This window comes from Massilia orientalis, assembly GCF_030411975.2.
GTDB lineage: Bacteria > Pseudomonadota > Gammaproteobacteria > Burkholderiales > Burkholderiaceae_D > Telluria > Telluria orientalis.
Window position 1 is genome coordinate 1 of the sequence record NZ_JASNRB020000022.1, and the last position, 56,765, is coordinate 56,765.

Consider the following 56,765-nt stretch of genomic DNA (forward strand, 5'->3'; position numbering starts at 1 on the left):
GCCGTCGACCTGGAATACCGCTACGCCGAAGACACGATGCCGCGCGGCGTGCTGGGCCTGAACGCAGCCATGTTCAAGGGCTACCTGCGCTTCATCGCGAACCGCCGCGCCGTCCAGATCGGCCTCGACGCGCTGTTCCCGAACGAGGAAAACCCGTTCCCGTGGATGAGCGAGATGATCGACCTGAAGAAGGAACGCAACTTCTTCGAGACGCGCGTGACCGAGTACCAGACCGGTGGGGCGTTGAACTGGGATTGATTCCTGCAGCGCTCACGTGACGAAGCCCGCCGATCGGCGGGCTTTTTTATTTGGGCTGTAGTGTGCTGCATTCTGTAAATCGATCGGCATGAACTCGGCATAATGACTCGGAATTGCCGCCGCGATTATTCACGCATTCCGGCTTTTTTATATTTCACGAATTATCTCAAGATACGTCATTTTAATGTCGAAAAGGAAAATAAATATGATTCTGTGCAATGGATATTAATTCAGAATTATTCTGGAAAATCAAGGGCTTAGAAAATGGATGGAATATTTGCCCGAATCGAATCGTGCGCATGGACAGTCTCTATTGATTCGAAATAACATATATGGTTGTGTCGGTTTCTCCACTCAATATACCGACTTATCCGACCGTGCCTGGCAAGGAAGTTTTGCATGAACCTCAAGGATCTCATTGAAGCATTTGCCGGCCTCTCCGAGGCGAATCGCCCCATCCGTTTACGACTGTCTCAAGAGCGGCAAGTGCTCGATGATGTCCTGCTGGTCAAGCGTGTCACCGGCAATGAAGCGATGTGTGGCGGCCTGGAATACCGGCTCCTGTGCGTATCGACGCATGCCGGCTTGCCCCTCAAGGAATTCATCACACTGCCCGTCGAACTCCAGTTCGTGACGGATCGCGGCGATGTGCGCGCCGTCTGCGGCATCGTGGCACAAGCGGCAGCGGGCCAGAGCGACGGTGGCCTGGCGACGTACGAACTGGTGGTGCGCGATGCTCTGGCGTTGATGGAGCACCGGACCAATACCCGCGTCTTCCGGAACCGGAACGAACTGGATATCACGGAGGTCATTCTCGACGAGTGGCGCCAGAATAATCCGGTGCTGGCAAAAGCGTTCGACGTCGATTGGTCGCATATCATCAACACTTATCCGGCCCGCGAATTCACCATGCAGCACAACGAATCCGATGCCGACTTCTTGCGGCGTTTGTGGAAACGGCGCGGCATCGCATGGTGCATGCGCCCCGGACGGGCGAGCCAGGCGCACGACCAGGAAACGCCGGCCCATTCTCTCGTGCTGTTCGACGACGCCTTCACGCTGCCGCAGAATGCCGCCGGGACGGTGCGTTATCACCGCGACGCCGGTACGGAAAAAGGCGACACAGTCATCACCTGGAATGCCGTGCGCACGCTCAAGCCGGGCAATGTCTCACGCCAGAGTTGGGATTACCTGCAATCCCGTCCGATGACGAGCAATACGTCGTCGCGCATCGACCAGGGGAAAACGGGTAACCAGTTCGCAGCCAGCCTGGACGACTATCTGATCGACATGCCGCATGCGGGCGAGGACGGTGACGATTACCGCAAGCTCGGCGAATTGCGCATGAAGCGCCACGAATACGAATCCAAATGCTTTTATGGCGAAGGCAGCGTACGCGCGCTTTGCGTCGGCGAATGGGTCGCTTTGACCGGGCATCCCGAGATCGATACACATCCCGAGAACGAACGCGAATTCGTCGTGACCCGGCTCGAGGTCGAGGCGGAAAACAATCTGCCCAAGACCATCGACGACCAGGTCCGGCGGCTGTTTGCCCTCAGCCGCTGGGATGACGGACCTTCTGCCGACGCGCTGCAGCAAGCCAGTATGGAGCGCGGCATGCGTTACACGAACCGTTTTTCGTGCGTACGCCGAGGCATTCCGATCGTACCCGCGTTCGATCCCCGGGCCGATTTGCCGCGACCGCGCCTGCAAAGCGCGCGCGTCGTCGGGCCGGCGGGCGAAGAGGTGCATTGCGACGAACATGGCAGGGTCAAGGTGCGCTTTCCTGGCACCCGGCCGGAAGACCACGGCCATGCGCAGGACGCCGGTGCCAGCGACAGCGACCGCGACTCCGCCTGGGTCCGCGTGGCGAGCACGTGGGCCAGTAACCAATGGGGTACCATCACGCTGCCTCGGGTCGGCGACGAAGTCATCGTCGATTTCCTGGGCGGCGACCCCGACAAGCCGATCATCGTGGCGCAAGTGTATGGCGGCACGGCGCCGCCGCCGTCGTTCACCCACACGGGCACGCTGCCCGGCAATAAATACCTTGCCGGGATCAAGAGCAAGGAAGTGCAGGGGACCCGCTACAACCAGCTGCGGCTGGACGATACGCCGGGCGAGATCAACGCGCAGCTGTCTTCGGAACACGGTCATAGCGAGCTCAACCTGGGTTGGCTCACGCATCCTCGCAGCGAGGGCAAGGGCGAGGCACGCGGCGAAGGCGCGGAACTGCGCAGCGACCATGCCGTCGCGGTGCGCGGTGCCAAGGGTGTCCTGATCAGTGCCGACGCCCGTACGCAAGCCGGCGGCAAGCAACTCGATCGCGCCGAACTGGTCGGCTTGATGGAAGTGCTGCAGGGCGTGCAACGCCAGCTGTCCGAACTGTCGTCGACGCATCACGCGGACGACACGGACGATCACGAACTGAAGCAATTGCTCGGTCACCTGAAACAATGGGAAGCGGGCACCAATACCGCGAGCGGCATCACGGACGGAGGCGGCCAGCCTGTCGTCGCACTGTCCGCACCGGCCGGCATGGCGATGGCGAGCCAGAACAATATCGCGCTCGGCGCGCAGACGCACGTCGATGTGGTCAGCGTCGGCAATACCCAGTTCTCCGTCGGCAAGCGGCTACTGGCGCGCGTCTCGGAAAGCATCAGCCTGTTCGCGCATCGCCTGGGCATCAAGCTGATCGCCGCCAGCGGCAAGCTGGAACTGCAGACGCATGGCGACGACATCGAACTCACGTCGGCGAAGCGCATCGTGCTGACGGCCGCCGACGAGATCGTGCTGCAGGCGCCGAAGGTGCGATTCGTGGCGCAGGGTGCGCAGGTGGACATCGGCGGCGGCGCCATCACGCAGCAGAGCAGCGGGGCGCACACCATCAAGTCGTCGACGTTCGCGCACGTGGGGCCGGGAGGCGGCGCGCCGCCCGGTGTCGAACTTCCCGTCAGTACGCTGAAAACGGACGAACGATTCGTGCTCGCCCGCCGCGGCAGCGGACGCCCGCACGCCAATCAACGCTACCGGATCGACCTGGACGACGGCCGCACCATCGAAGGCGTCACCGATCAGAACGGACATACCGAACTGGCACGGGACATGGCGCTGAAGATCGCGCGCCTGACCCTTTTGAAAGAGTAATGGAAGAGTAACCCATGAGTGATACCGATACCGCTACCCGCCTGGTCGGCACCGGCTGGGACGAACACGGCAACGATACCGCGCAGTCTGTCCTTACAGGTACCAATCTGAAGGTTCGTGCGTTGTGCCTGACGACACCGGATCTTGTCGTACCTATTTTGTTCGTGCCGGGCATTATGGGGACACGTCTCAAAGTGAAGAACAGAGATGCATCAGCGTGGTTTCCCCCGGAGAGTACTTGGGAAGGCCTCGTCACCGTGCTCAAGCATCTCAATAAGTCAGCCGCTGACCGGCAAAAACTGCTCGATCCAAACAATACCGAAGTGGACGATGACGGACCAGCGCACCCGGATGAGTCCAGCAAGGCACTGTTGGCTATTGCCCCTGGTACGACTGACGCCGAACGCGCCAAATGGCGAGGCTGGGGACAGTTGTACGGTAAGAGCTATGGGGGGATACTTTCGTTGCTCGAGAAGTGCCTCGCACTTATTTTTGATCCGGACACCCAAGGCAAACAGCTTACCGCGACATGGAAAACACTGGTGATGGACCAGCAGGATGCAGCGAAGCTCGGTGCGCAGAAACCGTTCACGCCGTTGCAGGAAGAGCATCTGCGTGATGCCGCCGACGTTCTTTATCCGGTACATGCCGTCGGCTATAACTGGCTTCGAAGTAATAAAGAATCCGGCGAACACTTAGCGCTGGAAATTGAACGCATTACTGGTCATTATCGCAGTAAGGGAAAAATCTGCGACAAAGTTATAATCGTTACGCATAGCATGGGTGGCCTCGTTGGACGAGCATGTGCCCAAATTCCCGGTGTGGCAGATCGTATCCTAGGTATTGTGCATGGCGTCATGCCAGCGATCGGTGCGCCCGCGACATATAAACGTATTCGGGCCGGTTTTGAGGGGGTAGAGCAAGTCTTGCTAGGGAGAAATGGGGCCGAGTGTACAGCAGTTATGGCCAATGCACCAGGGCCATTGGAGTTGTTACCTACTGCACAGTATAAAACACAAACTGAAAAAGGGCCAAGACATTGGCTTCGTGTAAGCTATGCAATGGTAAATATGCAAGGGCTGTCGGAAGAAGTCGATACTTTGCTTGGCGATGAAGATCCTTATGGAGAGATTTATTTAAATAATACTGAAAGTTGGTGGAGGTTGGTAAAGGAAGAGCTGATCGACCCGGTAGGGAGGTGGGAAAAAGAAGAAGCTAAGCGGGAAGGAAGGAAGATCGTCGGGGAAAATTCTCGGGAATCTGATTTCAAGAAGTTTTTAGTTAATATGGATGATGCACGAAAGCTTCAGGATTTTATTTCGGATAAATACCATCCTAATACTTATGCATACTACGGTGCCGATGCTAAACAGTTGGCGTGGAACGAAGTGCACTGGAAAGCTACTAAGGCTGCTGCTGGTGATCTCAAGCGTGCGCTATTGATGGCTGATGATTTAAATGGCTCCATCAAATTATCGTTTGATGAAAAAAATCAGCACGGGTTTGAAATTCAGAAGGCGCAAGGGCCAGGGGACGGTACCGTCCCGGCGGAGTCTGGGTCTGCACCGACCCCGTATGTAGTTCAGATCTTCCGACATGAAGGCAAAAGAAAGGGTCATGAAAGCTACGATCACCAAGGTTCATATGGAGCGAAGCTTGCCCAGTCAGTTACCTTATATTCCATTGTAAAAATTGTCTCCAGTTCTAGCTGGTTAAAGCAAAAATTACCTAAGACATGAAAACGTACGGTCTATTTCTTCTTGCTTTCGCGGCAGCGTTCTCTGTAAGCCCTAATGCTTGCGTTGCCGCTCCAAATCGCCCTCATCTATTCGTCATGGCAAATAATAACGTGAGCACGGCACCTTCATCACCTACATCCACTTTTTGCGTCGGCCGGTTTCTGATCGATATTCCTGCTGGCTCTAAACTCACTGGAGGAAATTACAAGTACGACTTCCTTGCCATTGAGTCGGTAAAGACCATGTCGCTTGAAGAATTCGAGAAGGAAACAACTGCGCATGAATCAATTTTAAAATCGTCCATCAATGGTCGGACAAAAAAGAGCATGTTACTTGAGTCTGTGCAGCCCGAGAAGACCACGCGAATATTTTCTTCATGGAAGTCTGATGCAAGCACTGCCCAAGTTGTCGTTTTTGGATACCGGTGGATTGGCGGTCATCGATTTCTTTTGAAGGATAGCGTCGACGACGATAAGCAGAAAGTTGGAATGGAAAACATGGGCAAAGTGCTTTCTCGTCTGCGCTCTCGTTCTGAAACAGAAATGCCCAGTGAGCCTGGATACTGCTTTGACGGCGGTTTAATCGCAAATTCAGAATGGGAAAATGAAGAGGCTGGCGTGGACTTTCGCGTTGCCGACCATCCCGATACGATCCTATCGGTATGGTTTTACCCTCTTGCCAAATATAAGCATGACAAGCCTTTGCTTGAACGCATGGGGGGGATGACGCAGGTGCTCGGTAATCTTGCCACATCAATACATATTCTACGTAAAGGCAATCGGCAGGTTGGACCGTACAAGGGACAGGAACATCTCGCGTCGGCGCCAAACAGTGGAGGTATGCGTGGACACGCGTTTGTCTGGGAAACTCAGGGCGAGGGCACGCTGGAGACACCTGCCATCAAGATCGAGTTATCGACCGGTCATGCGGATCGCAAAGGCAATCCCCAAAAAACAAGCCTGACTGACGAACAGGCGATGAAGCTGTGGGACGACGTCCTCAACAGTTTCCGCTTGCGTCCTACAGGCGACACCGTGAAGACCAGTGACGTCTCTCCTCAACCCCATCCGCGCCTTCCGCTCGGAGAACTTGCTGCGACCGGTCGCGCGTGCCCGCAGACGGGCTGGTGGCAAGCCAGCGAGGCCGGCGAGATCGAAGGCGGTGCGCGTCAGTACTTCACGGCGGGGGAAACGATGCCGCAGGTGACCATGTTGGGCGAATCGTCGTTGTGGCAAAAGCTCAAGGGAGCGCGTCCTTCGTATCGTACGGCGACCGTGTGGAAACTGGTCGATTACGACGCCGAGGTGCCAAAGCCGCAGTCGATCGCGCAGGCCGCACCAGGCAACGCAAGTTCCGACGCTCATGGCCTTGGTGACGGATCGTCGCACCAAGATAAGGGGTAACCGATGCCCAATGTGATTCGCCTTGGGGATCCCACGTCGCACGGTGGCAAGGTCGTGAGCGTGAGTGCGCAACATTTCACGGTTGACGGCATCGCGGTGGCCCGCGTGGGCGACATGTGCAGTTGTCCGATCGCGGGACATACCGTTTGCGTCATTGCCGAGGGCGACCCGCACCACGTCATCGACGGTGTCGCGGTCGCTTACGAAGGGCACAAGACGACTTGCGGCGCCGCCTTGATTGCGACGATCGGGAACTTCAGCGGTCAATAGATCGGTCTCGTTCTTGTTGGCTGCGCTCGTGATGGCCACGTGCGCAGCGCTTGGCGCCTGCACGGCCGTATCCGGCAGTTCCAGACTATCGACCATGACACACACGGTGCCGCTACCACCTCCACATTCTGCATGGGACGCTTCCTGATCGATGTGCCTGCCGGGTCCACGCTCAGTGGAGGCAACGATAAGCATGACTTTATCCAGATCGAGCCGGTCAAAGCCATGACCGATTCCTGTTAGAAGGCGATGTCGGCGGTAGCAAGCGGGAGAGCACCATGAATCGCATGTGAGAGGCACTCTCCCGTCTTCGCCCCGCGCCAGGCAGCAACGGGATGCGCGCACACGCGTTCGTATGGGAGACCAGGGCGGCGGCACGCTGACACGCCCGCCACCTGGCGGGATTTCTTATTTTCCGTCCGCAGCAAACTTCTGGATCGCCGCCATCGTCGCCTCCGGCGCCTCTTCCATCAGCCAGTGCCCCGCATCCGGAATGACCACTTCGGTGACGTTGGTGGCCGCATTGCGCATTACGACCGCCTCGTTGGCGCCGAACGATTTGGCGCCGCCGATCGCCAGCACGGGCATCGGCAGTTTATTCGCGACGACTTTCTGGTTGACCTCGGCATCCTTGGGAAAGCTGAGGAATTGCGCGAAGGCCGAGTGCATGGCGCCGGGGCGGGCGTACAGCTTCGCATAATAAGACCGGGTCGCTTCGTCGACCTTCTTCGGATCGCCGGCGAATTCGTTCCAGAAGCGGTCCAGGTAGATGCGCTCGCGGCCGGCGACGAGGCGCTCGGCGTCCGGGCCGCCGAACGAGAAATGCCACAGCAGCGGATTACGCAGGATTTGTTCCCACGGCGGAATCCCGGGCACGGGCGCGTCCATGACGACGAGGCGGTCCGTCCTGTCGGGATAGCGGGAGGCGTAGGCGAAGGCGACCATCGTGCCGATGTCGTGGCCGACGACGACCGCGTGGTCGATGCCGAGCTTGTCGAGGACGGCGCGGACGTCGCCGGCCTGCGTCCATTTGTCGTAGCCGCCGGCCGGGTGCGAGGACAGGCCCATGCCGCGCAGGTCCGGCACGACGACGGTGTGGCTGGCCGCCAGGCGGGCGGCAAGCGGCGACCACATCGCGCCCGTGTCGCCGAAGCCGTGCAGCAGCACGACGGCGGGGCCGTGGCCGCCGGTGACCACGTGCAGGGCCGCGTCGCCGGCCTGGATCGTCTGCGCCTTGAACGCCGGCGGGAAGGGCTGGACGGCGGCGGTGGCGGGATGGCTGAGCGCCAGAGACAGCGACAGTGCGGCGGCGGCCGTTGCGATGCGTGGGAACATGAGGATCTCCTGGGTTGACGGGCGTTGGGGTGGAGGCCAGTATGGTTTAGGATGAGCAGCCGGACTAGTCGCCAAATACCGCAACAGCAATTCGGAAACGCCGAACAAACAGGGTGAACAGACATGAAACTGGAAGGCATCGCCACGTTCGTCACCGTGGCCGAAAGCGGTTCCCTGAGCGAGGCGGCGCGCCGCTTGCGCGTGTCGCGCTCCGTCGTCAGCGAGCGTCTCGTCGAGCTGGAGCGGTCGCTCGGCGCCAGCCTGCTGCAGCGGTCCACGCGCAAACTGTCGCTCACGGAGGACGGCGCCGCGTTCCTTGCGCGCGCCGCGCGCATCGTGCGCGACGTGCAGGAGGCCGCGGCCGACCTGGCCGAGCGGCGCGGACAGCTGAGCGGCCCGCTGCGCATCGCCGCGCCCGTGACGTTCGGCCGCATGCACTTGGGTCCCGCGCTCTATCCCTTTCTCGCGCAGCATCCCGACATCCAGCTCACGCTGGAGCTGGACGACCGCCGGGTCGACGCGACGTCGGCCGGCTTCGATGCCGTCGTCCGCCACGGTCCGATCGCGGATACCTATCTCGTCGCATGGCAACTGGCGACGAGCCGGCGCGTGCTCGTCGCGGCGCCCGCGTACCTGGACCGGCACGGCACACCCCGTTCAGCGGACGAACTCGAGGACCACCGCGGCATCTTCTACACGCACCGCGGCGCGGCCGACTGGCGCTTCGCGCAGCAGGGCGAGACCCGCATCGTGCGCGCGCGGCCCAGCCTGGTCCTGAACAACGGCGACATGATGCGCGACGCCGCACTCGCCGGGCTGGGCATCGCGCTGCTGCCGGTGTTCATCGTCAGCGGGGCGCTCAAGGCAGGGACGCTGTGCGTTGTCGACGTCGGCGTCGAGGCCGAACAGGAATACATCTATATGGCGCACGCGGACGGCCAGCATCCGTCCGCGAAGCTGCGCGCGCTCGGCGCCTGGTTACGCGCGGCGTTCGGCGAACCGCCGTATTGGGAGACCGAGGGTCGGGGCTAGCGACGCTCAGCCGGCGGCCATGCGCAGCTGGAAGAACGCATTCGCCGTGAGGCGCCCCGTGCGCGGGTCGCCGACCATCAGCTCGGGCATGTGGATGTGTCCTGAGTGGAAGATCCCGCCGTTGTAGAAGATCGCCCGGTTGTAGCGTGGTTCGACCGTCAGCACCTTTTCGAACCAGCGGCTCGACGCGATCGCGAAGGTCGGCGGCACGTCCGGCATCGCCGCGCCGGCCCGTTCGTGGCGCCTCAGATCGTTTTCCAGGGCCGCGATCTCGGGCTCCGGCACCTTCGGCTTGAAGAAGCTGGTGCCGCCGAAGCGCTCGTCCCTGAACAGGTACAGCACCATCGCGCCCACGCCGACGCCGGCCGGCAGGCCCGTGAAGTCGCGGTGCGGCAGGCGCTGGCCCGGCAGCAGGTCTTGCGGGCGGCGCGTCACGAGCGACAGGCGGCTCTTCATGTCGAGGATGCGGCGCGCGCCCAGCGGCGCGCGCGCGTGCTGCAGGAAGCTGTCCTGGATGCGCGCCGCGAGCGCGCCGCCGAGCGGCAGTTCGGGACCCGGATAGTAGTTGCCCGCCAGGTCCTGGAAATTCATGTGGTTGTTCGCCGCGAAGTCGACCAGTGCCTCCGGCTCCAGCATGAAGTCGTCGATGATGACGCAGCGGTGGTCGTCGAAGATCGGTACCACGCCGACGCGCGGCTGCGGATTGAGCAGGGGGAGCATGACGGTGGCGGCGTTGTGAAGGAGCGTCCATGGTACAACGCCATGCCATGCCGCCGCCACTTCGGCCTTGCCCTCCGCAGTCCGTCATGTTCACCAGCCCGCTCCTCGACCATCCCGCCATCGTGCGCCGCCAGCGCGAACGTGCCGGCGTGGAGGCCGTGGCGGCACGGGACGAATGCACGATGTGCCACGCGCGCGCCGATGGACGCTGGACCTTCCACATCTACCGCCGCGACCGCGCAACGCACGCACCCGCGGTCGATGTGCCTTGGTGCGTACCTTCGACGATACGTTGATGCCATCTAGCGTGGTCCAACGCACGCATTCTTCACGATTTTGTACGTGCGTCGCGCCACGACGCGGAGTCTGAGGCTATCATGCGTTCAATTCCAACTTGTCGTCGTCGTCACGCGAACCGAACGTCATGACCCGAGTCCTCTTCATCCACCAGAATCTGCCGGGCCAGTTCCGCCGGCTGATGCGGTATCTGCAGACGCGGCCCGACTTCGACGTCGTCGCGATCGGCGAAGAGACCGCGGTGCGGCGCGAGCCCTTGGGACCGAAGGTGCGGACGATCGGCTACGCCAGGCCGGACGGTCCGGGCGAGAAGACCCATCACTACCTGCGCCACTTCGAAGGTTGCGTGCGCCGCGGCCAGGCCGTCGCGCGCGCGTGCGTGGCGCTGAAGCAGGAAGGCTTCGCGCCCGACGTCGTCGTGTGCCACCCCGGCTGGGGCGAGGCCCTGTTCGTCAAGGACGTGTTCCCGCAGGCGCGCCTCGTCGTGTTCTGCGAGTTCTGGTGGGCGGCAAGCGGGTTGGACGTCGGTTTCGATCCCGAGTATCCGGTGAGCTTCGACGACCGCCTGCGCATCCGCATCAAGAACTCCGTGCTGATGCAGTCGCTGCTCGCGGCCGACGACGGCGTCGCGCCCACGGCGTGGCAGCGCGGCGTGCACCCGCCCGAACTGCGCGGCAAGATCCGCGAAGTCCACGAGGGCATCGACACGCAGCAACTGAGCCCCGATCCGCAGGCGCGGCTGGAACTGCCCGGCGGCGCCGTGCTCACGCGCGCGCAGCCGGTGCTGACGTTCGTCGCGCGCAACCTCGAACCCTACCGCGGCTTCCACGTCTTCATGCGCAGCCTGCCACGGCTGCTGGCCGGGAATCCGGAGCTGCAGGTCGTCGTCATCGGCGGCGACGGCGTCAGCTACGGCCGCCGTCCGCCGCCGGGCCATGCAAGCTACCGCGACGCGCTCAAGGCCGAGCTGGACGGCGGCGCCGAGACCGTCGACTGGTCGCGCGTGCACTTCCTCGGCAAGGTGCCGTACGCCACCTACCGCAGCGCGCTGCAGGTCTCGAGCCTGCACGTGTACCTGACGTATCCGTTCGTGCTGTCCTGGTCGATGCTGGAAGCGATGACCGTCGGCGTGCCGGTGCTGGGCTCGGATACGGCGCCGGTGCGGGAAGTGATCCGCGACGGCGAGAACGGGTTCCTGACCCCGTTCTTCGACACGGCGCTGCTCGCCGACCGCGCGCTCGACCTCATCGCGCGCCGCCACGAGATCGCCCACGTCGGCCTGGCCGGACGCGAGACGGTGCGCACGCGCTACGATTTCGAAACGGTGGGCCTGCCGGTCTACCTCGACCTGCTCACGCCATTGGATGAGCGCGCGGACACGGAGGAGGTCGCATGACGGACCGCTTCGCCTTCCACTACGCCCCCGACGGCTACTCGACATCGGGCCCGCGCCTGATGGGACGCCAGGCCGCCGGCGCCGGACTGCTGCGTGCGATCGCGACGGCGCCCGGTCTCGAGTCGGTCGGCTGCTTCGCCGGCGGCCAGGCCCACGCGGCCGAAGGCGAGCGCCTGCTGCGCGAGTCCGGCTACAAGGGCCAGGTCGACTGGATCGCGCAGGGCCGCCCGCAGGACCTGGAGCGCTACGGCACGCTGTACCACCCCGCGCCCGGCATCGAACGCCTCGCGTGGCGCCGCCAGGGACTCGGCGAGCGCCGCTACAGCCTGTGCGGCATCACGCACACGACGGCCAGCCACGCCGTGATGACGAGCCTCGCCAACCTGCTCGTGGCGCCCGTGCGCAGCTGGGATGCCGTGATCTGCACGTCGCGCGTCGTGCGCGACAGCGTGCGCCGCGTGCTGGAGCGCCAGGCCGAGTATTTGAGTGCGCGCCTCGGTGCCCAGCGCTTCGAACTGCCGCAGCTGCCCCTGATCCCGCTCGGCGTGCACGCGGCCGACTTCGACATCGACGCATCCCGCCGCGCCACCGTGCGCCGGCGCCTGGGGTTGGAAACCGGCGACGTCGCGTTCCTGTTCCTCGGCCATTTGTCGTTCCACGCGAAGGCGCATCCGCAACAGATGTTCGCGGCGCTCGAAGCCGCGGCGCAGGGCGGTGGGCGCGTGCACCTGGTGCTGTGCGGGTGGTTCGCCAACGAGGCCATCGACAAGGCCTTCCACGAGGCGGCCGCGCAACTGTGCCCGTCCGTGACGCTGTCGGTGCTGGACGGCCGCGTGGCGGCGAACCGGCTCGACGCCTGGGCCGCCGCCGACGTCTTCATCTCGCTCGCGGACAACGTGCAGGAGACCTTCGGCCTCACGCCGCTGGAAGCGATGGCGGCGGGCCTGCCGTGCATCGTCAGCGACTGGAACGGCTACCGCGACACCGTGCGCGACGGCGTGGACGGCTACCGCATCCCGACCGTGATGCCGGATGCGGGCGCGGGCCCCGATCTCGCGCAGCGTTACGACGATGGCGTGGACAGCTACGACGCGTACTGCGGCCATACGAGCCAGGCGGTCGCCGTGGATGGACCGGCCCTCGCGCAGGCCTGCGCGCGCCTCGCCGGCGATGCCGCGCTGCGGCGCGAACTGGGCGAGAACGCACGCCGGCGTGCGCGCGCGGAATTCGATTGGGCCGTCGTGTTCGGACGCTACCGCGCGTTGTGGCGCGAGCTCGACGAACGGCGCCGCGCCGATGCGGCGCTCGGTCCCGCGCTGCCGGCGGTCGTGCCGGACCGGCTCGATCCGTTCGAGCTGTTCGCCACCTACCCGACGCTGCGGATCACGCCGGCGTCGATGGTGGAACTCGCGCCGGACGCATCGCTCGCGCTGCTGCGCCAGTATCGCGAGCTCGCGATCAACCGCTTCGCGCACGCGTCGCTGCCGACGCTGGAAGAGTTTGGACAGATCTTCGGATCGATCGAATCGCGGCCGATGCAGGTCGACGAGCTGCTCGACGCGCTCGGACCGTGCGACCGGCCGACTTTGCTGCGCGGACTCGCGTGGCTGTGCAAGATGGACTTGCTGCGTATCACCGCGGCGGAGGACTGATTTCGAATATCGCCTTTAAATAAAGGCTTTATGCGGAATGGTAGTAACGTAATGCGCATTGTTTTGCGCGCTTGTTTTTGGAGACCAAGCAAGACGAGGAAGGAATCAAACGTTATCGCAGCGATCGTTTCGGTTGAGGTTATCGCTGGTTCACCTGTAAAAGACATGAAAAATATTGTGTGCGGGTTGCGCACTGACAAGGTTTTCGTGTACTTTACGTGATTGAATTTGTCAAAACGTGAAGACGCCGATTTTCGAGGCGTTCAACGGGAAACAAACCGATCATAAATGGGACGCTGATTCATTCAGTATGCACGTAAGCTTAGCGAAAAGAACAAGCCGCATTGCCTGATAAACGTCGGGTATGGCGGCTTTTTCTTTTCGCGGCCAGCGGGCTGCGATGTGGACAGCGCAGTGAGCCATCGGACTTTAGTCGTTTAGGTCGTCGGCGACGACGATTAGCCGAGGTGCCGCGGAGAGCGATTGAGCGACTACTGTATGAATACACAGTATAGCGTAAATCGACGATGAATGCCCGGAGGTTTTACGGGTTTTATCGAATCGCCGCGTCAGTTCGGCTGGTGCCGGATTCATTGACGCAAACATAGCGTTTGCGCCGATGAATAATTCGCCCGACCAAGCAGACCGGGTTGGACGGGTTCAAACCATGTAGCGTAATTTCTCATCGCAGAGAAGGAGAACAGAAAATGGCAACCGCCGCGAAAAAACCAGCAGCAAAGCCGGCCGCAAAAGCCGCCACCAAACCGGCCGCAAAGGCAGCAGCAGATAAACCAGCAACCAAAACCGTAGCCGCTAAAGCCGCTGCGAAGCCGGCTGCGAAAAAAGCCGCAGCGACCAAAGCTCCGGCTAAATCGGCAGCAACCAAAACCGCCGCCAAGTCGACCGCCGCCGCTAAACCGGCTGCAAAGAAAGCTGCAGCAACCAAGACCGCCGCCGCTAAACCGGCAGCAAAGAAAGCCGCTGCAACCAAGACTGCAGCAACCAAGTCGACCGCTACCAAGTCGGCTGCAACCAAGACCGCCGCCAAGTCGACCACCGCCGCCAAACCGGCAGCGAAGAAGACTGCAGCCAAGTCGACCTCCGCCGCCAAGCCGGCAGCGAAGAAAACCGCCGCCAAGTCGACCGCAACCAAAGCCGCCGCCAAACCGGCTGCGAAGAAGACCGCTGCCAAGTCGGCCGCTGCTGCCAAACCGGCTGCGAAGAAAGCAGCAGGCAAGACCGCCGCCAAGTCGACCTCTGCTGCCAAACCGGCCGCAAAGAAAGCAGCAGGCAAGACCGCTGCCAAGTCGACCGCCGCCGCTAAACCGGCTGCAAAGAAAGCAGCAGGCAAGACTGCCGCCAAGTCGACCGCCGCCGCTAAACCGGCTGCCAAGAAAACTGCTGCCAAGTCGACCGCTGCCGCCAAACCGGCTGCCAAGAAAGCAGCAGGCAAGACCGCCGCCAAGTCGACCGCTGCCGCTAAACCGGCTGTCAAGAAAGCGGCAGGCAAGACTGCCGCCAAGTCGACCGCCGCCGCTAAACCGGCTGCGAAGAAAGCAGCAGGCAAGACCGCTGCCAAGTCGACCGCTGCCGCCAAGCCGGCTGCAACCAAGACCGCCGCCAAGTCGACCACCGCCGCCAAGCCGGCTGCGAAGAAGACTGCAGCGACCAAGACTGCAGCGACCAAGACCGCAGCCACCAAGACCGCAGCCACCAAGACCGCAGCCACCAAGGCCGCCGCTCCCGCCGCCAAAAGCGAAGCCAAGCCGGCAGTGAAGAAGGCCGCCGCCAAGCCGGCCGCCAAGGCTGAAGCGAAGCCGGAAGCTGCTGCTGCTGTTGCGAAGAAGCCGGCCGCCAAGAAGGCCGCGAGCAAGACCGCAACCAAGGCTGAAGCCAAGCCGGAAGCCAAGGCCGAGTCGAAAGCTGAAACCAAGGCCGACACCAAGGCCGAGACGAAAGCCGAAGCCAAGACCGACGGCAAGGACAGCGGCGCCGCTGCAGCCCCGGCCCCGGCCGCGAAGTCGGTGATCGCACCAGCAGCATGGCCGTTCCCGACCAGCAGCCGTCCGTAAGCCATTCCTGCCTGGTTCAGGCAAAATACCGCTGTGTGAGCTTTCACACAGCGGTTTTTTTTTCAAGGAGTCGTCGTGCTGCCCATTCTTAAATTGATCGTCGATACCGCGGCCGGTGTGCTGGGTGGCGTCTTGCTGCTGCGTTTCTGGATGCAGGTGACCCGCGTGCGTCCGCCGGCGTCCGTCGCGCAATTTACGTTCACGTTGTCCGACTGGCTCGTGCGCCCGCTGCGCCGCATCGTGCCGGGCATGGGTGGTTACGACTGGGCCAGCCTGCTGGGCGCGTTCCTCGTCGTGCTGGCGGCATCGTCGATCCTGCTGCTGGCGGGGACGAGCGGCCAGGCCGTCGTGCTGATCGCCGTGGTCCGCCTGCTCGACTGGATCCTGTACGGTTTCATGGGCCTGTTGATCATCGAGGTGATCTTCAGCTGGGTCAATCCGCATGCGCCGCTGGCGCCGTTCGTCCACGCGCTCAACGACCCGCTGCTGCGCCCGTTGCGCCGCGTGATCCCGCCGGTCGGCGGCCTCGATCTGTCGGTGCTCGTGGCCTTCATCCTGATCCAGATCGCGCAATACCTGCTGCGCCAGGTGTTCTACATCTGACGCTGGCTACACCCAACAAAAAGCGCGCCGGTCCCGCGAGGGGCGGCGCGCTTTTCATTGGCCCGACGCTTTAGAAGCGGTAGCCGAAGGCCGCTTCGAATTTATCCGCGATCTCCTGCCGCGTGAAGCCGTGGTTCTGGCCGCCCTGGTGGGCGATCTTGATGGAACCCAGCAGGCTCGCCAGGCGGCCCGTCGTGGGCCAGTCGAGGTCATTGGCGATGCCGAACAGCAGGCCGGCGCGGTAGGCGTCGCCGCAGCCCGTCGGATCGACGACGCTGGCCGCCGGCACGGCCGGGATCTTGTGGTGCTCGCCGCCGGCGTAGATGTCCGAACCGGCTTCCCCGCGCGTGACGATGAGCGCGTCCAGGCGCGCGGCGATGTCCTGCAGGGGCAGGCCCGTGCGGTCCATCACCATCTCGAATTCGTAGTCGTTGCAGGCGAGGTAGCTGGCCTGGTCGATGAACGTCAGCAGCTCGTCGCCGCTGAACATCGGCAACTGCTGGCCCGGGTCGAAGATGAAGGGCACGCCCCGTTCCGCGCAGTCGCGCGCGTGCTTGATCATGCCGTCGCGTCCGTCCGGCGCGACGATCGCGACGCGCAGCGGCAGGTAGTCGGCCAGGCTGTTCTCGTGCGAGAACTGCATGGCGCCCGGGTGGAAGGCGTTGATCTGGTTGCCGTCCAGGTCGGCCGTGACGAAGCACTGGGCCGTGTACGCGTTCTCGATGGTGCGGATCGCGTTGGTGGCGAGGCCTTGCTGCTCCATGCGGTCGAGGTAGTCGCCGCCGTCCTGGCCGATGGTGCCCATGATGAGCGGCTCGCCGCCCAGCAGCTTCAGGTTGTAGGCGATGTTGACGGCGCAGCCGCCGTATTCCGTGCGCAGCGTCGGCACGAGGAACGAGACGTTCACGCGGTGCAGCTGGTCGGCCAGCAGGGTTTCGCCGAAACGGCCGTGGTATTGCATGATCTTGTCGAAGGCGATCGAGCCGCAGATCAGCGAGGTCTTGGTCATTGGAAGCCTCAAGGATAGAAAACGAAAGTGTGATAACCGGACGGCTGCAGGCCGTCCAGCGTGAAATGCAGTGTGACCGGCTGTTCCGAGTGCGGGCCGAAACCGCCCGCCGGCGACGTGCCGCGCGGCAGGTAGTCGGCGGGCGCCAGCACCCGGCGCAGCACGGGCTTGTCGCTGGCGTCGGTCAACTCGAGCTCGATGCTGGGCCAGGCCAGCACGAGGCTGCCCTGGTTGCGCAGCAGCGTATTCAAGGCGTACGTGTTCGGGCCCAGCGTCGTCAGTTCACCCGTCTCGATGACGAGGTTCTCGGTCTGCGCGGGCAGCTCCACGCGGCAGCCCAGCAGGGCGCACGCGCCCGCCAGGGCCGGCTTCAGGCCCGGATGCTGCGCGGCCAGCGTGTTGCGGAAGCCCAGCACCGCCTGGGCCAGCAGCAGGAGCAGCAGCACGACGGCGCCCGCGGCCATCAGCATGCGCTGCGTGCGCCCCATGCGTTCCTGGCGGCGGCTGCGCTTGACGAATTCGGGCTCGTCGGCGTCGGCGTCGAGCGCGAGGCGCAGCTTCGGCGGTTCGATCTTCGTCGGCGTCAGCTTGGAGCGCCGCGCGCGCGCCTCGGACGTACGCGCGGCCTTGCTGCGCGCCGGCGCGATCACGGGCGGGATCATCGCCGGTGCCGGCGCGGGCGGTTCGCTCGCGGCCGATGCGCGCAGCGGCAGGAAGGGCGGGGCGTCGGATGCCGGCGCGGGCGCGGGCGGTACCGGTGCGGGCTCGGGTTCCGGCTCCGGCTCCGGCTCGTAATCCGGTAGCGGCTGGGCGACGATTTCCTCGGTCACCGGCAGGTCGAAACCCGGCTCGATGCGGTCCGCGGGCGCGTAGGCGCTCGCTGGCGGCGGTTCGGCGACAGGGTCTTCGGCGGGCTCGGGTTCGGGCTCCGGTTCGGTGTCGGGCGCCGCGTGGACGACCGGTTCCAGTTGCGGTTCGACGCGGTCGGCCGGCGCGTAGGCGCTCGCTGGCGGCGGTTCGGCGACAGGGTCTTCGGCGGGCTCGGGCTCGGGTTCGGGCTCCGGTTCGGTGTCGGGCGCCGCGTGGACGACCGGCTCCAGTTGCGGTTCGACGCGGTCCGCGGGGGCATAGTCCGCCGCGACCGGCGCCGCTTCCGGCCCTTCTTCAGCCTCGGGCGCGCGCCGCCACACGTGCGCGCGCACCGGCTCGGGCTCCGGCTCGGGCACGTCGTCGGCAGGCTTCGGCAGGATGCCGAGCGGATCGAAGGTGTGGTCGAAGTCGAGGGTGTAGACGGGCAACGCGTCGTCTTCCTGGACGGGCGCCGGCGCGGCCGGCTTGTCCAGGTCGATCAGGTGGGCGTTGCCGTCAAAGATGCGTTGGCAAGACCCGCAGCGGACGATGCCGCCGCGGAGCTTGAGCTGGTCCGCGGCGACGCGGAACGTGGTGTGGCAATGCGGGCACTGGGTGGCGAGCGCCATGCCTTATTTGCTGCCGTCGGCAGTCGCGCGCGGCTCCGGTGCACGTTCTGCGCCGAGCTGCCCGTGAAGAGCGACCCAGCCGTCCTGCTCGGCCCAGACGCCCAGCTTGATGAAAGGTGCGTACGCGGCGGCCACTTCCTCGGCCTGGCGCGCCAGCACGCCCGACAGGATCAGGTTGCCGCCCTCGGCCACGCGGCTCGAAAGCATCGGCGCCATCAGCTTCAATGGGCTCGACAGGATGTTCGCGACGACGATGTCGAAGCGTTCTTCCCCGTGCTTCGAGGCGACGAAGTCGTCCGGCACGTAGAAGTCGATCTCGCAGCGGTTGCGTTCGGCATTCAGCTTCGCCGATTCGATGGCCTGCTCGTCGATGTCGACGCCAGAGACGCCAGCCGCGCCGAGCTTCTTCGCGACCATCGCGAGGATGCCCGAGCCGCAGCCGTAGTCCAGCACCGATTTACCGGGTGCCGGGTGGGCTTCCAGCCATTCCATGCACAGGCGCGTGGTCGGATGGCTGCCCGTGCCGAATGCGAGGCCCGGGTCGACTTCGAGGATCAGCGCGTCGGGATCCGGGGCTTCGTGCCAGCTCGGCACGACCCAGATGTTCTTGCCGATGTGGATCGGCTCGAACTGCGATTGCGTGAGGCGCACCCAGTCGGCGTCCGCGACGGAACGGGTCGTGAATGCAGGCGCCTGCTGCAGGCCGATGGCGCTTGCTGCCTCGGCCACGATCGCGGCCTGGTCGGCATCCTCGTCCGTCAGCGCGACGACGCGGCTGTGGTCCCACGCGGCTTCCTTGGGCACCATGCCTGGTTCGCCGAACAGGGGCTTCTCGTCTTCCGTGCCTTCGTCCGCATCTTCCACCGAGACCGACAGCGCGCCCGCCTCCATCAGGGCATCAGAGAGCCCTTCGGCGTGCTCGCGTGCGATCTCGATGACAACTTCAGTCCAGCCCATCATTCAACCTCGGCTTTGGCGCCGATCGCGCCATCCTTCGGCAGGTCCGGCTTGTGGGCCAGCTTCTGCTCCAGGTAGTGGATGTTGGTGCCGCCTTCGATGAAGCGGGCGTCGACCATCAGTTCGCGGTGCAGCGGGATGTTGGTCAGGATACCTTCGACGACCATTTCCGACAACGCGATCTGCATGCGGCGGATCGCCTGCTCGCGCGTGGCGCCGTAGGCGATGACCTTGCCGATCATCGAGTCGTAGTGCGGCGGCACGTAATAGCCGGCATACGAATGCGAATCGACGCGGATGCCGGGGCCGCCCGGCGGGTGCCAACTGGTGATGCGGCCCGGCGACGGGGTGAACTTGAACGGGTCTTCCGCGTTGATGCGGCACTCGATCGCGTGGCCCGACAGCATGATGTCGCGCTGGCGGAAGCGCAGGCGCTCGCCGCAGGCGATGCGGATCTGTTCCTGCACGATGTCGATGCCGGTGATCATTTCGGTGACCGGGTGTTCGACCTGCACGCGGGTGTTCATCTCGATGAAGTAGAACTCGCCGTTCTCGTACAGGAATTCGAACGTGCCGGCGCCGCGGTAGCCGATCTTGCGGCAGGCTTCGGCGCAGCGGTCGCCGATCTTCTCGATCAGCTTGCGCGGGATGCCCGGCGCCGGCGCTTCTTCGATGACCTTCTGGTGGCGGCGCTGCATCGAGCAGTCGCGCTCGCCCAGCCAGACGGCCTGCTTGTGCTCGTCGGCGAGGATCTGGATTTCCACGTGGCGCGGATTCTCCAGGTATTTCTCCATATAGACTTCCGGGTTGCCGAACGCGGTGCCGGCTTCCGTCTTGGTCATCGCGACGGCGTTCAGCAGTGCGGCTTCCGTGTGCACGACGCGCATGCCGCGGCCGCCACCGCCGCCCGCGGCCTTGATGATGACCGGGTAGCCGACGCGGCGCGCGGTCTGGATGATCTCTTTCGGATCGTCCGGCAGGGCGCCGTCCGAGCCGGGCACGCACGGCACGCCGGCGCGGATCATGGCCTGCTTGGCCGAGACCTTGTCGCCCATCAGGCGAATCGATTCGGGACGGGGGCCGATGAAGACGAAGCCCGATTTTTCGACGCGTTCGGCGAAGTCGGCGTTTTCCGACAGGAAGCCGTAGCCGGGGTGGATCGCTTCGGCGTCCGTGACTTCCGCCGCGCTGATGATCGCCGGCATGCTCAGGTAGCTTTGCGCGGACGCCGCCGGACCGATGCAAACGGACTCGTCGGCGAGCTTCACGTACTTGGCGTCCTTGTCCGCTTCGGAGTGCACGACGACCGTCTTGATGCCCATCTCGCGGCAGGCGCGCTGGATACGCAACGCGATTTCACCACGGTTGGCGATAAGAATTTTTTCAAACATGGTAAGTTCGGTGTTTCTTTGAGTGCCGGCAGCGTGCCGGGAGGGCGCGGTCGGACGACCGCGCCGGAGACGTTTAGCCGATCACGAACAGCGGCTGGCCGAATTCGACAGGCTGGCCGTTTTCCACCAGGATCTTGGTGACGGTGCCGGAGAGGTCGGCATCGATTTCATTCAGGAGCTTCATCGCTTCGATGATGCACAGGGTATCGCCTTCCTTCACGGTAGCGCCCACTTCGACGAACGCCGGGGCGCCCGGTGCCGAGGAACGGTAGAACGTGCCGACCATCGGCGACTTGACGACGTGGCCGGTCGGTTCGGCCGGTGCGGCCGGGGCTGCCGCGGGCGCGGCCGCCGGTGCCTGGACGGCCGGTGCCGAGTATTGCTGGACGCCTTGCTGCGGCACCATGACCATCTGATTCTGCGGGATTGCCGAGGACTTGACGATGCGGACCTTGCTTTCGCCTTCGGTCACTTCGAGTTCGGCGATATCCGACTCGGCGACGAGGTCGATCAGTGTCTTGAGTTTTCTTAGATCCATGTGAAACCCCTTGGAATTATTTGTTTAAGAGCATACGGCGCGTCGGCGGTAGGTACTTATGCGCGAATGCGTGAAGTTGACGTAGATTAACGTTGTTTCAGCGCGAAGTCGATGGCAAAGCGATATCCATCCGCTCCCAGCCCGCAGATCGTGCCCAGCGCGATCGCCGACAGGAAAGAGTGGTGCCGGAATTCCTCGCGCTTGTAAATATTAGAGATGTGCACTTCCACGAACGGAATGTCCACCCCGGCCAGCGCATCGCGCAGCGCCACGCTGGTATGGGTCAAACCGCCCGGGTTGATGACGATCGCGTCCACGCCTTCCTGGCGGGCGGCGTGAATGCGGTCGATCAGCGCGCCTTCATGGTTGCTTTGGAAACAGACGATCTCCGCCCCGGCTTCCCGTGCCTGGGCGGTGGCGGCCTGCTCGATGTCGGCCAGCGTCGTCGCGCCGTACACCGCAGGCTCACGCGTCCCCAGCAAATTCAAATTGGGGCCATTGAGCAGCAGTAGCTTTTTCGCCATATTCAACCGTCTGTTTGCCCGAAAGACAGGCATTTTGCCGCCAACGTTACGTGTTGGCAAGCGATATAAAGAAGTCGGAAAATAAGTGAACGACCGTTCACTGGAACTACAACTTGGCCAGGTCGGCGCGCACCTGATCGAACTTCAGACGGCCCAGGTAAGTCTTGCGGACCTGCCCATCTGCGCCGATCAGCACCGTAAATGGCAGCCCGCCGTTCGCGTTGCCGAGGCCACGCGCGAGGTCGGTGCCACCCATGCCGCCTACGTACAATGGGTAGGAAATCTTGATTTTGCGGGCAAACTCGGCGAGGTTCGTGGGGGAATCGATGCCGATGCCGATCACATTGAAGGTCTTGCCGCCGTCCTTGGCCGCCAGTTCCGACAATTCCGGCATCTCCGACACGCACGGCGCGCACCACGATGCCCAGAAGTTGACGAGCAGCGGCTTGCCCTTCCACTGGGCGAGCGGCTGCGGCTTGCCGGCCAGGTCGTTCAGCGAGGTCGCATACAGATTCGTCACCGCCGTGTGCGGGCGGCCGTCCGTGGGTGCATAGGTCGTCGTCAGCGGACCCTTGGCATCCTGCTTCACGCCGGCGATGGCACCGAGAACCGTAAAGGCGGCGGCCAGGATCACATAACCGGCCAGGTGTTTCTTATTCATCGTGTTCGAGAGAGTCGTTGTTCATCAGGGTGCGGAGCGTGGCAGCATCGGCGCGCTGCAGGCTGCCGTCCGCGCGGGTTTTCAGCGCACCGCGTAAATCGTTCATATCATAAAGCTCGGCGTGCACCATTTCTTTTTGCCACGTGAAGCTTACCGTTTCTACCGGATCGTAGCGTCCCCCTTTGAAGTGGGGAGTTGCCGAAATCTCGATATTGACATTGCGATTCAACAGCCAGATTTCGACTTCCTTGGCGCTGTCGGCAAATAATTGCAGGTGGATGTCGTCATGTTCGCCCGCCGTTCCGTTCAAAACCGCACCGGTAATATACGGACGGAACTCGGCCAATTGGTCCATCACTTCCAGCGCTGCGGCACGCAAATGGTGCAGGCGCGCGGCCTGCGCCGGGCCGAGGAACAATGCCTGGTAGCGGCGTACTTCGTCTTCGACTTGCAGATTATCCGGCAGGTAATTAGGAGAAGGGCGGTCGACGCCGAGCACCTGGCGCGCCGCCTTCGTCTTGGCCGTCGAGTAATCGGCCCCATCCTGGGCGATCATGCGGGCGGCCGTCGCAGCGATGCGTGCGCGCACCTGTTGGAGGTCGTCATTTGAATTGGGCATCATGTCCGAGATCATACTCTTGAAAGGAAAATGGCATCGCGTCGGGTAGAATCGCGTATTCGCTATTACAGAGATCCCTTCGGCACGTCATGCACATCCATATCCTCGGCATCTGCGGCACCTTCATGGGCGGCCTCGCGGTGCTGGCCAAAGAGGCCGGCCATCGCGTCACCGGGTGCGACGCCAACGTCTACCCTCCGATGAGCACCCAGCTCGAAGCCCAGGGCATCGAGCTGATCCAGGGTTACGGGCCCGAACAGGTGAACCTGAACCCGGATCTGTACGTCGTCGGCAACGTGATGACGCGCGGTAATCCGCTCGTCGAGGAAATCCTGAACCGCGGCTTGCCGTACGTATCTGGCCCGCAATGGATTGGCGACCACATTCTCCGTAATAAATGGGTGCTCGCCGTCGCGGGCACGCACGGCAAGACGACGACGACCTCGATGCTGGCGTGGATCCTGGAAGATGCCGGCTATTCGCCGGGCTTCCTGATCGGCGGCGTGCCGCTGAACTTCGGCGTGTCCGCGCGCCTGTCGGGCGAAACCGATTCCGACTTCTTCGTGATCGAGGCGGACGAATACGACACGGCCTTCTTCGACAAGCGCTCGAAGTTCGTGCACTACCACGCCAAGACGGCCGTGCTGAACAACCTGGAATACGATCACGCCGACATCTTCCCCGATATCGGCGCCATCGAGACCCAATTCCACCACCTCGTGCGCACCGTGCCCGGCGTCGGGCGCATCGTCGTGAATGGCGACGAAGCGTCGCTGGCGCGCGTGCTGAAGCGCGGCTGCTGGAGCGAGAAGGAAAGTTTCGGCTCGTCCGAAGGCGTGGACTGGAGCCTCGTCGAACATCCGGGCGGGTCCAGCTTCGACGTGTTCTTCAAGGGCGACAAGCAGGGCACCGTCCACTGGGACCTGACCGGCCACCACAACCGCAGCAATGCGATGGCCGCCATCGCCGCCGCGCGCCACGTGGGCGTGCCGCCCGCGCAGGCGATCGAGTCGCTGGCCCGCTTCCAGAACGTCAAGCGGCGCATGGAAGTGCGCGGCGTCGTCAACGGCGTGACCGTGTATGACGACTTCGCGCACCATCCGACCGCGATCGCGACGACGGTCGGCGGCCTGCGCCAGAAAATCGGGACGTCGGGAAGGATTCTCGCCGTGCTGGAGCCGCGCTCGAACACGATGAAGCTGGGCGCGATGAAGGATGCGCTGCCGGGCAGCCTGAAGGATGCGGACCTCGTGTTCGGCTTCGGCAGCCAGCAGGCGCTGGGCTGGTCGCTGGCCGATGCATTGAAGCCGCTGGGCGCCAACGCGCACAGCTTCGACCAGCTCGACTACATGGTGCAGGCGATCGTCCAGGCCGCGCAGCCGGGCGACCACATCCTCGTGATGAGCAATGGCGGCTTCGGCGGCGTGCACCAGAAGCTGCTGGAGGCGATGGCGGCATGAGCGGGGGCTCGCATTTGCTCTATCTGCACGGCTTCCGCTCGTCGCCGCGCTCGTTCAAGGCGAGGGTAGTGCAGCAGCGGATGGAAGCGGCCGGCCGCGCCGCCGACCTGATCTGCCCGCAACTGCCGGCGTCGCCGAAGGCCGCGATGGACCTCGTCCTCACGTTGGTCGAACGCTATTCGGGCAATCTCGCCATTATCGGTTCCTCGCTGGGCGGCTTTTACGCGACCTGGCTGGCGGAACGCTTCGGCTGCCGCGCCGCGCTGATCAATCCGGCCGTCGATCCCCTGAAAGACCTGGACAAGCACGTCGGCATCACGACCGAGTGGCATACGGGCGAGCCGTTCGAATTCAAGCGGGACTACATCGACGAGCTGGCGGCGCTGCAGGTCGGCACCATCACCCGGCCGGCGCGTTATTTCCTGCTGGCCGCCACGGGCGACGAGGTGTTGGACTACCGCGACATGGTTGCGCATTACGCGGGCGCGCACCAGCACGTCATCCAGGGCAGCGACCACGCGGTGTCGGCATTCGAGCAGTATGTCGATGAGGTGCTGGCATTCTGCCTGACGGATAATCCAAACGAAGGCGACGCCGGATCGGACCAGCGCCAGTGAGGCCCGCGTCGCTGCGCCGGGCCCGCTGGCTGGCGCATCCGGACGGCACGGGCGCGCCGGCCGTCATGCGCGACTGGCTGACGACGCCGGGTTCGCTGACGGCGCGCCTGATCGCGCACAGCCGGCAATTCCGGGTACAGAAACTGCGCCAGGCGGGCAATGTCTGCCTGGCGGACGAGGCCGACGCGATCGGCCTGGCGCGGCCCCGGCGCGTGTGGGAACGCGAGGTGCTGCTGCGCTGCGACGGGCAACCGGTCGTGTACGGCCACACCGTCGTGCCGATGAGTGCGAGCGCGAGCGACTGGCCCCTGTTTTCGGCGCTGGGCGAACGTTCGCTCGGCACCACGCTGTTCTACGATCCGCGGGTCACGCGCGGGGCGCTCGAATTCGCGCGGCTGCGTCCCGGCCATCCGCTGGTGGCGCGCGTGCATGCCGCGCTCGGCCGGAACGCGCCGGCGCGCGACACTTATTTTGCGCGGCGCTGCGTGTACCGCCGCCGCCAGGGACTGCTGCTGGTCACCGAGGTCTTCCTGCCCGAGGTGCTCGATCTCGAGGCGGCCGCATTTAATATGAATACGAATACAAAATGAACTTATTTTTCGAAGAGTCCGGCGATTTCAAGGTCGGCACCGTGCTGTCGCAGGCGGGCGAGGCCTACCAGGTCGAAATGCCGAGCGGGAAGCGTACGAAGGTCAAGGCGCGTGACGTGATGCTGCAGTTCGACAAGCCGGACCCCGCCACCCTGCTGGAGCAGGCGAAGGCCGTCGCGGCGGACGTCGATCTGGAATTCCTGTGGGAAGTCGCGGGCCAGGAAGAATTCGGATTCACGGAACTGGGCGCCGAGTACTTCGGCCACGCGCCGCTGGCGTTCGAAGCGGCCGGCCTCGTGCTGGCGCTGCACGGCGCGCCGATCTATTTCTACAAGAAGGGCCGCGGCCGCTACAAGGCGGCGCCGGAACAATCGCTGCGCGCGGCGCTGGCCGGCATCGAAAAGAAGAAACAGCAGGCCATCGTGCAGGCCGCGTATGTCGAGGAACTGAAGGCCGGCACGCTGCCGCAGGCGATGCAGCCGCTCGTCCAGCAACTGCTGTTCAAGCCGGACAAGAACAGCATCGAATTCAAGGCGCTCGAGACGGCCGCCGACGAGCTGCAGACGACGGCGCCGCGCCTGATGCTGTCCACGGGCGGCATCGCGTCGGCGAAAGAGCTGCACATGGGCCGCTTCCTGTTCGAACACTTCCCGCGCGGCGCCGGCTTCCCGCCCGTCGCGGTGCCGACCCCACCGGCCGACCTGCCGCTGGCGAACGTGGCCGCGTTCTCGATCGACGACGTGACGACGACCGAGATCGACGACGCGTTCTCCGTCGAGAAGCTGGATGACGGCACCGTGCGCGTGGGCATCCACATCGCGGCGCCGGGCCTGGGCATCCGTCCGGACGACGCCATCGACAAGATCGCCCGTGCGCGCATGTCGACCGTGTATATGCCGGGCGACAAGATCACGATGCTGCCTGACGACGTCGTCGACGCCTACACGCTGGCCGAGGGCAACGACTGCCCGGCGTTGTCGTTGTATGCCGTACTGGATCCGGCCACGTGGACCGTGCTCTCGACGACGACCCGCGCCGAGCGCGTGCCCGTCAAGAACAACCTGCGCCACAACGACCTCGACGACGTCGTCAACGAGGAGACGCTGAACAAGGGCGAGGGCGACTACCCGCACAAGATGGAACTGGGCCTGCTGTGGCAGTGGGCGCTGCAGCTGGAAGCGGGCCGCATGAAGAAGCGCGAAGCGTTCGGCCTGAAGCCGGAACAGGCGAACCGCGTCGACTTCAATTTCTACGTCGAGGACGACGTCGTCACGATCGTGCGCCGCAAGCGCGGCGCGCCGCTGGACAAGATCGTGGCCGAGCTGATGATCTTCGCGAACAGCACGTGGGGCAAGCTGCTGCACGATTGCGGCGTGCCGGGCATCTACCGCTCGCAGGGCCCGGGCGCCGGCGGCTGGGCCGCCAAGATGCAGGTGCGCATGGTCACGCACGCGGCGCCGCACCAGGGCCTCGGCGTCGATCAATATGCCTGGTCGACGTCGCCGCTGCGCCGCTATACGGACCTCGTGAACCAGTGGCAGATCCTCGCCTGCGCCAGCAATGGCGTGACGGCGCCGCTCGTCGCCCCGTTCAAGCACCGCGATGCGACGCTGTTCTCGATCGTCTCCGCGTTCGACGCCGCGTACTCGGCCTATAACGACTTCCAGCAGAACATGGAGCGTTACTGGTGCCTGCGCTGGCTGGCGCAGGAACATGCGAAACAGGTCGAGGCCGTCGTGCTGAAGGACGAGGTGCTGCGCCTCGTCGAGATCCCGCTCGTGATCCGCCTGCCGGGCATGCCGCAGGCGGCGCGCGGCGCGCAGGTCCGCCTGGACATCGTGCGCTGGGACGAGGTCGACCTGTCGCTGGAGGCGCGCCTGCTCGAAGTCGCGGCCGTCGCACCGGAAGCGGCCGAGGAGCTGGGCCTGGACGAGGAAGAAGACACGGGCGAGGCGGCTGCGGCGGAAGCGGCCGAGGCCGAGGGTGCGGTCGCCGTTACCGATCCGGAAACGCAGACCGACGTGGCGGGTCAGCAGGCATGATGCCGTAGTTGGGCTCTCATCAGCGTTAGACTCAAAGCTTCGCCCTCCGTTCTCTCAACTGGCGGCGAAGCTTCACATTGTCCGCCACTGCGCACGCGAACCCGACAATTGCAAACACACAAAGGGCATCATTGCTGCCGTACTTCCAAAATGCCCATGAGGTCAGGGCCAGACCAAGTCCTGTAGCGAGCAACAATAGCGAGTCTTTCATTTGAAGTTCTCGTAGAGCTTGTGGTACTTCCTGCCCGGTACGCTTCGGTCGTAGATGCCCGGGTTACGATGGAGAAGCGGCAATAGCCAATCCCGCTTCAAATTCCACCTGGATGCCTCGAAAAGCACATCGCTTAACGACGTGCCACCGGCGAGGGTTCGGCCTGTCGCTACTGCCAAACTGCCTATTGCCGCCCCTATGTAATATGCGCCTTGCACTGCGCCCACAGTGGCAAGGCGCTCCAGGTTCGTTCCTGCGCCGATCATTTCCAGGACGGTTACTCTGGTCCCATACTTGTCAATATAGACGAGCATGCCTGATATGCTGGCCTGTGCGGTCGCAACGGATCCATAGAGATTTTCGGGCGCAGGTAAATCGAGCGCATCCATGTTCTCTTTGAAGTATTTGTAGAAGTCCGGCATTCGATGCTCCCGGTTGTGCTGACGGCTATGCAACGACCTTATTGGCCGACAAATCCCAACCTCCCGCAGTCGATCCACCAGCACCGCCAGAGATTTTTTGTTGCGAGTACTTCCACGTCATCCTGGCAAATTTCAGCTGAAAGTGTTCTTGCATCCCGCCTGTCGCCGACAGGCCCGGTTTTATGGAGCCGATTAACACGTGTTCGAGGTTCATCTCGAAATACCTGACCCGCTCGCCGTTACTGTCGGCCCGGAAGAATTCGAACTTGGCCTTAGGTATCGTTTTGCCCATCGCACAATGTTGTAGCAAAAGCGGCGTAGAAAGATCGGCCAACTTGGCGACGATAACGTCATCGAAATCGGCACGCGCCGATGTATGACCGCCGCTGGTCGAGGTCACGGGGCTGCGTGGCTGATCTATACCGAAGTGCACATTCAAGCATTCGATCCAATCTTTGTGGGCCGAGTCTTGGGATTCGCCCTTGATGCCTTCAATCTGAAGATAAGCGTCCACTGCCATGATGCCTCCGATGTTGATTGAGCAAGTGGTGCATTCTGGCTCCGCTTCCTTTCGACGACGTTGGTTAGCGTCAGTGCATCAAAAGAGACGAATCAACAGCAGGGGCAAGGCAGGGCTGGCATGGAAGGTCAAGAACGGGCAAATCGATTTGTCGAGATGTTTGACGGCTCTGACGGCTTTGCCAGAAGCATCCGATGGTGAGCAATTAGGTTAAAACCTCGACAATATCTTGTTGCTTCAGCGGTCGGGTCTTTCCACAAGGCTCGCAAAGCGGGCAGTCTGCACGGTAGAATGGGGAGTTCCATGACCCCAACCGTCCCACCCCGCAGCGCGTGAACACCCTCCGACACAACCGCCCCCTGATGATCGCCATCACCTGCTCGGTGCTGGCGCACGCCTCCCTGCTGGCGGTCCGTTTCGCCGCGCCGGACGCGTTCCGGCTGCAGCCGGCCGATCCGGGCCTGGAGGTCATCCTGGTCAACGCCAGGCATGCGCGCGCCCCGGTCAAGGCGGACGCGCTGGCCCAGGCCAACCTGGACGGCGGCGGCAACGCCGACGCCGGCCGCGCCCAGTCGCCCCTGCCGGACCTGCGCAAGGTCGAGAATGGCGACAGCATCAAGGCCCTGCAGCGCCGCATCGCGGAACTGGAACAGCAGCAGAAAAGCGTGTTGACTAAGATGCGCCAGTCGCAGTTCAACAGCGCGCCCGTGGCCGAGCAGACGAAGCCCGACCCCAGCCGCACGGGCGAGGACAACCTGGACTCCACCAGGGCCATCGCGCGCATGACGGCCGAGATCACCCAGCGCATCGCCGACGAGAACAAGCGCCCGAAAAAGACGTTCATCAGCCCCAGCACGCGCGAAGTCGGCTACGCCATGTACTACAAGGCGATGCAGAAGCGCGTGGAGGAGGTCGGCACCTTGAACTTCCCGCAGCAGAACGGCAAGAAGCTGTACGGCGAACTGGTCGTCTACATCCCGATCTTCCAGGACGGCACGCTGTACGAAAAAGAAGGCGGACCGCGCATCGAACGCAGTTCCGGCAATCCGGCGCTGGACAAGGCCGCGCTGGCGATCGTCCGCCGCGCCGCGCCGTTCGGCAAATTCCCGGCCAATATGCGCTCGACCGACAAGGACGATCTCTGGATCGTCGTCACCCGCTTCAAATTCACCCGCGAAGAAAAGCTGCAGGCCGAACTGCGCGGCGAAGGATAACAGGAGACTCCATGACCGATAAATATTGCGTGATCGGCAACCCGATCTCCCACAGCAAATCGCCGGACATCCACGCCGCGTTCGCGGCCGCGACCGGCCAGGACATCGCGTACGAACGCTGCCTGGCGCCGCTGGACGGTTTTGCGGACACCGTCCGCGACCTCGTGGCGCAGGGCTACCGCGGCGCCAACGTGACGCTCCCCTTCAAGCTGGAAGCGGCCGCGCTGGCCACCCGGCTGGAAGCGCGGGCGCGCCTGGCCGGAGCCGTCAACACGCTGCGCTTCGAGGGTGGCGAGATCGTCGGCGACAACACGGACGGTCCGGGCCTCGTCGCCGACATCGTCAGGAACGCCGGCGTGCCGCTCACCGGCAAGCGCGTCCTGCTGCTGGGCGCGGGCGGGGCGGCGCGCGGCGTCATCCTGCCGTTCCTGAACGAGAAGCCGAAAGCGATCGTGATCGCCAACCGCACGCGCGCGACGGCCGATGCGCTCGTTGCCCACTTTGCCGATCACGTGGCGTACTCGGGGCAGATCAGCGCCTGCGGGTTCGCCGACATCGAGGGTGCGTTCGACGTCGTCGTCAACGCGACGTCGGCCAGCCTGTCGGCCGACCTGCCGCCCGTGCCCGCGTCGGCCTTCCGCGCGGGGACGCTGGCGCTGGACATGATGTACGGGAAGGAGCCGACGCCGTTCATGGCGTTCGCCGCCTCCCACGGCGCGACCGTGCGCGATGGCCTCGGCATGCTGGTCGAGCAGGCGGCGGAAGCGTTCTTGACGTGGCGCGGCGTGCGGCCGGAGACGTCGGCCCTGCTGGCCCGCATGCGCGCATCATGAGCGGCATCGGCACGCTCAAGGCGGGAGCGTCCGCGCGCGCAAGAACCGGCGGGCGGCGCTGGCTGAAGTGGATCATCCTCGGGCCGCTGCTGTTCGTCGTCCTGCTGCAGCTGTATTTCTTTGCGATGGTGTGCTGGTGGACGCAGTTCAACCCGTCGTCCACGAGCATGATGCGCCAGCAGCTGTCGGCGCTGCGCGAGCAGAATCCGAATGCGAAGCTCGAACAGGTGTGGGTGCCGTATGCGCGCATCTCGAACAACCTCAAGCGCGCCGTGATCGCATCCGAGGACGCCAATTTCAGCGAGCACGACGGCGTTGACTGGGATGCGCTGGAAAAGGCGTACGAGCGCAACAACAAGAAGCACCGGGTCGTGGGCGGCGGCTCGACGATCACCCAGCAGCTGGCCAAGAATTTGTTTCTGTCCGGCTCGCGCAACTACCTGCGCAAGGGCCAGGAGCTGGTCATCGCCTACATGCTGGAAGCGGTGATGGACAAGGAACGCATCCTGGAGATCTACCTGAACGTGGTCGAATTCGGCCGCGGCGTGTTCGGCGCGGAGGCCGCGGCGCGCCATTATTTCCGCATCCCGGCCGCCAACCTGAACGCCGCCCAGGCCGCCCGCCTCGCGGTGATGCTGCCGAACCCGCGCTACTACGACCGTCACCGCGACACCAGCTACCTGGCACGCCGCACGGCAATCATCCAGCGCCGCATGAACGCCGCGGAATTGCCTTAAACCGGGGTCAGAGCCCAGTTTTTGGCAATAGCTCAGGAACATGTTGAATCGGCTGGCGCATCGCCGGCCAAGTTTGCTCAGGATATTTCCAAAAATCGGGCTCTGACCCCGGTTTTGCCTGGTTTAGGCTGGCCGGCCTCAGGGCTTACAGGTACACTTGCGCTGTTTCCGAATCCGGCCGAGAAAGCAGCGCATGATCAACGTATTTGTCCTACAAAATGGCCGACTGAACCAGATACCCATCGCGTCGCGCGCCGATCTGGAGAACGCGCCTGCCGTCTGGGTCGACCTGCTCGACCCGACCGACGAGGAGCGCGCCTGGGTCAAGACGACCTATGACGTGATCCTGCCCGGCGAGGACGAAGTCCAGGACATCGAGGCGTCCGCGCGCTACTACGAAGCGGAAAACGGCGACCTGCACCTGCGCACCGACTTCCTGCGCGAAGAAGAGGACGGCCCGTCGCGCATCGTGACCGTCGCGTTCATCCTGGCCAAGAAGATCCTGTTCTCGGTCCACACGGACGACCTGCCCGTGTTCCGCCTCGTGCGCCTGCGCGCGCGCTCGCGGCCCGGGTCGATCGAGGATTACATGGACGTGCTGCTGGACCTGTACGCGACCGACGCCGAGTACTCGGCCGATGCGCTGGAAGGCATCTACGAGAGCCTGGAAGACGTCAGCCAGCGCGTGCTGCAAAAGGAATTCACCGACCAGGACGCGGCCTCCGCGCTGAATGCGATCGCCCACGAGGAAGACTTGAACGGCCGCATCCGCCGCAACATGATGGACACGCGCCGCGCCGTCAGCTTCCTGATGCGGGGCCGCTTGCTGAACGCGGAACAGTTCGAGGAGGCGCGCCAGATCCTGCGCGACATCGAATCGCTCGACGGCCACACGTCGTTCCTGTTCGACAAGATCAACTTCCTGATGGACGCCACCGTCGGCTTCATCAACATCAACCAGAACAAGATCATCAAGATCTTCTCGGTGGCGTCGGTCGCCTTCCTGCCGCCGACGCTGATCGCCAGCATCTACGGCATGAACTTCGACTTCCTGCCGGAGCTGCACTGGCACTTCGGCTACGGCTGGTCGCTGGGCCTGATGGTCGTCAGCGCGATCGCGCCGTTCATGTACTTCCGCCACCGCGGCTGGCTCAAGTAATCCCCGACATGCTCCCGTGATCCCGTGCGCCGGTCCTGCCGGCAGCGCGGGCATGCGTTCGTCTCATTGTCGTTGACTCATTAAATGAGAATCATTATCATTCGCGTTCAATATGAAATTCGGAACGGAGTCTTCGATGGTCATGCATGCGCGCGCCGCCGCCCGGCGTCTTCCACTCAACCGCCTCGCGGCCGCCGTCACGCTCGCCATCCCGCTGCTGGCCCAGGCCGCCGGGGCCGACGACCCTGCGGAGGCGCCGATCCAGCAGGTGCAGATCAGCGCCACGCGGCTCGGCGAAACGACCGAGGGGACCGGTTCCTACACGACCGGCAAGGACCGGACGGCCGTGCCGCTGACCCTGTCGCTGCGCGAGACGCCGCAATCCGTCACGGTGGTAACGCAGCAGCGCATCGAGGACCAGGGCCTGTTCACCGTGACGGACGTCGTCAACAACGTGACGGGCGTGTCGGTGAACCAGTACGAGACGAGCCGCGCCGGCTTCACCGCGCGCGGGTTCGACATCGACAACCTGCAGATCGACGGCGTGCCGACGACGTGGGAACAGTCGTGGAGTGCGGGCGAGGTGCTGGGCAGCCTGGCGCTGTACGACCGCGTCGACGTCGTGCGCGGCGCGACGGGGCTGATGACGGGCGCCGGCAACCCGTCCGCCGCCATCAACCTCGTGCGCAAACATGCGACCGGCAAGACCCTGGCCGGCACGGTGGAGGTGGGCATCGGCCGCTGGAACCAGCGCCGGCTGCTGGGCGACGTGACGACGCCGCTGACGCGGGACGGCAGCGTGCGTGCCCGCTTCGTCGGCGAATACACGGATGGCGACAGCTGGGTGTCGCTGCTGTCGAACCGGAACAAGACCGCGTACGCGACGATCGACGCGGACCTGGGACGCTCGACCCTGCTGCAGGTCGGGATCAGCCGCCAGGAAACCCAGGCGAACGGCCCGATGTGGGGCGGCCTGCCGTACTGGCATACCGACGGGTCGAAGACGGACTGGGACGTCTCGAAGACGTCGGCCGCCGGCTGGACCCGCTGGCCGACCTCGTACAACAGCGCCTTCGTCAACCTGGAACACGGCTTCGCCAACGGCTGGAAGATCAAGGCCACGGCCAGCCGCGGTGACCGCCGCTCCGATTCCTACCTGCTGTACCTGTCGGGCGTGCCGGACCGCGCGACGGGCGAGGGCCTGGGCGCGTTCGCCGGTTCGTACGCGACCCGCACGAAGCAGGACAACGCGGGCGTGCACGCGAGCGGTCCGTTCGAACTCGCCGGCCGCACGCACGAAGCGGCGTTCGGCGTGCTGCACCAGAAGCAGACCTTCGTCTCCGACAGCCGCGCGGCCGATTTCGGCACGGGCGCCGGCATGCCGGCCGTCGGCGACTTCAACGCATGGACGGGGACCGCGTACCCGCAGCCCGCGTGGGGCGCGCCGACGTTCTACGAAAGCAGCGCGACGAAGCAGGACGCGCTGTACGGCGTGGCGCGCTTCTCGCTCGCCGATCCGCTCACCCTGATCGTGGGCGCCCGCGTAACCGACTACGCCAAGACGGGCCGCGGCCTGTACACGGCCGCGTACGACATCAGGCACGACCACGAAGTGACGCCGTACGCGGGCCTCGTCTACGACATCGACAGGACGTATTCCGTGTACGCGAGCTACACCGACATCTTCCAGCCGCAGAACCTGAAGGACATCGGCGGCAACATGCTCGACCCGATCGTCGGCAAGAGCTACGAGGCGGGCGTGAAAGCCGAATTCCTCGACGGCCGCCTGAACGGGTCGTTCGCCGTGTTCCGTGCGAAGCAGAACAACCTGGGCCAGGAAGCGGGCCTCGTCGACCGCGACGGCAGCGGCCCCCTGGCGCCGGAGACGTATTACCGCGCGGCCGCCGGCGCGACGAGCGAGGGCATCGAGTTCGATGCGTCCGGCGAACTGGCGAAAGGCTGGAACGTGACGGCCGGCTACACGCAGTACCGCGCGAAGGATGCGGCCGGCGCGGACGTCAACAGCGTCTATCCGCGCCGCCTGTTCCGCGTCTTCACGACGTACCGCCTGCCGGATGCGTGGAGCGCGTTGAGCGTCGGCGGCGGCGTGAACTGGGAAGGCCGCACGTACACGGTCGATCCGAACGCGCCCGCCGGCACGAATGGGCTGATCGAACAGTCGCCGTTCAGCGTCGTCAACCTGATGGCGCGCTACGAGATCACGCGGCAGCTGTCGGCCCAGCTGAACGTCAACAATGCGTTCGACCGCAAGCATTTCGGCATGTTCTCCGCATACGGCGCGATCACGTACGCGGCCCCGCGCAGCACGACCCTGACGCTGAAGTACGCATTCTGACCATGCGCGCGACCTGGACCCTCATCCACCGCTGGTGCGGCCTGCTCACGGCGGCCTTCCTGTTCGTCAGCGGGATCACGGGCGCCGTGATCTCGTGGGACCACGAACTGGACGACCTGCTCAACCCGCACCTGATGGAAGCGCATACGCCCGGCACGCCGCGGGATCCGCTGGCGCTGGCACGCCAGGTCGAGGCGCGCCATCCGGACGTGCGCGTGTCGTACGTGCCGCTGCACGCGCAAGCCGGGAAATCGCTGGCGCTGGGCGTGGCGCCGCGCATCGATCCCGCCACGGGCGCCTTGAGGTCGCCCGGCTTCAACCAGGTCTTCGTCGACCCCGTCAGCGGCGTCGAACTGGGCCGGCGCGAGTGGGGCGCCGTGTGGCCGATCAGCCGCGAGACGTTCGTGTCCTTCCTGTACCGCCTGCATTATTCGCTGCATCTGCCGGACCGCTGGGGCATCTGGCTGATGGGCGCCATCGCGGTGGTGTGGACGCTCGACTGCTTCGTCGGCTTTTATTTGACCTTGCCGGTGCGGCGCCAAACCGCCAACCCCGGCAAGTCGTGGTGGCAGCGCTGGCGCCCGGCGTGGATGGTACGCTGGCGCGGCGGCGGCGCGAAACTGAATTTCGACCTGCACCGCGCGTTCAGCCTGTGGACGTGGATCGTGCTGTTCGTCCTCGCCTTCACGGCGTTTTCGCTGAACCTGTACCGCGAAGTGTTCTATCCCGTGATGCAGACGTTCACGCGGGTCACGCCGTCGCCGTTCGACACCCGCGTGCCGGCCGACCTGCAACACCCGGTCGAGCCGCTTGTCCCGTACGGCGACGTCGTCGCGCACGCCGGCACGGAAGCGCGCCGGCGCGGCTGGGATGCGCCCGTCGGCAGCCTCTATTATTCGCAGGAGTACGGCATCTACATGGTGAGCCTGTTCGCGCCGGGCGACGACCACGGCACGGGCGGCGTCGGCCCCGCGCTGCTGTATTACGACGGCCAGGATGGCCGCCTGCTGGGCGATCGCCAGCCGTGGAAGGGGACCGCGGCCGACATCTTCGTGCAGGCCCAGTTCCCGCTGCACTCCGGCCGCATCCTCGGGCTGCCGGGGCGGATCCTGATCTCGTGCATGGGACTCGTCGTCGCCATGCTGAGCGTGACCGGCGTGATCATCTGGTGGCGCAAGCGGGCGTCGCGCGCCGTGAGCGCGCGGCGCGTGAAGGCGGTGGCGGTCGAGACCTGACGCTTACAGCGCGACGTCGTCCGCCTTCAGATACCACTTCAGCGCGCGCACGACCATCGCATGGTCGTCCACGCCCGCGAGCCCCGACACGGTGATCGTGCCGACCTGGCCCGTCCCCTTGACGACGATGGGGAACGAGCCGCCGTGCGCCGCGTAGTCCTTCGAGTCGAACGTGGGCAGGTTGTCGAAGTCGCGGCCCGCGTTGACGGCTTCCGTGTGCACGAAGAACGACGCGTGGCCGGTGCGGTTCACGAGGTTGCTCTTGCGGCGGATCCAGTCGACGTTGTTCGGGCTCGTGCCCGCCATCGCATAAAAGAACAGCGGATTGCGGTTGATCGTGATGTCGATCGTGACGGCGACCTTGTCCGCTTTCGCCTGCTCGACGATCCTGTTGCCGATCGCGAGCGCCGCGTCGTTGTCGAAGGACGTGAACTGCAGCGCCTGCTCCTGGCGGCGGATGGTGTCGAGCGCTACGGTTTTCTTGTCCATGCTGGTTCCTGGGTTGGTCGTTGCGGCGCCGGCGGTGCCGGCGAACAGCGCGCTTGCCGCGATCAGTACGGCGCAGGAGCAGGGAATAATGCGGCGAATGATACGCACAGCCATGTCGTTGCCTCTCTCCGGTTTTGTTATCCGGAAAGTATAACCGGAGAGCGGCCCGTTATTGCTTGAGATTCAGGAACAGATTCGCGGCGAACGCGAGGATGGCCACCGATGCGATGATTTCCGCGATCACCAAGGCCGGCGCGAAAGCCATATGACCCAGCAGCAGCATCGAGAGCGCGACCATCATCACGGGCAATGCGAGGTTCAGCAGCCAGAAATGCAGGCGCGCGAGACGGCTTTCGCCCGCCTTCGGGAACACGCTGTAGATCAGGCCGGCGAGGGCCATCGTCGTCCAGCCTAGCAGGTTGACGTGGGCGTGCACGGGGCGCAGGGTGAAGTTCTGGCTGGCGCCCATGGCGATGCCCAGCGAGATCCCGAAGATGAGGTAGAGGACGGCGAGCTTGATCCAGATGATGCCGGCGTGCGAGAACTGCGGTTGCGGCAGCGGATTGACGGTCGTGGTTTGCATGGTGCGGCTCCTGATGGATGGTCGATGTGGAGCGCATCGTACATACGGTCGTCGCGTCGGTGCAGCCCCACGCGTGGGGGAGACGATCAACCCGTCACATCGTTGCAAACATGGCCACGACGGCCACCAGCATCACCGCCACGCCGATCCAGCCGATCACGGTATGGCGCGTCGACAAGGTGTAGCCGCCCATGATCTTGCGGTTATGCGCGAGCAGCATCATGACGGCCATGATCGGCACGGCGATGACGCCGTTGATCTGCGCGGACAGCACCAGCGCCGCGATCGGGTCGACCGGCGCGAAGTCGAGCGCGACGCCGCCCAGCGTGGCCAGCGCGATGATGCCGTAGAACTCGCGCGCCTCGACGACCTTCAGGTCCATGCCGTTGCGCCAGCGGAAGCTCTCGGTGACGGCATACGCGGCCGATCCGGCCAGCACGGGCACGGCAAGCATGCCAGTGCCGATGATGCCCAGCGCGAACGCGAGGAACGCGAACTCGCCCGCCACCGGCCGCAGCGCCTCGGCCGCCTGCGCGGACGACTGGATGTCCGTGATGCCGTGCGCGCCCAGCGTGACGGCCGTCGTCAGCATGATGAAGAAGGCGACGAGGTTGGAAAAGCCCATGCCGATCAAGGTGTCCGACTTGATGCGCCTGAGTTGCGCGGCGGCGTCGCGCGGGCGCGTGCGCAGGGCGCGTGTGTGGTGGTCGTTGCGGATCTCCTCGACTTCCTGCGACGCCTGCCAGAAGAAGAGGTAGGGGCTGATCGTCGTGCCGAACACGGCGACGATGAGGGCGACGGCATCCTTCGTGAAGGTGAAATGGGGCCACACGGTGCGCGCGAAGACTTCCGTCCACGGCATGTGCACGGCGAAGGCCGTCGCGACGTAGGCCAGCAGGCCCAGGGTCAGCCATTTCAGGTAGCGCACGTAGGCGGCATACGGCAAAAAGACCTGCAGCGCGAGGCACAGCAGGCCGAAGCCGAGCGCATACAGGTGGCTGGAGCCGGTGCCCGTCACGAGGCGCAGCGCCTCGCCCATCGCGGCGATGTCGGCCGCGATGTTGATGACGTTGGCGACGAGCAGCAGCGCGACGATGGCGTACAGCAGCCAGGGCGGATACGCGCGGCGGATGTTGGCCGCGAGCCCGCGCCCCGTCACGCGCCCGATGCGCGCCGACACGAGCTGGATGCCGACCATGAACGGGTAGGTCAGCACGAGCGTCCACAGCGTGTTGAAGCCGAATTGCGCGCCGGCCTGCGAATACGTCGCGATGCCGGACGGGTCGTCGTCGGCCGCGCCCGTGATCAGGCCGGGGCCGAGCGATTTCAGCGTGGCGTTGTCGGTGAGGCGGCGGAACAGCTTCAGCGGCATGTCGGGCCGGGCGCGATCACGCCAGGCGGGCAAACACGCGGCGGGCCGCTGCGACCGTCTCGGCGATCACGGCATCGTCGTGCGTGGCCGAGACGAAGCCTGCTTCGAACATCGCGGGCGCGAAGTACACGCCTTCGTCCAGCATGCCGTGGAAGAAGCGGTTGAAGCGCTCCTTGTCGCCGGCCATCATCTGGCCGTAGCTGGACGGGATCGTGTCGGCGAAATACAGGCCGAACATGCCGCCGACGCTGTCCGCGCAGAACGCGATACCGGCTTCCTGCGCGGCGGCCGTCAGGCCGTCGACCAGCTTCTTCGTCTGCGCCGTCAGGTGCTCGTAGAAGCCCGGCTGCTGGATCAGCTTCAGGGTCGTCATGCCGGCGGCGACGGCGACCGGGTTGCCGGACAGCGTGCCCGCCTGGTAGACGGGGCCGATCGGCGCCATCTTCTGCATCAGGTCCGCGCGGCCGCCGAACGCGGCGACCGGCATGCCGCCGCCGATGACTTTGCCGAGCGCGGTCAGGTCCGGCACGATGCCGTACAGCGTCTGCGCGCCGCCGATGCCGACGCGGAAGCCCGACATCACTTCGTCGAAGATCAGCACGGTGCCGTATTCCGTGCACAGTTCGCGCATGCGCTGCAGGAATTCCGGCGTCGCGCGGATCAGGTTCATGTTGCCGGCCACGGCTTCCACGATCACGCAGGCGATGGTGTCGCCCATCGACTGGAACGCGTCTTCCAGCTGCGGGATGTTGTTGTAGTCGAGGACGATGGTGTGCTTGACGAAGTCTTCCGGCACGCCGGCCGACGTCGGGTTGCCGAACGTGAGCAGGCCCGAACCGGCTTTGACCAGGAGGGAATCGGCGTGGCCGTGGTAGCAGCCTTCGAACTTGACGATCTTGTCGCGGCCCGTGGCGCCGCGTGCGAGGCGCAGCGCGCTCATCGTCGCTTCCGTGCCGGACGAGACGAGGCGCACCTGTTCGATCGACGGCACGAGGCGGCAGATCTCCTCGGCGATCTCGATCTCGCCCTCGGTCGGCGCGCCGAACGACAGGCCGCGCGCGGCCGCGTCCTGCACGGCCTTCACGACGTCCGGATGGGTGTGGCCGACGATGGCCGGGCCCCAGGAGCCGATGTAGTCGATGTAGCGCTTGCCGTCCGCGTCCCAGAAATACGGCCCCTCGGCCCGCGTGATGAAGCGCGGCGTGCCGCCGACGGAGCGGAAGGCGCGCACGGGCGAGTTCACGCCGCCCGGCGTGGTCTGCTGGGCGCGGGCGAACAGGATGTCGTTTTTCGAAGTGGTGTCGGACGTAGCGGTCATGGTTGTCTGGATGAATCCCGGGCGCAGGCGCCGGCGGGGTTAGCAGGCCGCGCCGGGAGCGCGGAAGATCTTGTTCGGAATCAGCCGGCCCATGCCGAAGCGGCAGGCGTTGGCGAGGGTGCCGGTGAGGTAGTCCTGGGCGCCGGGCAGGGCGTCCGCCGCATCGGCACCGCGCGCCATCCGCGCCACCAAAGCGGCCGACAGCGTGTTGCCGGCGCCGACGAACGGACCGGGCAGGAGCTGGGCCCAGGGCAAGGCGGTGGCCAGGCCGTCCGGCTCGTACAACTCGTTGCAGCGGCTGCCGTCGCCGCCGCCGACGCCCGTCACGAGCACGTGGCCGCAGCCGAGGCCCGTCAGCTCCGCCGCGTCCTCGGCGACGGTGGCGATGCTGCCCGGGTCGCGCCAGCAGTCGGCCAGGCGCGCCAGTTCCGGCTGCGACAGCATGAACACGCTGGCCTGCGGCACGAGCAGTTGATGAATGAGGGTCAGCATGTCATCGTCGCGCGGGCCGCAATCGGGCAGCGACGACGTGAACGGGTCGAGCACGAGCGGCACGTCGGCATAGTCGGACACGATCTCCGCCACCGCCGCGATCTGCTCCAGGCTGGCCAGGGTGCCGACCTTGATGGCGGCCACCGGCATGTCCTCGAGCAGCATGCGCGCCTGTTCCACGACGAGCGAGTGGTCGGTCGGCTGGATGTCGTCCACGCGCGCGGAATCCGCCACGAGCAGGCCCGTCACGACCGAGAGGGCGTGGCAGCCATGCATGGCGAAGACGGTCACGTCGGACTGGATGCCCAGCGCCCCGACCGGGTCGGCGGGCCCGAACGTGAGGATGAGTGGAGACGTTTGGTTTTGCACAGCGGGTAGAATACTATACCTTTCCCCCCCATTTTATCTGAACCGAAAAGAGGAAATCGAAGTGAGTACTGAAACACAGGTGTACCAGACGTGGATGTGCCTGATCTGCGGCTGGGTCTACGACGAAGCCGCCGGCGCACCGGACGACGGCATTGCGCCGGGCACCCGCTGGGCCGACGTGCCCATGAACTGGACGTGCCCGGAATGCGGCGCGCGCAAGGACGACTTCGAAATGACCGCGATCTGAGCGGCTCAGTGCTATCGATATTTGTCGGTTCATCAACGGGAAATAACGTCCCGCCAATGTTTCGTGTCATCCAGTCAATGAGTCGTCCTACGGCAAGTTGACGTATCGCAACACTTCATGCACAAGCCGCAGCCCCTATGCTATCTTGCGGGTTCATGCTGAAGTGAAACGAATATGACGACGCAACCGACAGGCCTGACGATCATGGTGATCGACGACAGCAGCACGATCCGTCGGTCCGCCGAAATCTTCCTGACGCAGGCCGGCTACCGCGTGGTGCTGGCCGAAGACGGCTTCGACGCGCTGGCCAAGATCAACGACCATCATCCGTCCCTGGTGTTCTGCGACATCCTGATGCCGCGCCTGGACGGCTACCAGACCTGCGCGTTGATCAAGAAGAGTGCGAAATTCCATGCCACGCCGGTCATCATGCTGTCCTCCAAGGACGGCCTGTTCGACCGTGCGCGCGGCGCGATGGTGGGCTCGAGCGCCTACCTGACCAAACCTTTTTCCAAGGACAGCCTGCTGGCGGCCGTGCGCGACCATGCGCAGGGCCGGACCGACGCGGCTGCCTGATTCCAACGTTGCGGAGCCCACCGTGGCCATACAAAAAATCCTGATCGTCGACGATTCCCCGACCGAACGTTACTACCTGACCGACATCCTCGTGCGCAACGGCTTCACCGTCACCACCGCCGACAACGGCGAGGAGGCGCTCGCCAAGATCCGCGCCGAGCGACCGGAACTGATCCTGATGGACGTGGTGATGCCCGGCGCGAACGGCTTCCAGGTGACGCGCTCGATCGCGCGCGATCCGGAGCTGGCGTCCGTCCCCGTCATCATCTGCAGCAGCAAGAACCAGGAAACCGACCGCATCTGGGGCATGCGCCAGGGCGCGAAGGATTATTTCGTCAAGCCGGTCGATCCGGCGAAGCTGCTGGCCACGATCGCCACGCTCGGCGCCTGAGATGGACGTCAGCGACGCCGCCGGACAGAAGGGCGCGGCCAGGCGCGCGCGCCTGCGCCAGTACCAGGAACAGCTGCTCGAGCGCATGCAGGCCGCGCGCACGAGCTGCGGCGCGCGCGCGCACCAGCTGGGCGTGGAGATCGGCGGCGTGCGCTACCTGCTCGACCTCGTCGAAGCGGGCGAGATCGTGCCGCTGCCGCCGCTGGCCGCCGTGCCGCTCACGCAGCCGTGGTATCTCGGCCTCGCGAACGTGCGCGGCAACCTGCTGGGCGTCGTCGACCTGGCGCGCTATCTCGATGCGGAGGCGGCGCCAACGCCCGGCACGCGGCTCGTGACGTTCGGCCCCGCCCTCGGTTTTCCGTGCGCGCTGCTGGTGGCGAAGGTCGTCGGCCTGCGCCACGCGGCCGACATGCAACCTGCCGACGGCCGCCTGCGCGACGCCGACGGCCAGGAATGGACGCCGCTGTCGCTCGCCGCCCTCGCGCGCGCGGACCGCTTCCTGCAAGTGGCACGCTAATCATTTAAAAAACAGGTTCTGTACTGGAGCTGGCATGGGATTCGTATCCAAACTGTCGATGAATTTCTTCCCCAAGGACGGGGGCGGCGACGCGCAGGCGTCCGGCACGGTGCTGGCGTCGCCCGACACGCAGTTCGGCCCCGGCACGGTGCCCGCCGGCCCGGTCAGCGGCAAGGCGCCGACGGGTTCCGCCGATGACGCCGCGCTGCGCCTCGGCCAGCTCGCCCGGCGCAAGCGCCGCCATGCGGAGGAAGCTGCCAGTGGAACGGGCGGCGACGACGACCTGCGCCTGCCGCTCATCGGCCATCTGTCCCTGCCGCGCCAGCTGCGCATCCTGCTCGTCGCCTTCGGCATCGGCATCCTGCTCACGCTGCTGTCGCTGTGGCGCAATGCCGGCAGCGGCGCGATCGCCAGCGGCCAGACCCAGATCGCCAGCGAAGCGCTGATGCACTCGCAGCGCGTGGGCAAGGCCGCGCCGAATGCGATGCAAGGCGTGCCGGACGCGTTCACGCAGCTGCAGGACAGCCGCATCGCCCTGGGGCACGACCTCGACCTGCTGGCCCGCGGCGGCGACTTCAACGGCAACGCGATTCCCGCGTCGTCGGGCGACCTGGCCGCGCAGCTGGCCGCCGTGCGCAAGAAGTGGAACGTGTCCGACGCGGCCGCCGCCAGCATCCTCAAGATGAAGCCCGAGCTGGTTGCCTTCGACAAGAACCTGAAGCAGCTCGACGTGCTGGCGCCGGACATGCTGGCGCTGACCGAAGACATCCTCACCGAACGCACGGCGCGCGGCGGCAGCGCGCGCGAACTGGCGGCGCTGGGCCGCATGATGATGCTGACGCAGCGCCTGTCGCGCAGCGCCAGCGAATTCCTCACGTCGGGCGGCATCCGTCCCGAGACCGCGTTCCAGATGGGCCGCGACACGACCACGTTCCGCGCCACCGTCGACGGCCTGCTGAACGGCAGCGCCGCGCTGGGCCTGGCCGCGCTGCGCGACCCGGCGCTGCGCGCCAAGCTGGAGGAAGTGCAGTCGAAATTCGACATCTGCCAGAAGCTGATCTCCACCTTCCTCGACAAACTGTCCGACATGACGGCCGCCAAGGCCGCCGAGCAGACGATCTTCCGCGACAACGAGACGCTGCGCCGCCAGCTGACCGGCCTGCAGGCGTCGTACCGCGCCGGCGAGGGCAGCACGGGTATGTGGCTGTGGGTGCTCGTGGCGGCATCGATCTTCACCCTCGTCACGGCGGGCAGCATCTCGCGCGTGATGCTGCAGGATTCGCGCAACCGCACCCGCGGCGCCGACGCCCGCCGCCAGGAAGCGGAGGCGATGCACCTGCTGGCCCAGGCCAAGGAAGAGGAAGCCAAGGCCACCAACGACCAGAACCAGGCCGCGATCCTGCGCCTGATGAACGAATTGCAGGAAGTGGCGGACGGCGACCTGACGGTCTATGCCACCGTCTCGGAAGACATCACGGGCGCCATCGCCGACTCCGTCAACTACACGGTGGAAGAACTGCGCGGCCTCGTCGTGCGCGTGATCGATACGGCGGAAAAGGTGACGCAGGCGTCGAACGATGCGCAGCAGGTGTCGAGCCGGCTGCTCGTCGCGGCGGGCCAGCAGGCGCGCGAGATCCAGGACACGTCGGCCACGATGCTGCGCATGGCCGGCGAGATCACGGACGTGTCCAGCTCCGCGAAGGAGTCGGCCGAGGTGGCGCGCCAGTCGGTGGCGGCGGCGGAGCAGGGCGCGACGGCGGTGCAGAACGCCATCCGCGGCATGGGCGAGATCCGCGAGCAGATCCAGGAAACCTCCAAGCGCATCAAGCGCCTGGGCGAATCGTCGCAGGAGATCGGCGAGATCACCGAACTCATTTCCGACATCACGGAACAGACCAACGTGCTGGCGCTGAACGCCGCCATCCAGGCCGCGTCGGCCGGCGAGGCGGGGCGCGGCTTCTCGGTCGTGGCGGAAGAGGTGCAGCGGCTGGCGGAACGGTCGGCCGAAGCGGCCAAGCAGATCGGCGCGCTGGTGCGCACCATCCAGACCGACACGCACGACGCCGTGGCGGCGATGGAAAAGTCGACGCAGGGCGTCGTCGAGGGCGCGCGCACGACCGACGCGGCCGGCGCGGCGCTGGCCGACATCTCGCGCGTGTCGAACCGCCTGGCGGAGCTGATCCAGGGGATGGCGGTCGCCGCGGGCTTGCAGGCGACGTCCGCGAACGGCGTGGCGCATAATATGCAGCACATCCTCGCGATCACCGAACAGGCACAGGGCGGCACGCAGCAGACCGCGCAGTCGATCCGGCAGCTGGCGGAACTCGCGCAGGAACTGAAGAATTCGGTGTCGCGCTTCCGCGTCGCCGCCTGAGCATCTCACTTTTGCCCACATGACCCAGTTTTCGCACGCGTCTTCCGCACCGCCTTTCGACACCGGCCCCCTGTCCTGGGTCATCGGTGAAATCCGCGACGCCCTCGGGCGTTCCGCCAAGGCGCTGCAGGATGCGGCCGGCCGCACGCCGGAAGCGCAGCCCACGCTGCTGCTGCATGCCAAGTCGCACCTGCACCAGGCTCACGGGGCCCTGCAGATGGTCGACGTCGCCGGCGTCGAACGCCTGAGCGAGGCGGCCGAACAGGTCATCGACCGCTTCAAGGACGGTACCCTGGCGCTCGACCCCGAGCGGGCCGGCGCCGTGGGCGAGGCGTACCGGGCGCTCGTCGAATACCTGGAAGAGCTGCTGGAAGGCGCGGCGCCGCAACCCGTGCGCCTGTTCCCGTACTACCGCGCGCTGCAGGAACTGCTGGGCGTGGAACGCGTCCACCCGGGCCAGATGCTCGTGCTGGACCTTGCGCCGGCCTTGCTGCCGGGCGGCGGCGCCGGCCCGACGCCGGACTACGCCGCGACCCGCGCCGCATTCGAGAAGGCGCTGCTGCTGTTCCTGCGCAGCCAGGATGTCGACGCCCAGCGCGGCCAGGCGGCCGCCATGCGCGATGCATTGGCGAGCGTCGTCCACGGCCAGCCGCAGGCGGAGGCCCACGCGTTCTGGCTGGCGCTGCAGGCCGTCGCCGACCTCGTCGCGAACGGCCAGGTGGCGCCCGACCTGTACGTGAAGCAGCTGTTCGGCCAGATCAACCTGCAGCTGCGCCGCGCGGTACAGGGACATACCGAACTGCCGGAAGCGCTGCTGCGCGACGCGCTGTTCTTCATCTCGGCCGCGCCGGAACCTACCCTTGATGCGCGCCAGCTGCGCGACGCGTACCACGTCGGCGGCCAGGTGCCGGCCGATTACCTGGAACGCCGCTACGGCAAGGTCGATCCGGAGCTGCTGAAGGATGCCAAGGAAGCGCTGATCGAGACCAAGCAGGGGTGGGACCGCGTCGCCACGGAAGGCGGCGACGTGCTCGATGGCGGCTTCAACGACGCGCTGGCGAAGCTGGCGGGCGCCAGCGAGAAGCTGGGCGCACCGCAGCTCGCGCACCTGCTGCGCGAACTGGGGCAGGCCGCCAGCGAATCGATGGCGGGCGGCCGCAGCGACCAGTTCAGCCTCGAGATGGCCGAGGCCATGCTGTTCGTCGAGCATGGCCTGGACCAGGTGCGCCAGTTGCCCGAGGACTTCGGCCAGCATGCGGAAGCCGTCGGCCAGCGCCTGCTCGCGCTGGCGCACGGCGCGACCCCGCCGGACGCGCCGGTGTGGCACGGCGAGATGGCGCGCGAGCTGCAGCAGGGCCAGACCGTCGCGGTGCTGGCGGGCGAGATCCGCACGGGCCTGCGCCAGGTCGAGAAACTCATCGACGACTACTACGAAGACGCGGCACGCATCGCGGCCCTGGAACAGGTCGATCCACTGCTGCACCAGCTGCAGGGTGCGCTGGCCATCCTCGACCAGGAGCAGGCCACGCAGGCCGTCGACCACGTGCGCGCCCAGGTGCGCACGCTGATCGAGACGCCGCCGGATGCCGCGGCGCGCGGCGCCGTGCTGGACAACCTGGCCCGCAACATCGGCGCGCTCGGCTTCTTCACCGACGCGCTGGCGCAGAACGTCGACGGCGCGCGCCGGCGCTACCGCTTCGATGCGGCGGCGGGCCTGTTCCACGAGCTGCCGCTCGAAGCACCGGCACCTTCGGAGTCGCAGGCCGTGCCGGTGGCGGCACCGGACGCCGTCGACGCCGAACTGCTGGAGATCTTCATCGGCGAGGCCCGCGAAGTGCTGGACGTCGTCGGCACCGCATTGCCGGCCGCCGAAGCGAATCCGGCCGACCAGGACACGCTCACGCGCCTGCGCCGCGGCTTCCACACGCTCAAGGGCAGCAGCCGCATGGTGAACCTCGAACAGTTCGCCGCGGCGGCGGCGGCCATCGAGAAGGTCATGAACCTGTGGCTGGCCGAGGCGCGCGCCGCCACGCCGGACCTGCTGGCACTGCTCGCGCAGGCGCATGCGGAGCTGGGCGCGTGGGTCGATGAACTCGCGGCCGGCGGATCGCAGCGCGATGGCGCGGCGCTCGTGCAGGCAGCCCGGCGCGTGCAGGACGGTGGGCTGTTCGCGCTGGCGGAAGCGCCGGCGCCGCTCGTGTCGACGCCGGAGGTGCCGGCGGTCGATGCACCGGCCGAGCTGGCACCGGAAACGGTCGGCGCGCTCGATACCGTGCCCGCCGCATCCGAGCCGTCACCGGAACCGGTCGAACCCGCCGCCGGCTTCGAGGTCGCGCCCGACGAGGCGCCCGCGCCGCTCCCGGCCCTGTCCACGGACGAGCTGCCGGACAACGTGCTCGCGTTCCCCGTGTCGGAAGCGAACGTGCGGCACGTGGGCGACCTGGAGATTCCGCTCCCGCTGTACAACATCTACCTCGGCGAGACCGAGGAACTGGTGCGCACGCTGGCCGACGACTTCGCCGGCTGGCGCGCGGAACCGCTGCGCGCCGCGTCCGCGCAGGCCCTGAAGGCGGCGCACACGCTGGGCGGCACGTCGGCCACCGTCGGCTTCAACGCGCTGCGCGAACTGGCCGTGGCGCTGGAAGAAGCGCTGCAGGTCGCCGTTCCGCCGCTGGACGGCGCCCAGTTCGACCTGCTGGACGAGACGGTCGAGCGCGTGCGCATCATGCTGCAGGTGTTCGCGCTGGGCGAACTGGCGCCCGCGCAGCCGGAACTGCTGGCGCGCCTGGAAGCGCTGCGCGATGCGCTGGGCCGCCAGCGCGCCGACGCCGTCATCGCCGACGCCGAGCCGGAACTGGCGCAGCGCCTGGACGCGCTGTTCGCCGCCACGTATGCGAGCATTCTGGCCGATCCGCCGCTCGCCACCGGCACGCCGTCGCTGCCCGCCAGCACGGAACTGGCGCCGCGCGCGCCGGCACCGCGCCAGGACGATCCGGCCGTGAGCGCCGTCGACGATCTGTTCGATGCGTACTTCGACGATCCGTTCGCCGCGCCGACGCTGGAGCAGGCCGAACCCGCGCCCGCACCGGTCGAAGCGGACGAGGTCATCGACATCGATGCGTTGTTCGACATCCCGGTGCCCCTACCCGAACCCGAGCCCGAACCCGAACCCGAACCCGAACCCGAGGCGCGGCCGGACCCCGTCGCCGAGCCGGAAGCGGACGCGGTGCTGGCCGCGGAGCCGGTATTCGTCGACGACCTCGACGCGGACCTGCTGCCCGTCTTCATGGAAGAAGCGGCGGACCTGCTGCCGCAGATCGGCAACGGCCTGCGCCAGTGGCAGCAGAACCCGGCCGACGCGGCCGTCGCGCAAGGCCTGCTGCGCGCCCTGCACACGGTGAAGGGCAGCGCGCGCATGGCCGGCGCGATGCGCCTCGGCCAGCACACGCACGCGCTGGAAACCCAGATCGAGAACATGCTGCACGCCGGGACGACGAACCCGGCCGCGTTCGACGAACTGCTGGCCAACTACGACCAGGCGCAACTGCTGTTCGAGCAGTTGCAGCAGCCGGCGGCGCCGGTGCTCCAACCCGCAGCGGCACCGGAACCCGCGGCGCTGCCGGCAGCGCCCGCGGACGAGCAGGCCGCGCGCGCGCCGCTCGTGCGCGTGCGCGCCGACATCCTCGACCGCCTCGTCAACCAGGCCGGCGAGGTGTCGATCACGCGCTCGAAGCTGGAGACGCAGGTCGGCACGCTGAAGGGCATGCTGGCCGAATTCTCCGACAACCTCGCCAACCTGCGGCGCCAGCTGCGCGAAGTGGAGATGCAGGCGGAATCGCAGATCGCGTCGCGCCTGTCGATCGCGGGCGAGCGCGAATTCGACCCGCTCGAATTCGACCGCTTCACGCGCCTGCAGGAACTCACGCGCATGATGGCCGAGAGCGTGAACGACGTCGGTTCGTTCCACGACGGCCTCGCGCGCACGGTGGAAACGGCGGCCGACGACCTGGCCGCGCAGTCGCGCCTCACGCGGGAGCTGCAGCGCGACCTGATGCGGGTGCGGATGGTGCCGTTCGCGAGCCTGTCCGAGCGCCTGTTCCGCGTCGCCCGCCAGACCGCCAAGGAAATGGACAAGCGCGTCAACCTGGACATCCGCGGCGGCGGCGTCGAGATCGACCGCAGCGTGCTGGAACGCATGGCAGCGCCGTTCGAACACCTGCTGCGCAACGCCATCGTGCACGGCATCGAGCCGCGCGAGCAGCGCCTGGCCGCCGGCAAGCCGGAGACGGGCGAACTGCTCGTGCAGGTGAGCCAGCAGGGCAACGAAGTCGAGATCCGCTTCGCCGACGACGGCGCAGGTCTCGACCTGGGCCGCATCCGCGCCAAGGCGGCATCGCTCGGACTGTTGGCCGACGGCGAGGACGTGTCCGACCAGGACGCGGCCGAGCTGGTGTTCGAGCCGGGCTTCTCGACGGCGGACACGCTGACGGAACTGGCCGGCCGCGGCGTCGGCATGGACGTCGTGCGCTCGGAAGCGCACGCGCTGGGCGGCCGCGTCGACGTCGAGACGACGCCGGGCCGCGGCGCCGCCTTCGTCATCCACCTGCCGCTCACGCTGGCCGTCACGCAGGTCGTGCTGGTCGCCAGCGGCCCGCGCACGCATGCGCTGCCGGCCGTGCTGGTCGAGCAGGTGCTGCAGGTGCGCGAGGCGGAGCTCGATGCGGCCTTCGCCGCGGGGGCGATCAACGTCCACGGCGAGAGCGTCCCGCTGCATTACCTGCCCGCGCTGCTGCACGAACCCGGCGGCGCCGGTGGCCAGCGCTCGTCGCCGGTGCTGGTCCTCAGGAGCGGCAACACGCGCGTCGCCGTACGGGTGGACGAGGTGCTGGGCAACCGCGAGGTCGTCATCAAGAACATCGGGCCGCAGCTGGCGCGCATGCCGGGCATCGCCGGCGCCACGGTGCTCGGTTCGGGCGAGATCGTGCTGATCCTCGACCCGGTGCAGCTGGCGGGACAGGGCGCGCGCCCCGGCCGTGCCGTGGAGATGCCGGCACCGGCGCCGGCCGCGCGCATCGCGACCATCATGGTCGTGGACGATTCGCTCACCGTGCGCAAGGTCACCCAGCGCCTGCTGGAGCGCGAAGGCTATCGCGTGCTGTTGGCCAAGGACGGCGTCGATGCGCTCGAGCAGATGCAGGAGACGCGTCCGGACCTGATGCTGGTCGATATCGAGATGCCGCGCATGGACGGCTTCGACCTCACGCGCCACGTGCGCGGAGACGCTGCCACGGCGGCGCTGCCGATCATCATGATCACGTCGCGCACGGCGGACAAGCACCGCAACGTGGCGCTGGGGCTCGGGGTCGATGCGTATTTCGGCAAGCCGTACCAGGAAGATGCGTTGCTGGCGGCGATTACGGGATTGCTCGAAACTCGTAACACATGAACGTCGCCCCCGCGGAGGCGGGGGCCCAATTTGCACGCGTTTCGGCCGCGCATGCAGAACTCGGATTCCCGCCTCCGCGGGGATGACGTTTACAGGTCACGGATCGCCTTGAAGCGCGCGAGTGTTTTCTCTCTCGCTGCTTCGTGGTCCACCACCGGCACCGGATAATCCTTCCCGAGCACGACGCCGGCCTCCTGTAAAACCTCCGGCTTCGCCAGCCACGGCGCATGCATGGCCGCCCCGCTCAAGCCGGCCAGCTGCGGCAGGTACTGCCGGATGAACGCCCCGTCCGGATCGAACCGCTTCGACTGCGTGACGGGATTGAAGATGCGGAACCACGGCTGCGCATCGCACCCCGTCGACGCCGCCCATTGCCAGCCGCCGTTGTTCGACGCCAGTTCGTAATCGTTCAGCTTCAGCGCGAACCACCGTTCGCCGCGGCGCCAATCGATGCCGAGGTCCTTGGTCAGGAAGCTGGCCGTCACCATGCGCAGGCGGTTGTGCATGAAACCCGTGCGTTCCAGCTGCAGCATCGCGGCGTCGACGAGCGGATAGCCCGTGCGGCCCGCGCACCACGCGTCGAACAGCGCGTCCGCCTCCGCACCGTCGTCCCACGCGACGGCGTCGAAGGCGGGCTTGAACGATTGCGTGACGACGCGCGGATGGCGCGCCAGGATCATCATGTAGAACTCGCGCCAGATCAGTTCCGACAGCCACACGGGCGCACCGGCACCGCCGCTGCCGTCGGCGATGCGTTCCTGCAGCATGGCGACGAGGCGGCGCACGGACAGCGTACCGAAACGCAGGTGGATCGACAGGCGCGACGTGGCGTCCAGGGCCGGGAAGTCCCGGTCGTGGTCGTAGCGCGCGAGACGCTGCCCGAATTGCGCCAGCAGTGCTTCCGCACCCGTCATGCCGGGATGCGCGATGGGTGCGGCATTCGGAACGAAACCGAGATCGGCCAGCGCGGGCGGGGCGTGATCCGCGGGCGCCGGCGCGAGCGCGCCCGCGTGCGGGGCCGTCTCGTACGGCCGCAGCGCCTCCGGTTCGCGCGCGAGGCGTTTCAGCCACGCGTTCTTGTACGGCGTGAAGACCGAATAGGGGCCGCCGGCCAGCGTCAATACTTCGTCCTGCTCGAAGATGACCTGGTCCTTGAACGTCTGCAGGCTGCGGCCGGCCGCGCGCAGGGCGCCCTGCACGGCGCGGTCGCGGGCGATGGCCTGCGGTTCGTAATCCCGGTTGGCGAACACGGATTCCGCATCCAGTTCGGCCGCCAGCGCCGGGATCACCTGCGCGGCGCGCCCGTGCCGCACGATGAGGTAACCTCCCATTGCATGCAGGCGCGCATCCAGCTCGCGCACGCTGTCGAGCAGAAATTGAATGCGCCGGTCGTCGGACGGCAGACCGGCCAGGATGTCCGTATCGAACACGAACACGCCAACCACCCGGCGTGAGGAGAGCAGGGCGTGATGTAGCGCGGCATGGTCGTCCACGCGCAAATCGCGCCGGAACCAGACCAGCGAGTTTCTCAGAGTCATCTTCTGTGTGTTGAGTCAATGCAGTCCAGAATTTTACTGTCTACCATCTCTCAGGTTTGCCCCGCCGACCGGCTTCCGTGGCCGGTCGGGCAATTCGGTGTAAACTAGCGAAAAGTCCAGCTTTTCAGCATAGCAATGCCGCGGTAACCCCAGAGAGTGAGCCAACAGAGAGTATGAGCATGAAAAAAAGTAAGGTCGGCAAGCCTCTAACCATGCCCGGGATGCCCCAGGAAGACACGCCTCTCCTCGGCACGTTGAGTGCATCCACGTCCCAGCTGAACCTGGCTAATCATTTCCTGATTGCCATGCCGTCCATGAATGACCCGATCTTCGGCGGCACTGTCGTGTATATCTGCGAGCACAACGAGAAGGGCGTGCTCGGCGTCGTCATCAACAAGCCCACCGACATGACCATGGACGTGCTGTTCGACCGCATCGACCTGAAAGTGGCGGAAGGGCTGCGCGCCAGCGTCGAGGACGCGCCGATCATGTTCGGCGGCCCGGTCCAGGACGACCGCGGCTTCGTGCTGCATTCGCCCGGCGGCCGCTATTCCTCGTCGCTGAGCGTCACCGACGACGTCGCGTTCACGACGTCGATCGACGTGCTGGAAGCCGTCGCCAACGGCACCGGCCCGCACCGCATGCTCGTCTCGATCGGTTATGCAGGGTGGAGTCCGGGCCAGCTGGAAGAAGAGATCGCCCGCAACGGCTGGCTCACGGTGAGCGCCGACGCGCGCGTGCTGTTCGACCTGCCGATCGAGGAGCGCTACAACGCGGCCATCAAGCTGCTGGGGATCGATCCCCTCATGCTGGCTTCCGAGGCCGGCCATGCTTGACGGGCGCTTTACAACCCGGAGTCGACGCAGGTAATGGTCGACATCGTTCTAGGCTTCGACTTCGGCATCAAGCGCATCGGCATCGCCATGGGAAATACGCTGACGGGACAGGCGCAACCGCTGTCCGTCATCAAGGCGGTCGACAATACGACCCGCTTCAAGGTCATCGGCGACCTGATCGAACAATGGCGCCCCGCGCGGCTCGTCGTGGGCGAGCCGCGCCATCCGGACGGCGCGGAGCACGAGATGACCCTGCGCGCGCGCCGCTTCGCGAATCAGCTTAACGGCCGCTTCAACCTGCCCGTCGAACTCGTCGACGAGCGCTACTCGTCGGCCGTCATTCCCGCCAAGCGCGGCGAGATCATCGACGCCAAGGCCGCCGCCATCATTTTGCAACAATACTTTGACGATCATGCCAACTCATATTAACGACGCGGATGGCCTGGATGCCGAGGCCCTGTACCGCGACCTGCTCGCGCAGGTGCGCGCGGGTCTCACGGGCGTGGCGGATGCCGCCATCGTCGGCATCCACTCGGGCGGCGCCTGGCTCGCGGAACGTCTCGCGGCCGACCTGGGCCTGCAATCCCGCCTGGGCTTCATCGACGTCTCGTTCTACCGCGACGACTTTGCCCGCAAGGGCCTGCATCCGGACGTGAAGCCGACCCGGATCGAATTCAACGTCGACGGCGCGACCATCGTGCTCGTCGACGACGTGCTGTACACCGGCCGCACGGTGCGCGCGGCGATCAACGTGCTGTTCGACTACGGCCGTCCGCAGCGTATCATGCTGGCCGCGCTGGCGGACCGCGGCGGCCGCGAACTCCCGGTCGCCGCCGATTTCGTCGGCGCGCACGCACAGCTTGCCCCTGGCCGCTCGCTCGCGCTCGCGCGTGACCCGAACGGTCGACTCTCGCTCACGATCGAAGACGACAATGCATAACCCGCAACTGAACAAGAACGGCGAACTGCAGCACCTCCTTACCATCGAGGGACTGCCCAAGGCCATCATCAACCACATCCTCGACACCGCCTCGAGCTTCGTGAGCATCTCCGACCGCGAGGTCAAGAAGGTGCCGCTGATGCGCGGGAAAAGCGTCTTCAACCTGTTCTTCGAAAACTCGACGCGCACGCGCACGACGTTCGAGATCGCGTCGAAGCGCCTGTCGGCCGACGTCATCAACCTGAACATCGCCGCCTCGTCGACGAGCAAGGGCGAATCGCTGCTGGACACGATCGACAACTTGTCGGCCATGCACGCCGACATGTTCGTCGTGCGCCACGCGCAGTCGGGCGCGCCGTACCTGATCGCCAAGCACCTGAACGACACGCAGCAGAACCACGTGCACGTGGTGAACGCGGGCGACGGCCGCCACGCGCACCCGACGCAGGGCCTGCTCGACATGTACACGATCCGCCACTACAAGAAGGATTTCACGAACCTGCGCGTGGCCATCGTCGGCGACATCCTGCACAGCCGCGTGGCCCGTTCGGACATCCACGCGCTGACGACGCTGGGCGTGCCGGAAGTGCGCGCCATCGGCCCGCACACGCTGCTGCCGGGCGGCCTGGAACAGATGGGCGTGCGCGTGTTCACGAACATGGACGAGGGTCTGAAGGACGTCGACGTGATCATCATGCTGCGCCTGCAGAACGAGCGCATGTCGGGCGCGCTGCTGCCGTCGGCCGGCGAGTATTTCAAGAGCTACGGCCTGACGCCGGAGCGCCTGGCGCTCGCGAAACCGGACGCCATCGTGATGCACCCGGGCCCGATGAACCGCGGCGTGGAGATCGATTCGGCCGTGGCGGACGGCGCCCAGGCCGTGATCCTGCCCCAGGTCACCTTCGGTATCGCGGTCCGCATGGCCGTCATGAGTATCTTAGCCGGTAGTCACACTTAAATTCGCACGTATGAATAACTTGCACATCAAGAACGGGCGCCTGATCGACCCGGCGGCCGGCATCGACGCCGTCCAGGACCTCTACATCGCCGACGGCAAGATCGCCGGCATCGGCAACGCACCCGCCGGCTTCACGGCCGCGCGCACGATCGACGCCGCGGGCCTCGTCGTCGCGCCGGGCCTCGTCGACCTTTCCGCCCGCCTGCGCGAGCCGGGCTACGAATACAAGGCGACGCTGGAATCGGAAATGCAGGCCGCGGTGCAGGGCGGTGTGACGACGCTCGTGTGCCCGCCCGACACCGACCCCGTGCTGGACGAGCCGGGCCTCGTCGAAATGCTCAAGCACCGCGCGCGCCTGCTGAACCAGGCCAACGTGCATCCGCTGGGCGCGCTGACCGTCGGCCTGAAGGGCAAGGCGCTGACCGAGATGGCCGAGCTGACGGAAGCCGGCTGCATCGGCTTCGCGCAGGCCGAGGAACCGATCGAGGACACCACCGTGCTGTTGCGCGCCATGCAGTACGCGAAGACGTTCGGCTACACCGTGTGGCTGCGCCCGCAGGACCCGCACATCGGCCGCGGCGGCATTGCCCACAGCGGCCCGCTGGCGTCGCGCCTGGGCCTGTCCGGCGTGCCGGTGATGTCAGAGACCATCGCGCTGCACACGATCTTCGAACTGATGCGCGCCTCCGGTGCGCGCGTGCACCTGTGCCGCATCTCGTCGGCCGCCGCGCTGGACCTGATCCGCGCCGCCAAGAAGGAAGGCTTGCCGGTCACGTGCGACGTCGGCGTGCACCACCTGCACATGACGGATGCCGACATCGGCTTCTTCGATTCCAACGCGCGCCTCACGCCGCCGCTACGCAGCCAGCGCGACCGCGACGCGATCCGCGCGGCCGTCCAGGACGGCACCGTGGACGCCGTCTGCTCGGACCACACTCCGGTCGACGACGACGAGAAGCTGCTGCCGTTCGCCGAGGCCTCGCCCGGCGCCACCGGCCTGGAACTGCTGCTGTCCTTGATGCTGAAATGGGCGGCCGAGCAAGGCAACGATGGGAAGGCATTGTCGACCGCGCTGGCCAGGATCACGAGCGATCCGGCGCGCACGGCGGGCCTGTCCGCCGGCACGCTGGCACAGGGCGCAAGCGCGGACGTCGTGCTGTTCGACCCGGACACGCGCTGGACCGTCAACGCGGCCGCCCTCGCGAGCCAGGGCAAGCACACGCCGTTCCTCGGCTACGAACTGGCTGGCCAGGTAAAGGCGACGATCGTCGCCGGCCACGTCGCGTTCGAACGCTGATTGAAGATCAAGCTCGCGTGGCGCCTCGCGCGCCTCGTCCTCCACCTGGTCCAGGGCCTGGTCACCTGCGCCCTCGTGTTCCCGTGGGCGGGCGATGCCCTGCGCGAGCGCCTGATCCAGCGCTGGTCGGTACGCCTGCTGGGCATCTGCCGCGTGCGCCTCGAGCGCGTGCCGGGCGAGGACTCGCTGGCGCACGCGCTCATCGTCGCGAACCACATCTCGTGGCTCGACATCTTCGTCATCAATGCCGTGCACCCGTGCCGCTTCGTGGCCAAGGCCGAGATCCGCGCCTGGCCCGTGGTCGGCTGGCTCGTCGCGCAGGCGGGCACGGTGTTCATCGCGCGCGGCAGCCGGCGCGACCTGCGCCACATCTTCAAGGGCCTCGTGGAAGTCCTCGGCCAGCACCGCCGCGTGGCGTTCTTCCCCGAGGGGACGACGGCCAGCCAGGGCACGGTGCTGCCGTTCCACGCCAATCTGTTCGAAGCCGCCATCGACGCCGCGGTGCCCGTGCAGCCGGTCGCGCTG

General features: G+C 65.8%; 51 protein-coding genes (1 of these 51 running past the window's edge). 33 read left to right on the top strand and 18 right to left on the bottom strand.

Annotation, left to right across the window (positions count from 1 at the left end):
- The 5 genes from QPK29_RS27115 to QPK29_RS27135 form a co-directional block, all read left to right on the top strand.
- Window positions 1-258 (top strand): ribonucleotide-diphosphate reductase subunit beta (locus tag QPK29_RS27115; RefSeq protein WP_400189868.1); only part of this gene is annotated, 258 nt, incomplete at its 5' end.
- Between the two features lie 399 nt (window positions 259-657).
- Entirely contained in the window at window positions 658-3,405 is a 2,748-nt protein-coding gene (locus QPK29_RS27120; protein WP_371768934.1) for a type VI secretion system Vgr family protein, read from the top strand.
- Window positions 3,406-3,419: 14 nt separating this feature from the next.
- On the top strand, window positions 3,420-5,144 hold the full coding sequence (locus tag QPK29_RS27125; RefSeq protein WP_371768935.1) for an esterase/lipase family protein: 1,725 nt from the start codon (window positions 3,420-3,422) through the stop codon (window positions 5,142-5,144).
- Window positions 5,145-5,239: 95 nt separating this feature from the next.
- Entirely contained in the window at window positions 5,240-6,547 is a 1,308-nt protein-coding gene (locus tag QPK29_RS27130; RefSeq protein WP_400189869.1) for a T6SS immunity protein Tli4 family protein, read from the top strand.
- Between the two features lie 3 nt (window positions 6,548-6,550).
- Window positions 6,551-6,817 (top strand): PAAR domain-containing protein, encoded by a 267-nt coding sequence (locus QPK29_RS27135; protein WP_371768937.1) that lies wholly within the window; start codon window positions 6,551-6,553, stop codon window positions 6,815-6,817.
- 408 nt (window positions 6,818-7,225) lie between these two features.
- Here the strand turns inward: QPK29_RS27135 and QPK29_RS27140 are convergent, their stop codons facing one another.
- A complete protein-coding gene (locus QPK29_RS27140) occupies window positions 7,226-8,152 on the bottom strand; it encodes an alpha/beta fold hydrolase (RefSeq protein ID WP_371768938.1) in 927 nt (308 codons plus the stop codon).
- Between the two features lie 123 nt (window positions 8,153-8,275).
- Here QPK29_RS27140 and QPK29_RS27145 point away from each other — a divergent pair, with 123 nt between their 5' ends.
- Window positions 8,276-9,184 carry a LysR family transcriptional regulator gene (locus tag QPK29_RS27145; RefSeq protein ID WP_371768939.1) on the top strand — a complete coding sequence of 303 codons (909 nt, stop codon included), beginning with the start codon at window positions 8,276-8,278 and terminating at the stop codon, window positions 9,182-9,184.
- Between the two features lie 6 nt (window positions 9,185-9,190).
- Here QPK29_RS27145 and QPK29_RS27150 read toward each other — a convergent pair whose 3' ends face one another.
- Entirely contained in the window at window positions 9,191-9,904 is a 714-nt protein-coding gene (locus QPK29_RS27150) for a DUF6445 family protein (protein WP_371768940.1), read from the bottom strand.
- A gap of 86 nt (window positions 9,905-9,990) precedes the next feature.
- Here QPK29_RS27150 and QPK29_RS27155 point away from each other — a divergent pair, with 86 nt between their 5' ends.
- The 5 genes from QPK29_RS27155 to QPK29_RS27175 all read left to right on the top strand — a co-directional run bounded on the left by QPK29_RS27155 (window position 9,991) and on the right by QPK29_RS27175 (window position 15,924).
- On the top strand, window positions 9,991-10,200 hold the full coding sequence (locus QPK29_RS27155; protein ID WP_056129900.1) for a hypothetical protein: 210 nt from the start codon (window positions 9,991-9,993) through the stop codon (window positions 10,198-10,200).
- A 128-nt stretch (window positions 10,201-10,328) separates the two neighbouring features.
- Entirely contained in the window at window positions 10,329-11,597 is a 1,269-nt protein-coding gene (locus tag QPK29_RS27160) for a glycosyltransferase family 4 protein (protein WP_371768941.1), read from the top strand.
- The gene (locus QPK29_RS27165) at window positions 11,594-13,249 is read left to right on the top strand and encodes a glycosyltransferase family 4 protein (protein ID WP_371768942.1); all 1,656 of its coding nucleotides are present in this window, start codon (window positions 11,594-11,596) and stop codon (window positions 13,247-13,249) included. The genes QPK29_RS27160 and QPK29_RS27165 overlap by 4 nt, the downstream gene beginning before the upstream one ends.
- A 707-nt stretch (window positions 13,250-13,956) precedes the next feature.
- The gene (locus QPK29_RS27170) at window positions 13,957-15,321 is read left to right on the top strand and encodes a transcriptional regulator (RefSeq protein ID WP_371768943.1); all 1,365 of its coding nucleotides are present in this window, start codon (window positions 13,957-13,959) and stop codon (window positions 15,319-15,321) included.
- Window positions 15,322-15,396: 75 nt separating this feature from the next.
- Window positions 15,397-15,924, top strand: a complete 528-nt coding sequence (locus tag QPK29_RS27175; RefSeq protein ID WP_229411988.1) for a YggT family protein — start codon at window positions 15,397-15,399, stop codon at window positions 15,922-15,924.
- A gap of 70 nt (window positions 15,925-15,994) precedes the next feature.
- On the opposite strand, the gene QPK29_RS27180 is transcribed toward QPK29_RS27175, so the two are convergent.
- From QPK29_RS27180 to QPK29_RS27215, 8 genes are all read right to left on the bottom strand, one after another.
- Entirely contained in the window at window positions 15,995-16,933 is a 939-nt protein-coding gene (locus QPK29_RS27180; RefSeq protein WP_371768944.1) for a carbohydrate kinase family protein, read from the bottom strand.
- Between the two features lie 8 nt (window positions 16,934-16,941).
- Window positions 16,942-18,411, bottom strand: a complete 1,470-nt coding sequence (locus QPK29_RS27185; RefSeq protein WP_229502002.1) for a DUF3426 domain-containing protein — start codon at window positions 18,409-18,411, stop codon at window positions 16,942-16,944.
- 3 nt (window positions 18,412-18,414) lie between these two features.
- Complete coding sequence (gene prmA, locus QPK29_RS27190; RefSeq protein ID WP_056129918.1) at window positions 18,415-19,368, bottom strand: 50S ribosomal protein L11 methyltransferase; 954 nt, start codon at window positions 19,366-19,368, stop codon at window positions 18,415-18,417.
- Window positions 19,368-20,759 carry an acetyl-CoA carboxylase biotin carboxylase subunit gene (gene accC / locus QPK29_RS27195; protein WP_056129921.1) on the bottom strand — a complete coding sequence of 464 codons (1,392 nt, stop codon included), beginning with the start codon at window positions 20,757-20,759 and terminating at the stop codon, window positions 19,368-19,370. The genes prmA and accC overlap by 1 nt, the downstream gene beginning before the upstream one ends.
- A 73-nt stretch (window positions 20,760-20,832) precedes the next feature.
- On the bottom strand, window positions 20,833-21,297 hold the full coding sequence (gene accB, locus QPK29_RS27200) for an acetyl-CoA carboxylase biotin carboxyl carrier protein (protein WP_056129930.1): 465 nt from the start codon (window positions 21,295-21,297) through the stop codon (window positions 20,833-20,835).
- A gap of 86 nt (window positions 21,298-21,383) precedes the next feature.
- Window positions 21,384-21,821, bottom strand: a complete 438-nt coding sequence (aroQ, locus tag QPK29_RS27205; protein ID WP_056129935.1) for a type II 3-dehydroquinate dehydratase — start codon at window positions 21,819-21,821, stop codon at window positions 21,384-21,386.
- Between the two features lie 106 nt (window positions 21,822-21,927).
- A complete protein-coding gene (locus QPK29_RS27210; RefSeq protein ID WP_056129938.1) occupies window positions 21,928-22,482 on the bottom strand; it encodes a TlpA family protein disulfide reductase in 555 nt (184 codons plus the stop codon).
- The gene (locus tag QPK29_RS27215; protein WP_371768945.1) at window positions 22,475-23,104 is read right to left on the bottom strand and encodes a hypothetical protein; all 630 of its coding nucleotides are present in this window, start codon (window positions 23,102-23,104) and stop codon (window positions 22,475-22,477) included. The genes QPK29_RS27210 and QPK29_RS27215 overlap by 8 nt, the downstream gene beginning before the upstream one ends.
- An 86-nt stretch (window positions 23,105-23,190) precedes the next feature.
- Between QPK29_RS27215 and mpl the strand changes: the two genes are divergently transcribed.
- From mpl to QPK29_RS27235, 4 genes are read left to right on the top strand one after another with little or no spacing between them, the layout of a single operon-like run.
- Window positions 23,191-24,561, top strand: a complete 1,371-nt coding sequence (gene mpl, locus QPK29_RS27220; RefSeq protein ID WP_082577113.1) for a UDP-N-acetylmuramate:L-alanyl-gamma-D-glutamyl-meso-diaminopimelate ligase — start codon at window positions 23,191-23,193, stop codon at window positions 24,559-24,561.
- Window positions 24,558-25,178, top strand: coding sequence for a YqiA/YcfP family alpha/beta fold hydrolase (locus tag QPK29_RS27225; RefSeq protein WP_371768946.1), 621 nt, complete (start codon window positions 24,558-24,560; stop codon window positions 25,176-25,178). Before mpl ends, QPK29_RS27225 begins: the two co-directional genes overlap by 4 nt.
- Entirely contained in the window at window positions 25,175-25,768 is a 594-nt protein-coding gene (locus QPK29_RS27230; protein ID WP_371768947.1) for a chorismate--pyruvate lyase family protein, read from the top strand. Before QPK29_RS27225 ends, QPK29_RS27230 begins: the two co-directional genes overlap by 4 nt.
- Window positions 25,765-27,810 carry a ribonuclease catalytic domain-containing protein gene (locus tag QPK29_RS27235; RefSeq protein WP_371768948.1) on the top strand — a complete coding sequence of 682 codons (2,046 nt, stop codon included), beginning with the start codon at window positions 25,765-25,767 and terminating at the stop codon, window positions 27,808-27,810. The genes QPK29_RS27230 and QPK29_RS27235 overlap by 4 nt, the downstream gene beginning before the upstream one ends.
- Window positions 27,811-28,017: 207 nt before the next feature.
- On the opposite strand, the gene QPK29_RS27240 is transcribed toward QPK29_RS27235, so the two are convergent.
- A complete protein-coding gene (locus tag QPK29_RS27240; protein ID WP_056129951.1) occupies window positions 28,018-28,443 on the bottom strand; it encodes a hypothetical protein in 426 nt (141 codons plus the stop codon).
- Between the two features lie 25 nt (window positions 28,444-28,468).
- Window positions 28,469-28,963 carry an Hcp family type VI secretion system effector gene (locus tag QPK29_RS27245; protein ID WP_056129954.1) on the bottom strand — a complete coding sequence of 165 codons (495 nt, stop codon included), beginning with the start codon at window positions 28,961-28,963 and terminating at the stop codon, window positions 28,469-28,471.
- Window positions 28,964-29,325: 362 nt separating this feature from the next.
- Between QPK29_RS27245 and QPK29_RS27250 the strand changes: the two genes are divergently transcribed.
- The 6 genes from QPK29_RS27250 (at window position 29,326) to QPK29_RS27275 (ending at window position 36,497) form a co-directional block, all read left to right on the top strand.
- Entirely contained in the window at window positions 29,326-30,177 is an 852-nt protein-coding gene (locus QPK29_RS27250) for a TonB family protein (protein WP_371769170.1), read from the top strand.
- A gap of 11 nt (window positions 30,178-30,188) precedes the next feature.
- Window positions 30,189-31,010 carry a shikimate dehydrogenase gene (gene aroE / locus QPK29_RS27255; RefSeq protein WP_371768949.1) on the top strand — a complete coding sequence of 274 codons (822 nt, stop codon included), beginning with the start codon at window positions 30,189-30,191 and terminating at the stop codon, window positions 31,008-31,010.
- On the top strand, window positions 31,007-31,747 hold the full coding sequence (gene mtgA, locus QPK29_RS27260) for a monofunctional biosynthetic peptidoglycan transglycosylase (protein ID WP_371768950.1): 741 nt from the start codon (window positions 31,007-31,009) through the stop codon (window positions 31,745-31,747). Before aroE ends, mtgA begins: the two co-directional genes overlap by 4 nt.
- A 193-nt stretch (window positions 31,748-31,940) precedes the next feature.
- Entirely contained in the window at window positions 31,941-32,906 is a 966-nt protein-coding gene (gene corA / locus QPK29_RS27265; RefSeq protein ID WP_056129966.1) for a magnesium/cobalt transporter CorA, read from the top strand.
- 112 nt (window positions 32,907-33,018) lie between these two features.
- Window positions 33,019-35,262 (top strand): TonB-dependent siderophore receptor, encoded by a 2,244-nt coding sequence (locus tag QPK29_RS27270; protein WP_400189870.1) that lies wholly within the window; start codon window positions 33,019-33,021, stop codon window positions 35,260-35,262.
- Window positions 35,263-35,264: 2 nt separating this feature from the next.
- Window positions 35,265-36,497, top strand: a complete 1,233-nt coding sequence (locus tag QPK29_RS27275; protein WP_371768952.1) for a PepSY-associated TM helix domain-containing protein — start codon at window positions 35,265-35,267, stop codon at window positions 36,495-36,497.
- A 3-nt stretch (window positions 36,498-36,500) separates the two neighbouring features.
- On the opposite strand, the gene QPK29_RS27280 is transcribed toward QPK29_RS27275, so the two are convergent.
- The 5 genes from QPK29_RS27280 to thiD all read right to left on the bottom strand — a co-directional run bounded on the left by QPK29_RS27280 (window position 36,501) and on the right by thiD (window position 41,120).
- Window positions 36,501-36,986 carry a heme-degrading domain-containing protein gene (locus QPK29_RS27280; protein WP_056129971.1) on the bottom strand — a complete coding sequence of 162 codons (486 nt, stop codon included), beginning with the start codon at window positions 36,984-36,986 and terminating at the stop codon, window positions 36,501-36,503.
- A gap of 169 nt (window positions 36,987-37,155) precedes the next feature.
- Entirely contained in the window at window positions 37,156-37,569 is a 414-nt protein-coding gene (locus tag QPK29_RS27285; protein WP_056129976.1) for a hypothetical protein, read from the bottom strand.
- A 94-nt stretch (window positions 37,570-37,663) separates the two neighbouring features.
- A complete protein-coding gene (locus QPK29_RS27290) occupies window positions 37,664-38,941 on the bottom strand; it encodes an NRAMP family divalent metal transporter (RefSeq protein WP_056129979.1) in 1,278 nt (425 codons plus the stop codon).
- A gap of 16 nt (window positions 38,942-38,957) precedes the next feature.
- Window positions 38,958-40,259, bottom strand: a complete 1,302-nt coding sequence (gene hemL, locus QPK29_RS27295; protein WP_371768953.1) for a glutamate-1-semialdehyde 2,1-aminomutase — start codon at window positions 40,257-40,259, stop codon at window positions 38,958-38,960.
- A 39-nt stretch (window positions 40,260-40,298) separates the two neighbouring features.
- Entirely contained in the window at window positions 40,299-41,120 is an 822-nt protein-coding gene (gene thiD / locus QPK29_RS27300; protein ID WP_056129983.1) for a bifunctional hydroxymethylpyrimidine kinase/phosphomethylpyrimidine kinase, read from the bottom strand.
- Window positions 41,121-41,214: 94 nt separating this feature from the next.
- Here thiD and QPK29_RS27305 point away from each other — a divergent pair, with 94 nt between their 5' ends.
- From QPK29_RS27305 to QPK29_RS27330, 6 genes are all read left to right on the top strand, one after another.
- Window positions 41,215-41,367, top strand: coding sequence for a rubredoxin (locus QPK29_RS27305; RefSeq protein ID WP_029755924.1), 153 nt, complete (start codon window positions 41,215-41,217; stop codon window positions 41,365-41,367).
- A 174-nt stretch (window positions 41,368-41,541) separates the two neighbouring features.
- Complete coding sequence (locus QPK29_RS27310; protein WP_056129984.1) at window positions 41,542-41,943, top strand: response regulator; 402 nt, start codon at window positions 41,542-41,544, stop codon at window positions 41,941-41,943.
- A 22-nt stretch (window positions 41,944-41,965) separates the two neighbouring features.
- Entirely contained in the window at window positions 41,966-42,334 is a 369-nt protein-coding gene (locus tag QPK29_RS27315) for a response regulator (RefSeq protein WP_036235745.1), read from the top strand.
- A gap of 1 nt (window position 42,335) precedes the next feature.
- Window positions 42,336-42,851: a chemotaxis protein CheW gene (locus QPK29_RS27320; protein ID WP_371768954.1), complete on the top strand. Its 516-nt coding sequence runs from the start codon at window positions 42,336-42,338 to the stop codon at window positions 42,849-42,851.
- Between the two features lie 34 nt (window positions 42,852-42,885).
- Window positions 42,886-45,225, top strand: a complete 2,340-nt coding sequence (locus QPK29_RS27325; protein WP_371768955.1) for a methyl-accepting chemotaxis protein — start codon at window positions 42,886-42,888, stop codon at window positions 45,223-45,225.
- Between the two features lie 19 nt (window positions 45,226-45,244).
- Complete coding sequence (locus tag QPK29_RS27330) at window positions 45,245-50,671, top strand: hybrid sensor histidine kinase/response regulator (RefSeq protein ID WP_371768956.1); 5,427 nt, start codon at window positions 45,245-45,247, stop codon at window positions 50,669-50,671.
- 89 nt (window positions 50,672-50,760) lie between these two features.
- Here the strand turns inward: QPK29_RS27330 and QPK29_RS27335 are convergent, their stop codons facing one another.
- Complete coding sequence (locus QPK29_RS27335) at window positions 50,761-52,209, bottom strand: cryptochrome/photolyase family protein (protein WP_371768957.1); 1,449 nt, start codon at window positions 52,207-52,209, stop codon at window positions 50,761-50,763.
- A 221-nt stretch (window positions 52,210-52,430) separates the two neighbouring features.
- Between QPK29_RS27335 and QPK29_RS27340 the strand changes: the two genes are divergently transcribed.
- The 6 genes in view from QPK29_RS27340 to QPK29_RS27365 are tightly spaced (at most 33 nt apart) and all read left to right on the top strand, a layout consistent with a single transcriptional unit that may run on beyond the window.
- Window positions 52,431-53,045: a YqgE/AlgH family protein gene (locus tag QPK29_RS27340; protein WP_371769171.1), complete on the top strand. Its 615-nt coding sequence runs from the start codon at window positions 52,431-52,433 to the stop codon at window positions 53,043-53,045.
- Between the two features lie 33 nt (window positions 53,046-53,078).
- A complete protein-coding gene (gene ruvX / locus QPK29_RS27345) occupies window positions 53,079-53,474 on the top strand; it encodes a Holliday junction resolvase RuvX (RefSeq protein ID WP_056130004.1) in 396 nt (131 codons plus the stop codon).
- Window positions 53,458-53,985: a bifunctional pyr operon transcriptional regulator/uracil phosphoribosyltransferase PyrR gene (gene pyrR / locus QPK29_RS27350; RefSeq protein ID WP_056130006.1), complete on the top strand. Its 528-nt coding sequence runs from the start codon at window positions 53,458-53,460 to the stop codon at window positions 53,983-53,985. Before ruvX ends, pyrR begins: the two co-directional genes overlap by 17 nt.
- Complete coding sequence (locus QPK29_RS27355; protein ID WP_036235592.1) at window positions 53,978-54,943, top strand: aspartate carbamoyltransferase catalytic subunit; 966 nt, start codon at window positions 53,978-53,980, stop codon at window positions 54,941-54,943. The genes pyrR and QPK29_RS27355 overlap by 8 nt, the downstream gene beginning before the upstream one ends.
- Before the next feature lie 10 nt (window positions 54,944-54,953).
- Complete coding sequence (locus tag QPK29_RS27360) at window positions 54,954-56,240, top strand: dihydroorotase (protein ID WP_056130008.1); 1,287 nt, start codon at window positions 54,954-54,956, stop codon at window positions 56,238-56,240.
- Window positions 56,241-56,765 carry the 5' portion of a lysophospholipid acyltransferase family protein gene (locus QPK29_RS27365; RefSeq protein WP_371768958.1) on the top strand. It continues 231 nt past the right edge of the window, so only the first 525 of its 756 coding nucleotides appear in the window; its start codon is at window positions 56,241-56,243; the stop codon falls past the right edge of the window. It abuts the gene before it with no gap.

What these genes read in the sequence shown, in the direction of transcription:
- ruvX (WP_056130004.1), top strand. Translation starts at nt 53,079, where the DNA reads ATGGTCGACATCGTTCTAGGCTTCGACTTCGGCATCAAGCGCATCGGC.
- QPK29_RS27240 (WP_056129951.1), bottom strand. Translation starts at nt 28,443, where the DNA reads ATGCCGGACTTCTACAAATACTTCAAAGAGAACATGGATGCGCTCGAT.
- QPK29_RS27355 (WP_036235592.1), top strand. Translation starts at nt 53,978, where the DNA reads ATGCATAACCCGCAACTGAACAAGAACGGCGAACTGCAGCACCTCCTT.
- QPK29_RS27225 (WP_371768946.1), top strand. Translation starts at nt 24,558, where the DNA reads ATGAGCGGGGGCTCGCATTTGCTCTATCTGCACGGCTTCCGCTCGTCG.
- QPK29_RS27360 (WP_056130008.1), top strand. Translation starts at nt 54,954, where the DNA reads ATGAATAACTTGCACATCAAGAACGGGCGCCTGATCGACCCGGCGGCC.
- QPK29_RS27215 (WP_371768945.1), bottom strand. Translation starts at nt 23,104, where the DNA reads ATGATGCCCAATTCAAATGACGACCTCCAACAGGTGCGCGCACGCATC.
- QPK29_RS27165 (WP_371768942.1), top strand. Translation starts at nt 11,594, where the DNA reads ATGACGGACCGCTTCGCCTTCCACTACGCCCCCGACGGCTACTCGACA.
- mtgA (WP_371768950.1), top strand. Translation starts at nt 31,007, where the DNA reads ATGAGCGGCATCGGCACGCTCAAGGCGGGAGCGTCCGCGCGCGCAAGA.
- aroE (WP_371768949.1), top strand. Translation starts at nt 30,189, where the DNA reads ATGACCGATAAATATTGCGTGATCGGCAACCCGATCTCCCACAGCAAA.
- QPK29_RS27140 (WP_371768938.1), bottom strand. Translation starts at nt 8,152, where the DNA reads ATGTTCCCACGCATCGCAACGGCCGCCGCCGCACTGTCGCTGTCTCTG.
- QPK29_RS27310 (WP_056129984.1), top strand. Translation starts at nt 41,542, where the DNA reads ATGACGACGCAACCGACAGGCCTGACGATCATGGTGATCGACGACAGC.
- pyrR (WP_056130006.1), top strand. Translation starts at nt 53,458, where the DNA reads ATGCCAACTCATATTAACGACGCGGATGGCCTGGATGCCGAGGCCCTG.
- QPK29_RS27250 (WP_371769170.1), top strand. Translation starts at nt 29,326, where the DNA reads ATGATCGCCATCACCTGCTCGGTGCTGGCGCACGCCTCCCTGCTGGCG.
- corA (WP_056129966.1), top strand. Translation starts at nt 31,941, where the DNA reads ATGATCAACGTATTTGTCCTACAAAATGGCCGACTGAACCAGATACCC.
- QPK29_RS27145 (WP_371768939.1), top strand. Translation starts at nt 8,276, where the DNA reads ATGAAACTGGAAGGCATCGCCACGTTCGTCACCGTGGCCGAAAGCGGT.
- prmA (WP_056129918.1), bottom strand. Translation starts at nt 19,368, where the DNA reads ATGGGCTGGACTGAAGTTGTCATCGAGATCGCACGCGAGCACGCCGAA.
- QPK29_RS27285 (WP_056129976.1), bottom strand. Translation starts at nt 37,569, where the DNA reads ATGCAAACCACGACCGTCAATCCGCTGCCGCAACCGCAGTTCTCGCAC.
- QPK29_RS27340 (WP_371769171.1), top strand. Translation starts at nt 52,431, where the DNA reads ATGCCCCAGGAAGACACGCCTCTCCTCGGCACGTTGAGTGCATCCACG.
- QPK29_RS27245 (WP_056129954.1), bottom strand. Translation starts at nt 28,963, where the DNA reads ATGGCAGTGGACGCTTATCTTCAGATTGAAGGCATCAAGGGCGAATCC.
- QPK29_RS27130 (WP_400189869.1), top strand. Translation starts at nt 5,240, where the DNA reads ATGGCAAATAATAACGTGAGCACGGCACCTTCATCACCTACATCCACT.
- QPK29_RS27280 (WP_056129971.1), bottom strand. Translation starts at nt 36,986, where the DNA reads ATGGACAAGAAAACCGTAGCGCTCGACACCATCCGCCGCCAGGAGCAG.
- QPK29_RS27160 (WP_371768941.1), top strand. Translation starts at nt 10,329, where the DNA reads ATGACCCGAGTCCTCTTCATCCACCAGAATCTGCCGGGCCAGTTCCGC.
- QPK29_RS27170 (WP_371768943.1), top strand. Translation starts at nt 13,957, where the DNA reads ATGGCAACCGCCGCGAAAAAACCAGCAGCAAAGCCGGCCGCAAAAGCC.
- QPK29_RS27270 (WP_400189870.1), top strand. Translation starts at nt 33,019, where the DNA reads ATGAAATTCGGAACGGAGTCTTCGATGGTCATGCATGCGCGCGCCGCC.
- QPK29_RS27330 (WP_371768956.1), top strand. Translation starts at nt 45,245, where the DNA reads ATGACCCAGTTTTCGCACGCGTCTTCCGCACCGCCTTTCGACACCGGC.
- accB (WP_056129930.1), bottom strand. Translation starts at nt 21,297, where the DNA reads ATGGATCTAAGAAAACTCAAGACACTGATCGACCTCGTCGCCGAGTCG.
- QPK29_RS27235 (WP_371768948.1), top strand. Translation starts at nt 25,765, where the DNA reads ATGAACTTATTTTTCGAAGAGTCCGGCGATTTCAAGGTCGGCACCGTG.
- hemL (WP_371768953.1), bottom strand. Translation starts at nt 40,259, where the DNA reads ATGACCGCTACGTCCGACACCACTTCGAAAAACGACATCCTGTTCGCC.
- mpl (WP_082577113.1), top strand. Translation starts at nt 23,191, where the DNA reads ATGCACATCCATATCCTCGGCATCTGCGGCACCTTCATGGGCGGCCTC.
- QPK29_RS27305 (WP_029755924.1), top strand. Translation starts at nt 41,215, where the DNA reads ATGTGCCTGATCTGCGGCTGGGTCTACGACGAAGCCGCCGGCGCACCG.
- QPK29_RS27135 (WP_371768937.1), top strand. Translation starts at nt 6,551, where the DNA reads ATGCCCAATGTGATTCGCCTTGGGGATCCCACGTCGCACGGTGGCAAG.
- QPK29_RS27185 (WP_229502002.1), bottom strand. Translation starts at nt 18,411, where the DNA reads ATGGCGCTCGCCACCCAGTGCCCGCATTGCCACACCACGTTCCGCGTC.
- QPK29_RS27320 (WP_371768954.1), top strand. Translation starts at nt 42,336, where the DNA reads ATGGACGTCAGCGACGCCGCCGGACAGAAGGGCGCGGCCAGGCGCGCG.
- QPK29_RS27290 (WP_056129979.1), bottom strand. Translation starts at nt 38,941, where the DNA reads ATGCCGCTGAAGCTGTTCCGCCGCCTCACCGACAACGCCACGCTGAAA.
- QPK29_RS27210 (WP_056129938.1), bottom strand. Translation starts at nt 22,482, where the DNA reads ATGAATAAGAAACACCTGGCCGGTTATGTGATCCTGGCCGCCGCCTTT.
- QPK29_RS27275 (WP_371768952.1), top strand. Translation starts at nt 35,265, where the DNA reads ATGCGCGCGACCTGGACCCTCATCCACCGCTGGTGCGGCCTGCTCACG.
- QPK29_RS27335 (WP_371768957.1), bottom strand. Translation starts at nt 52,209, where the DNA reads ATGACTCTGAGAAACTCGCTGGTCTGGTTCCGGCGCGATTTGCGCGTG.
- aroQ (WP_056129935.1), bottom strand. Translation starts at nt 21,821, where the DNA reads ATGGCGAAAAAGCTACTGCTGCTCAATGGCCCCAATTTGAATTTGCTG.
- accC (WP_056129921.1), bottom strand. Translation starts at nt 20,759, where the DNA reads ATGTTTGAAAAAATTCTTATCGCCAACCGTGGTGAAATCGCGTTGCGT.
- QPK29_RS27155 (WP_056129900.1), top strand. Translation starts at nt 9,991, where the DNA reads ATGTTCACCAGCCCGCTCCTCGACCATCCCGCCATCGTGCGCCGCCAG.
- QPK29_RS27125 (WP_371768935.1), top strand. Translation starts at nt 3,420, where the DNA reads ATGAGTGATACCGATACCGCTACCCGCCTGGTCGGCACCGGCTGGGAC.
- QPK29_RS27120 (WP_371768934.1), top strand. Translation starts at nt 658, where the DNA reads ATGAACCTCAAGGATCTCATTGAAGCATTTGCCGGCCTCTCCGAGGCG.
- QPK29_RS27180 (WP_371768944.1), bottom strand. Translation starts at nt 16,933, where the DNA reads ATGACCAAGACCTCGCTGATCTGCGGCTCGATCGCCTTCGACAAGATC.
- QPK29_RS27325 (WP_371768955.1), top strand. Translation starts at nt 42,886, where the DNA reads ATGGGATTCGTATCCAAACTGTCGATGAATTTCTTCCCCAAGGACGGG.
- QPK29_RS27150 (WP_371768940.1), bottom strand. Translation starts at nt 9,904, where the DNA reads ATGCTCCCCCTGCTCAATCCGCAGCCGCGCGTCGGCGTGGTACCGATC.